Origin of the sequence: Xanthomonas vesicatoria ATCC 35937 (genome assembly GCF_001908725.1) — a bacterium.
In the GTDB taxonomy this organism is placed as follows: Bacteria; Pseudomonadota; Gammaproteobacteria; order Xanthomonadales; family Xanthomonadaceae; genus Xanthomonas; species Xanthomonas vesicatoria.
Genome location: NZ_CP018725.1, coordinates 515,445 through 573,115, shown reverse-complemented (window position 1 = coordinate 573,115; position 57,671 = coordinate 515,445). Strand labels below are relative to the sequence as shown.

Annotated in this window: 43 protein-coding genes, 5 tRNA genes and 1 pseudogene (2 of these 49 cut by a window edge); 27 read left to right on the top strand and 22 right to left on the bottom strand. The window is 64.1% G+C overall.

The window, feature by feature from the left end; all coding sequences use genetic code 11:
- Positions 1–363, top strand: the end of a protein-coding gene (locus BJD12_RS02485; protein ID WP_005992299.1) for a monovalent cation:proton antiporter-2 (CPA2) family protein. Its footprint begins 1,494 nt before the window's first position; the window shows 363 of its 1,857 coding nt (coding positions 1,495–1,857); its start codon lies beyond the left edge, outside the window; the stop codon is at positions 361–363.
- Between the two features lie 762 nt (positions 364–1,125).
- Here BJD12_RS02485 and BJD12_RS02480 read toward each other — a convergent pair.
- Positions 1,126–1,446, bottom strand: coding sequence for a DUF1244 domain-containing protein (locus BJD12_RS02480; RefSeq protein WP_005992301.1), 321 nt, complete (start codon positions 1,444–1,446; stop codon positions 1,126–1,128).
- Between the two features lie 49 nt (positions 1,447–1,495).
- Here BJD12_RS02480 and folD point away from each other — a divergent pair, with 49 nt between their 5' ends.
- From folD to guaA, 3 genes are all read left to right on the top strand, one after another.
- Positions 1,496–2,380 carry a bifunctional methylenetetrahydrofolate dehydrogenase/methenyltetrahydrofolate cyclohydrolase FolD gene (gene folD / locus BJD12_RS02475; protein ID WP_005992303.1) on the top strand — a complete coding sequence of 295 codons (885 nt, stop codon included), beginning with the start codon at positions 1,496–1,498 and terminating at the stop codon, positions 2,378–2,380.
- A 93-nt stretch (positions 2,381–2,473) separates the two neighbouring features.
- On the top strand, positions 2,474–3,931 hold the full coding sequence (gene guaB, locus BJD12_RS02470; protein ID WP_005992305.1) for an IMP dehydrogenase: 1,458 nt from the start codon (positions 2,474–2,476) through the stop codon (positions 3,929–3,931).
- A gap of 121 nt (positions 3,932–4,052) precedes the next feature.
- Complete coding sequence (guaA, locus tag BJD12_RS02465) at positions 4,053–5,618, top strand: glutamine-hydrolyzing GMP synthase (protein WP_005992306.1); 1,566 nt, start codon at positions 4,053–4,055, stop codon at positions 5,616–5,618.
- Between the two features lie 157 nt (positions 5,619–5,775).
- On the opposite strand, the gene BJD12_RS02460 is transcribed toward guaA, so the two are convergent.
- The 4 genes from BJD12_RS02460 to BJD12_RS02445 all read right to left on the bottom strand — a co-directional run bounded on the left by BJD12_RS02460 (position 5,776) and on the right by BJD12_RS02445 (position 11,660).
- The gene (locus BJD12_RS02460; protein WP_005992308.1) at positions 5,776–6,402 is read right to left on the bottom strand and encodes a DUF8082 domain-containing protein; all 627 of its coding nucleotides are present in this window, start codon (positions 6,400–6,402) and stop codon (positions 5,776–5,778) included.
- Between the two features lie 44 nt (positions 6,403–6,446).
- Positions 6,447–7,574, bottom strand: coding sequence for a Cache 3/Cache 2 fusion domain-containing protein (locus tag BJD12_RS02455; protein WP_042827980.1), 1,128 nt, complete (start codon positions 7,572–7,574; stop codon positions 6,447–6,449).
- Between the two features lie 356 nt (positions 7,575–7,930).
- Positions 7,931–8,572 (bottom strand): response regulator, encoded by a 642-nt coding sequence (locus BJD12_RS02450; RefSeq protein ID WP_005992312.1) that lies wholly within the window; start codon positions 8,570–8,572, stop codon positions 7,931–7,933.
- The gene (locus BJD12_RS02445; RefSeq protein WP_080553076.1) at positions 8,565–11,660 is read right to left on the bottom strand and encodes a sensor histidine kinase; all 3,096 of its coding nucleotides are present in this window, start codon (positions 11,658–11,660) and stop codon (positions 8,565–8,567) included. The genes BJD12_RS02450 and BJD12_RS02445 overlap by 8 nt, the downstream gene beginning before the upstream one ends.
- 474 nt (positions 11,661–12,134) lie before the next feature.
- On the opposite strand from BJD12_RS02445, the gene BJD12_RS02440 reads away from it, so the two are divergent.
- The 5 genes from BJD12_RS02440 to BJD12_RS02420 all read left to right on the top strand — a co-directional run bounded on the left by BJD12_RS02440 (position 12,135) and on the right by BJD12_RS02420 (position 17,337).
- Positions 12,135–12,575, top strand: coding sequence for a helix-turn-helix transcriptional regulator (locus BJD12_RS02440; RefSeq protein WP_039425868.1), 441 nt, complete (start codon positions 12,135–12,137; stop codon positions 12,573–12,575).
- Positions 12,572–13,228, top strand: a complete 657-nt coding sequence (locus BJD12_RS02435) for a hydrolase (RefSeq protein ID WP_005992321.1) — start codon at positions 12,572–12,574, stop codon at positions 13,226–13,228. The genes BJD12_RS02440 and BJD12_RS02435 overlap by 4 nt, the downstream gene beginning before the upstream one ends.
- The gene (locus tag BJD12_RS02430; protein ID WP_005992323.1) at positions 13,225–13,662 is read left to right on the top strand and encodes a DoxX family protein; all 438 of its coding nucleotides are present in this window, start codon (positions 13,225–13,227) and stop codon (positions 13,660–13,662) included. The genes BJD12_RS02435 and BJD12_RS02430 overlap by 4 nt, the downstream gene beginning before the upstream one ends.
- Positions 13,663–13,775: 113 nt before the next feature.
- The gene (locus tag BJD12_RS02425; protein WP_005992325.1) at positions 13,776–15,623 is read left to right on the top strand and encodes an amidohydrolase; all 1,848 of its coding nucleotides are present in this window, start codon (positions 13,776–13,778) and stop codon (positions 15,621–15,623) included.
- Between the two features lie 85 nt (positions 15,624–15,708).
- Positions 15,709–17,337, top strand: coding sequence for an MFS transporter (locus BJD12_RS02420; protein WP_005992327.1), 1,629 nt, complete (start codon positions 15,709–15,711; stop codon positions 17,335–17,337).
- A 1,119-nt stretch (positions 17,338–18,456) separates the two neighbouring features.
- Here the strand turns inward: BJD12_RS02420 and BJD12_RS02410 are convergent.
- A complete protein-coding gene (locus BJD12_RS02410) occupies positions 18,457–19,281 on the bottom strand; it encodes an alpha/beta fold hydrolase (protein WP_005995398.1) in 825 nt (274 codons plus the stop codon).
- Positions 19,282–19,802: 521 nt separating this feature from the next.
- A complete protein-coding gene (locus BJD12_RS02405) occupies positions 19,803–21,137 on the bottom strand; it encodes an Nramp family divalent metal transporter (protein ID WP_005995399.1) in 1,335 nt (444 codons plus the stop codon).
- A gap of 145 nt (positions 21,138–21,282) precedes the next feature.
- On the opposite strand from BJD12_RS02405, the gene mntR reads away from it, so the two are divergent.
- The 3 genes from mntR to orn all read left to right on the top strand — a co-directional run bounded on the left by mntR (position 21,283) and on the right by orn (position 22,918).
- Entirely contained in the window at positions 21,283–21,750 is a 468-nt protein-coding gene (gene mntR, locus BJD12_RS02400) for a manganese-binding transcriptional regulator MntR (RefSeq protein WP_039424111.1), read from the top strand.
- Between the two features lie 56 nt (positions 21,751–21,806).
- Positions 21,807–22,262, top strand: a complete 456-nt coding sequence (gene tadA / locus BJD12_RS02395) for a tRNA adenosine(34) deaminase TadA (protein ID WP_206501087.1) — start codon at positions 21,807–21,809, stop codon at positions 22,260–22,262.
- Between the two features lie 71 nt (positions 22,263–22,333).
- The gene (gene orn / locus BJD12_RS02390) at positions 22,334–22,918 is read left to right on the top strand and encodes an oligoribonuclease (RefSeq protein WP_005995404.1); all 585 of its coding nucleotides are present in this window, start codon (positions 22,334–22,336) and stop codon (positions 22,916–22,918) included.
- Between the two features lie 157 nt (positions 22,919–23,075).
- Here orn and BJD12_RS02385 read toward each other — a convergent pair whose 3' ends face one another.
- Together BJD12_RS02385 and ppsA are read right to left on the bottom strand one after the other, a co-directional pair.
- Positions 23,076–24,041 carry a mechanosensitive ion channel family protein gene (locus BJD12_RS02385; RefSeq protein WP_005995405.1) on the bottom strand — a complete coding sequence of 322 codons (966 nt, stop codon included), beginning with the start codon at positions 24,039–24,041 and terminating at the stop codon, positions 23,076–23,078.
- The gene (ppsA, locus tag BJD12_RS02380; protein WP_005995407.1) at positions 24,041–26,419 is read right to left on the bottom strand and encodes a phosphoenolpyruvate synthase; all 2,379 of its coding nucleotides are present in this window, start codon (positions 26,417–26,419) and stop codon (positions 24,041–24,043) included. The genes BJD12_RS02385 and ppsA overlap by 1 nt, the downstream gene beginning before the upstream one ends.
- Before the next feature lie 142 nt (positions 26,420–26,561).
- On the opposite strand from ppsA, the gene ppsR reads away from it, so the two are divergent.
- The 3 genes from ppsR (at position 26,562) to BJD12_RS02365 (ending at position 28,797) form a co-directional block, all read left to right on the top strand.
- The gene (ppsR, locus tag BJD12_RS02375) at positions 26,562–27,383 is read left to right on the top strand and encodes a posphoenolpyruvate synthetase regulatory kinase/phosphorylase PpsR (RefSeq protein ID WP_005995409.1); all 822 of its coding nucleotides are present in this window, start codon (positions 26,562–26,564) and stop codon (positions 27,381–27,383) included.
- Between the two features lie 199 nt (positions 27,384–27,582).
- Positions 27,583–28,092 carry a DUF1249 domain-containing protein gene (locus tag BJD12_RS02370; protein WP_005995410.1) on the top strand — a complete coding sequence of 170 codons (510 nt, stop codon included), beginning with the start codon at positions 27,583–27,585 and terminating at the stop codon, positions 28,090–28,092.
- A gap of 216 nt (positions 28,093–28,308) precedes the next feature.
- Positions 28,309–28,797 carry an NUDIX hydrolase gene (locus BJD12_RS02365; RefSeq protein WP_005995411.1) on the top strand — a complete coding sequence of 163 codons (489 nt, stop codon included), beginning with the start codon at positions 28,309–28,311 and terminating at the stop codon, positions 28,795–28,797.
- A 237-nt stretch (positions 28,798–29,034) separates the two neighbouring features.
- Here BJD12_RS02365 and BJD12_RS02360 read toward each other — a convergent pair whose 3' ends face one another.
- Positions 29,035–29,793, bottom strand: coding sequence for a 3-hydroxybutyrate dehydrogenase (locus BJD12_RS02360; RefSeq protein WP_005995412.1), 759 nt, complete (start codon positions 29,791–29,793; stop codon positions 29,035–29,037).
- 131 nt (positions 29,794–29,924) lie between these two features.
- Here BJD12_RS02360 and BJD12_RS02355 point away from each other — a divergent pair, with 131 nt between their 5' ends.
- The 5 genes from BJD12_RS02355 to BJD12_RS02335 all read left to right on the top strand — a co-directional run bounded on the left by BJD12_RS02355 (position 29,925) and on the right by BJD12_RS02335 (position 33,621).
- Positions 29,925–30,539 carry a CDP-alcohol phosphatidyltransferase family protein gene (locus tag BJD12_RS02355; protein WP_042828364.1) on the top strand — a complete coding sequence of 205 codons (615 nt, stop codon included), beginning with the start codon at positions 29,925–29,927 and terminating at the stop codon, positions 30,537–30,539.
- A 55-nt stretch (positions 30,540–30,594) separates the two neighbouring features.
- Positions 30,595–31,794, top strand: a complete 1,200-nt coding sequence (phaE, locus tag BJD12_RS02350) for a class III poly(R)-hydroxyalkanoic acid synthase subunit PhaE (protein ID WP_005995414.1) — start codon at positions 30,595–30,597, stop codon at positions 31,792–31,794.
- The gene (locus tag BJD12_RS02345) at positions 31,791–32,867 is read left to right on the top strand and encodes a class III poly(R)-hydroxyalkanoic acid synthase subunit PhaC (protein ID WP_005995415.1); all 1,077 of its coding nucleotides are present in this window, start codon (positions 31,791–31,793) and stop codon (positions 32,865–32,867) included. Before phaE ends, BJD12_RS02345 begins: the two co-directional genes overlap by 4 nt.
- Before the next feature lie 110 nt (positions 32,868–32,977).
- Positions 32,978–33,175, top strand: coding sequence for a PspC domain-containing protein (locus BJD12_RS02340; RefSeq protein WP_005995416.1), 198 nt, complete (start codon positions 32,978–32,980; stop codon positions 33,173–33,175).
- The gene (locus BJD12_RS02335) at positions 33,145–33,621 is read left to right on the top strand and encodes a hypothetical protein (protein WP_074059299.1); all 477 of its coding nucleotides are present in this window, start codon (positions 33,145–33,147) and stop codon (positions 33,619–33,621) included. The genes BJD12_RS02340 and BJD12_RS02335 overlap by 31 nt, the downstream gene beginning before the upstream one ends.
- Before the next feature lie 190 nt (positions 33,622–33,811).
- On the opposite strand, the gene BJD12_RS02330 is transcribed toward BJD12_RS02335, so the two are convergent.
- On the bottom strand, positions 33,812–35,023 hold the full coding sequence (locus BJD12_RS02330; protein WP_005995418.1) for an NAD(P)/FAD-dependent oxidoreductase: 1,212 nt from the start codon (positions 35,021–35,023) through the stop codon (positions 33,812–33,814).
- Positions 35,024–35,211: 188 nt separating this feature from the next.
- On the opposite strand from BJD12_RS02330, the gene BJD12_RS02325 reads away from it, so the two are divergent.
- Complete coding sequence (locus BJD12_RS02325) at positions 35,212–35,439, top strand: hypothetical protein (protein ID WP_005995419.1); 228 nt, start codon at positions 35,212–35,214, stop codon at positions 35,437–35,439.
- A 101-nt stretch (positions 35,440–35,540) separates the two neighbouring features.
- On the top strand, positions 35,541–37,904 hold the full coding sequence (locus tag BJD12_RS02320; RefSeq protein ID WP_005995420.1) for a Tex family protein: 2,364 nt from the start codon (positions 35,541–35,543) through the stop codon (positions 37,902–37,904).
- A gap of 583 nt (positions 37,905–38,487) precedes the next feature.
- Here BJD12_RS02320 and BJD12_RS02315 read toward each other — a convergent pair.
- A pseudogene (locus tag BJD12_RS02315) lies at positions 38,488–42,063 on the bottom strand (PAS domain S-box protein); the annotation flags it as partial.
- A gap of 282 nt (positions 42,064–42,345) precedes the next feature.
- Positions 42,346–42,726 (bottom strand): response regulator, encoded by a 381-nt coding sequence (locus BJD12_RS02310; protein WP_005995422.1) that lies wholly within the window; start codon positions 42,724–42,726, stop codon positions 42,346–42,348.
- A 138-nt stretch (positions 42,727–42,864) separates the two neighbouring features.
- Here BJD12_RS02310 and BJD12_RS02305 point away from each other — a divergent pair.
- Together BJD12_RS02305 and BJD12_RS02300 are read left to right on the top strand one after the other, a co-directional pair.
- Positions 42,865–42,951, top strand: a tRNA-Leu gene (locus BJD12_RS02305).
- 347 nt (positions 42,952–43,298) lie between these two features.
- Positions 43,299–43,475 carry a hypothetical protein gene (locus tag BJD12_RS02300; protein ID WP_074059492.1) on the top strand — a complete coding sequence of 59 codons (177 nt, stop codon included), beginning with the start codon at positions 43,299–43,301 and terminating at the stop codon, positions 43,473–43,475.
- A gap of 224 nt (positions 43,476–43,699) precedes the next feature.
- Here BJD12_RS02300 and BJD12_RS02295 read toward each other — a convergent pair.
- From BJD12_RS02295 to BJD12_RS02270, 6 genes are all read right to left on the bottom strand, one after another.
- Positions 43,700–43,775: transfer RNA gene (locus tag BJD12_RS02295), tRNA-Glu, on the bottom strand.
- 47 nt (positions 43,776–43,822) lie between these two features.
- Positions 43,823–43,898 (bottom strand) — tRNA-Ala (locus tag BJD12_RS02290).
- Positions 43,899–44,370: 472 nt separating this feature from the next.
- A tRNA-Glu gene (locus BJD12_RS02285) sits at positions 44,371–44,446 on the bottom strand.
- 47 nt (positions 44,447–44,493) lie between these two features.
- Positions 44,494–44,569, bottom strand: a tRNA-Ala gene (locus BJD12_RS02280).
- Between the two features lie 96 nt (positions 44,570–44,665).
- Positions 44,666–45,127, bottom strand: a complete 462-nt coding sequence (locus BJD12_RS02275) for a c-type cytochrome (RefSeq protein ID WP_005995424.1) — start codon at positions 45,125–45,127, stop codon at positions 44,666–44,668.
- An 8-nt stretch (positions 45,128–45,135) separates the two neighbouring features.
- The gene (locus BJD12_RS02270) at positions 45,136–45,534 is read right to left on the bottom strand and encodes a c-type cytochrome (protein WP_039424150.1); all 399 of its coding nucleotides are present in this window, start codon (positions 45,532–45,534) and stop codon (positions 45,136–45,138) included.
- 204 nt (positions 45,535–45,738) lie between these two features.
- Between BJD12_RS02270 and BJD12_RS02265 the strand changes: the two genes are divergently transcribed.
- From BJD12_RS02265 to BJD12_RS02255, 3 genes are read left to right on the top strand one after another with little or no spacing between them, the layout of a single operon-like run.
- Positions 45,739–46,869: an efflux RND transporter periplasmic adaptor subunit gene (locus BJD12_RS02265; protein WP_005995426.1), complete on the top strand. Its 1,131-nt coding sequence runs from the start codon at positions 45,739–45,741 to the stop codon at positions 46,867–46,869.
- Positions 46,866–50,372, top strand: coding sequence for an efflux RND transporter permease subunit (locus BJD12_RS02260; RefSeq protein WP_042828366.1), 3,507 nt, complete (start codon positions 46,866–46,868; stop codon positions 50,370–50,372). The genes BJD12_RS02265 and BJD12_RS02260 overlap by 4 nt, the downstream gene beginning before the upstream one ends.
- Entirely contained in the window at positions 50,369–53,461 is a 3,093-nt protein-coding gene (locus BJD12_RS02255) for an efflux RND transporter permease subunit (protein WP_058563968.1), read from the top strand. Before BJD12_RS02260 ends, BJD12_RS02255 begins: the two co-directional genes overlap by 4 nt.
- A 924-nt stretch (positions 53,462–54,385) precedes the next feature.
- Here BJD12_RS02255 and BJD12_RS02250 read toward each other — a convergent pair.
- From BJD12_RS02250 to pgl, 3 genes are all read right to left on the bottom strand, one after another.
- On the bottom strand, positions 54,386–55,045 hold the full coding sequence (locus BJD12_RS02250) for a bifunctional 4-hydroxy-2-oxoglutarate aldolase/2-dehydro-3-deoxy-phosphogluconate aldolase (protein WP_005995642.1): 660 nt from the start codon (positions 55,043–55,045) through the stop codon (positions 54,386–54,388).
- Positions 55,046–55,097: 52 nt separating this feature from the next.
- On the bottom strand, positions 55,098–57,014 hold the full coding sequence (gene edd, locus BJD12_RS02245) for a phosphogluconate dehydratase (protein ID WP_005995644.1): 1,917 nt from the start codon (positions 57,012–57,014) through the stop codon (positions 55,098–55,100).
- A gap of 231 nt (positions 57,015–57,245) precedes the next feature.
- On the bottom strand, positions 57,246–57,671 hold the 3' portion of the coding sequence (pgl, locus tag BJD12_RS02240) for a 6-phosphogluconolactonase (RefSeq protein WP_005995645.1). 294 nt of this gene lie beyond the right edge of the window; the window shows 426 of its 720 coding nt (coding positions 295–720); its start codon lies beyond the right edge, outside the window; the stop codon is at positions 57,246–57,248.

Here is a 57,671-nt window from a genome sequence, read left to right as displayed (position 1 = left end):
GTGCGCTCGTTTGATCGTGAGCATTCGCTACAGTTGATCGCAGCCGGTGTGGATTACCAGATCCGCGAAACCTTCGAGTCAGCGGTGACCTTTGGCCAGATGGCGTTGGTCGAGCTGGGCGTGGATGAGGATGAGGCCAGCATGATTGCGCGCGAGATCCGCCGCCGCGATGCGGAGCGGCTGGAGCTGGAAATCGCTGCAGGGAATGTGCGCGCCGGAGCAGGGTTGATGTTCGGCAACATCACGCCGACGGTGCCCAAGCCCACGCCGTTGACACCGCCGCGCCGGGAGAGCCGGTCGCTCAACCGCGACGCATTACCGCAGGCTGGTGAAGAAACTGCGGCAGAGACCAAGAGCGGCTGACAACACCTCGCAATCGTCAGGTGGGTGGGGGCTGCACAGGAGCGGAGTACGGGTCATACATGCCACGCCCGGTCTTTCGACAGCGCAGCTGTTTGGTGTCCCTGTGCGTCAGCGGGGTGGCCAGGTCGCGTCTCCAAGCCCGCGGCGTCCTCATCGCTTGCGGGACACGCTGTGAGTCCATCCATGGACGCTCCGTGGCGCATCCATGCCGCCACAGGGTCCCGCAAGCGGCGAGGACAGCGTGCCAGGACGTTGGTCGGTGACCACGTAACAGCCACGTAAGCAGCTGGCCGTCTTCCACCTCATGTTGCGATGAAGCGTCAGCAGTCAGACGATGTACTCATGCTTTGTCTGCAACGGTGCACACCAATCATCTCGATTGGCTCTTGCCCGCCTACCGGCGTGGGACCTCATGCGGCATGGATGCCGCAGAAGAGCCTCCACGGATGGATTCACGGCGTGTCCCGCGGCGGCAGGTGGGCAGGGGCCCGGCAGGCAGCCCGCAGATCATGTGCTCTGCACTAGGTGGACCCATTGCGCCCGACGCTCCCGAGCAACCGAAGTCTCCAGCTCCTGAGCTGATCGACAAGATATCGCTAGCAATAAGCAGTCGCGTGAGGCCGTGCACTCAACACCACTGTGGCCCCGAGCCACCGCAGCGAAACGCATCGAAGAGCGGTGCCGCCGCCTAATGACACGCAGTCTCAAGACAGGCGCAGCGGACGCACAGCAATCACGCCAGCCACGCGTCCTGATCAACGATCAGCCGTGTCTGCGCTGGGCCGCCGCGAATGCCTCGAGTTGTTCGGGCGTGGCGTCTTTCTGATGCTGCTGCTTCCACTGGGCGAACGGCATGCCGTAGACCGCCTCCCGTGCCTGTTCCTTGCTCATCGGCTGGCCTTGCGCCTCGGCCGCCTCGCGGTACCAGTCGCCCAGGCAATTGCGGCAGAAGCCGGCCAGGATCATCAGATCGATGTTCTGCACATCGGTGCGCTGCTGGTTGAGATGCTGCAGCAGACGGCGGAATGCGGCCGCTTCGATGGCGGTGGTGGTCGAATCGGTGGGCGAGATCGTGTCGGTCATGACGGAATCGGGGACAATAGACGGCCTTCGACTCTACACCTGACGCCCCATGACCGCTTCCGCGCCAGCTGCCTCCGCTCCGGCCCGCCTTCTCGATGGTCGCCGCATTGCCGAGGACCTGCTCGACGGGCTGAAGATGCGTGTGGATGCGCGCGTGGCAGCGGGCAAGGCGCGGCCCGGGTTGGCGGTGGTGCTGGTGGGTGGCGATCCGGCATCGTCGGTGTATGTGCGCAACAAGCGGCGCGCGGCGGAAAAAGTGGGCATCGAAGCGTTCGATTACGACCTGCCGCACGGCACCAGCGAAGCCGAGCTGGCGGCGTTGATCGATGAACTCAACACCGATCCCAAGATCCACGGCATCCTGATCCAGCTGCCGCTGCCGGGAATTCCCGATGCCAACCGGCTGATCCAGCGCATCGATCCGCGCAAGGATGTGGATGGCTTCCATCCGCAGAACGTGGGCCATCTGGCGTTGCGCGAATTCGGGCTGCGCCCGTGCACGCCGCGCGGCATCGTGACCTTGCTCGGTCACACCGATCAACCGGTGCGCGGGCGCAACGCGACGATTGTAGGCGTGAGCAATCACGTCGGCCGGCCGATGGGCCTGGAACTGTTGATCGCCGGTTGCACGGTGACCAGCTGCCACAAGTTCACCCCGGCCGATGTGCTGGAGGCGAGCGTACGCAACGCCGACATTCTGGTGGTGGCGGTGGGTCGCCCGGGGCTGATCCCCGGCGAGTGGGTCAAGCCGGGTGCGGTGGTCATCGATGTCGGCATCAACCGGCTTGAGGACGGTCGCCTGGTGGGCGATGTCGGCTTCGATGCGGCGGTGAAGCGCGCGGCCTGGATCACGCCGGTGCCGGGCGGGGTGGGGCCGATGACGGTGGCCACGCTGATGCAGAACACCCTGGAAGCGGCCGACGCTGCCGGTTGAGCAACGGCGTAAAACGCAGCATTGCGGCTGCGTGGTGTCTTCGTGAAGGCTTTCAGGGTAAAATGCCGCGCTTCCCCAAACTCGGGTCCGCCGATGCTCCGCATCCAGGCTGAAGCTCTCACCTACGACGACGTCTCGCTCGTCCCCGCTCATTCGATCGTCCTGCCCAAGGATGTCAGCCTGGAAACCCGGCTGACCCGCGATCTGCGTCTGAAGTTGCCGATCCTGTCGGCCGCGATGGACACGGTGACCGAACACCGCCTGGCCGTGGCCATGGCACAGCTGGGCGGCATCGGCATCATCCACAAGAACCTGACCCCGGCGCAGCAGGCGGCCGAAGTGGCCAAGGTCAAGAAGTTCGAGTCCGGCGTGATCACCGAGCCGTTTACGGTGAGCCCGGATACCACCATCGGCGAAGTGATCGCCCTGACACGCGCGCGCAACATCTCCGGCGTGCCGGTGGTGGATGGCAGCGAACTGGTCGGTATCGTCACCAGCCGCGATATGCGCTTCGAGAAGAAGCTCGACGATCCGGTCCGCCACATCATGACCAAGAAGGATCGCCTGATCACCGTGCGCGAAGGCGCCAGCGATGAGGAAGTGCTCGAGCTGCTGCATCGCAACCGCATCGAAAAGATCCTGGTGGTCAACGACAGCTTCGAGCTGCGCGGCCTGATCACGGTCAAGGACATCCAGAAGAAGACCGACAACCCCAACGCGGCCAAGGATGCGTCCACGCGTTTGTTGGTTGGTGCAGCGGTCGGTGTTGGTGGCGATACCGAACAGCGCATCGAACTGCTCGCTGCGGCCGGTGTGGACGTGGTCATCGTCGATACCGCGCACGGCCACTCGCAGGGCGTGATCGATCGTGTGGCCTGGGTAAAGAAGACCTATCCCCATCTACAGGTGATCGGCGGCAACATCGTCACCGGCGATGCAGCGCTGGCGTTGATGGATGCCGGCGCCGACGCGGTCAAGGTCGGCGTGGGTCCGGGTTCGATCTGCACCACGCGCGTGGTGGCAGGCGTGGGCGTGCCGCAGATCACCGCGGTGGACATGGTGGCCGAAGCGTTGCAGGACCGCATTCCGTTGATCGCTGACGGCGGCATCCGCTACTCCGGCGATATCGGCAAGGCGCTGGTGGCTGGCGCCTCGACGGTGATGGTCGGTGGCCTGCTGGCAGGTACCGAAGAAGCGCCGGGCGAAGTCGAGCTGTTCCAGGGCCGCAGCTACAAGAGCTACCGCGGCATGGGCAGCCTGGGTGCGATGGAGAAGGGGTCCAAGGACCGCTATTTCCAGGACGCCTCCGACGCCGACAAGCTGGTTCCCGAGGGCATCGAAGGGCGCGTACCGTATCGCGGCCCGGTCGGCGGCATCATCCATCAGCTGATCGGTGGCCTGCGCGCGACCATGGGCTATGTTGGCTGCGCCACCATCGAAGACATGCGCACCAAGCCGAAGTTCGTCAAGATCACCGGCGCCGGCCAGCGCGAGAGCCACGTCCACGACGTGCAGATCACCAAAGAGCCGCCGAACTATCGCGCTGGATGATCGGGAGTGGGGAATCGCGAATCGGGAATCGTAAGAGCCCGCCGCTTCCTCGTCCGATAGCGGCTAGCGCCGCATTTGCTGTTGCGATTCCCCAATCCCGATTCTCGATTCCCGGCTCTCAATGACCAGCATCCATAACGACAAGATCCTCATCCTCGATTTCGGCGCGCAGTACACGCAGTTGATCGCGCGGCGTATTCGCGAAATCGGCGTGTACTGCGAGATCTGGGCCTGGGATCATGATCCGTCCGAGATTGCCGGCTTCGGTGCCAAGGGCATCATCCTGTCTGGTGGGCCGGAATCGACCACCTTGCCGGGTGCGCCGGTCGCGCCGCAGGAAGTGTTCGACAGCGGCTTGCCGGTGTTTGGTATGTGCTACGGCATGCAGACCCTGGCAGCGCAGCTGGGCGGCGCCACCGAAGCAGCCGATCAGCGTGAGTTTGGCCATGCCGAAGTGGATGTTGTGGCGGCCGATGCGTTGTTCTCCGGCCTGACCGATCACGCCGGCGCGTCGCGTTTGAACGTGTGGATGAGCCACGGCGACCATGTGTCGCAAGTGCCGCCTGGCTTCACGATTACCGCCGTGACTGACCGCATTCCGGTGGCGGCGATGTCCAACGAGGACAAGCGCTGGTACGGCGTGCAGTTCCACCCGGAAGTGACGCACACGCTGCAGGGTCAGACCTTGCTGCGCCGCTTCGTGGTCGATGTCTGCGGTTGCCAGACCCTGTGGACGGCGGCCAACATCATCGACGACCAGATCGCCCGCGTACGCGCGCAGGTCGGCGATGACGAAGTGATTCTCGGTTTGTCCGGTGGTGTGGATTCGTCGGTGGTCGCGGCGTTGCTGCACAGGGCGATCGGCGACAAGCTGAACTGCGTGTTCGTCGATACCGGCCTGCTGCGCTGGCAGGAAGGCGACCAGGTGATGGCGATGTTTGCCGAGCACATGGGCGTCAAGGTGATTCGCGTCAATGCTGCCGACCGCTATTTCGCCAAGCTTGAAGGCGTGAGCGACCCGGAAGCCAAGCGCAAGATCATCGGCAATCTGTTCGTAGACATTTTCGACGAAGAGTCCGGCAAGCTGGCCAATGCCAAGTGGCTGGCGCAGGGCACGATTTATCCGGACGTGATCGAGTCGGCCGGCAGCAAGACCGGCAAGGCGCATGTGATCAAGAGCCACCACAACGTCGGTGGCCTGCCTGAGCACATGAAGCTGGGCCTGGTGGAGCCGCTGCGCGAACTGTTCAAGGACGAGGTGCGTCGCCTCGGCGTCGAACTAGGCCTGCCGCGCACGATGGTGTATCGCCATCCGTTCCCCGGCCCGGGCCTGGGCGTACGCATCCTGGGCGAAGTGAAGCGCGAATACGCCGAACTGCTGGCCAAGGCCGATGCGATCTTCATCGACGAGCTGCGCAAGGCCGACCTGTACGACACCACCAGCCAGGCATTTGCAGTGTTCCTGCCGGTGAAGTCGGTTGGCGTGGTCGGCGATGCACGTGCCTACGAATGGGTCATCGCCCTGCGCGCGGTGGAGACCATCGACTTCATGACCGCGCATTGGGCGCACCTGCCGTACGACTTCCTCGGCACGGTTAGCAATCGCATCATCAACGAACTGCGCGGTGTTTCACGCGTGGTCTACGACATCTCCGGCAAGCCACCGGCGACGATCGAGTGGGAGTGAGTCGATTCTGATCGAGAGATCTAACGACAGGGCGCCGCGCGGCGCCCTTTTCATGTCGGGCAATTCCATCTTTGGCAATCAGGCCGCAAGATGCCGCGGTAAATAAACAAGCCGCGCACTGCGCGGCTTGTTTGCAGGCGCTGCGTTGACGCTTGCGTCAACGCACCTTGGACAAAGCCACGCGGGCATCGGCCATGAACTTCTGGGCTTCCTGGGGTGTTGCAAGATTGGCGCCGAGTTGACTAAGCACTTGCTCAATATCGCTGGACGCTTCCCAGGCTTCATCGCAGAGCATGCCGGCAATGGGGCCGAGATAGTTCAGCGCAACCTTTTCCAGTGCATCGCGTACGCGCTCGTCCGGCGCGCCGGCACTGGCATTGCCGGACGTCGCGGCTGCTGGTGCGGCCATTGCCACCGGACTTGCGGCGACCGGTGCCGGTGCCACGGCGGCGCGCGCCGGGGCAGGGGCACCGCCCAGATCCTGTTCGAAGCCGCCCATCAACCACTGGCGCGAGTCGTCGCTCAGCAACGACGGCTTGCCCATGCCGGCCCCCGGATCGACCTGGAAGCGGGCCTTTGCGGCGCCGACCATGGTGAGACGTTGCACCGCCTCATCATTACGCAGCATGCGAAAGACCACTTCTTCGATCTGTCCGGCGTTGAGCCGGACGATGCAGGAATGGTTTTCTTCGGTGACGACAAACAGAAAGCCGGACGCCTTCTTCAATGCCAACGCCCTGAGCTCGCGCAGGACATCGATCAGCGGACGGAATTCATTGGACATGGCGTCTTCCTAGCATCGTCTGATACGAAATCGGGTCGGTCGGCTCAGCGCTTGCTGAGGCGCTCCATGGCCAACCGAACACTGTTGGACAGGCGGGAAATGGCGCGCGCCAGGGTACCAATTTCATCCTTGAGGTTGACCTCTTCGATGGTGTGGTTCCACTTGCCCAGGCTCAGTTCTTCAGCCACGGTGGTCAAATGCTGGATGGGGCGCAACACGCGGCTCCAGATCAGGGCCCACTGCAGGCCGAGGAGCAGGGCGCACACCAACAGGCCGATACCGGCGATCCACAACGACTGGCGCACGATCAGACCATTGACGTCGCTCTTGGGATACGCAGACACCAGAGTGAAACCCCAGTCCGGCACTTCCTGCTTGGTGACGACCCAGTCGTCCGGGCTGTCCTTGACGATGCGCTCGATGGTGGCGGTGTCGGTGGTGGCGCCGGTGGTGGACTGGAAGCGCAGCTTGTTCTTGCTGTCGAACACGGCGATGAAGCCGGAATCGAGCACGCGACGGCTGCTGACCACGTTTTCCAGGGCCTGGGTGTCGGCCTTGTAGCCGACGTACCAGGCGCCAATGACGCGCTTGTCGCTGCCGGCAAAGATCGGCTCGTAGCCGGTGACGTACGGGTTGCCGAGGATGTCGACCACGCCATAGAAGCTTTCACCGTTGCGCAGCTTGGCGGCAGCCTGGCCGTTGGGATCGAGCACGGTGCCGATGGCGCGGCTGCCGTCTTCCTTCTTGACGTTGGTGGAGATACGCACGAAGTCGTCGCCGGTGCGCGAGAACAGCGTGGCGGTGCCTTCGTGGATGGCGGTGACGTCGTCCAGCATGGTGAAGGCGTTGGCCTGCGGGCGCTGGCCCAGCAGCAGGTCGTTGGCGTTGCGATCGGCGACGCGCGTTTCGCTACCGATGCTGGGCGCGCCCTGTGCGTTTGCTTCTTTGCGCAGCTGGCGCATCGAAGAATTGACGCGGTCCAGCATCATGGTGCGGGTGACCGCGAACAAGGTCTGCAAGGACACCGACTGGCGCTCGATGGCGTCGCCGGCTTCGAACTTGACCCGGTTCGCTTCGGTAATGGCCAGAATGACTGTCAGTGCCACCACCACGACCAGCACCAAGGCCAGCACCGGCAACAGCAGGCGCACCCGCAAAGAGTGACGAAGCATCGCAATTCCCCTGAACGCGTTTAAATGATTGAATCGAGTGCCGCCGCAGCGCAGTGCGGCGGTCGGACGTAGCCGTTATCGGCTGCCATGCGAGATGCTGAAGCGGCCCCCATGCCGCTTGGCGGTGCATAAGATAGCTCAAGCCGATCGATTTGACAGCGCGCCTCGATCGCTTGTGCGCCTTGCGTTCAAGAATGGTGGATCGGCTTACAAAAGTTGGCGCGGGTGGGACGTTGGCGCGCGACCCATGGGCAATCGAAGCAGCTCGGTGCTGTCGCTGTCATGCAGTAGCAGCGACAGGATGACGCGTTGTGAGAAGAGCCGCCGCCCGGCCTTGCCCCTTGGCTGCAGGCTGCTCAGGTTTCCAGCGACAGTATCCCGCGGCGCAAGGCCACCGTGACCGCGTGGGTACGATCACGCACGCCGAGCTTTGCCAGGATGTTCTTCATATGCGCCTTGACCGTTTCTTCGGAGATGCTCAGGGCATTGCCGATCTGCTTGTTGGAACATCCGGTAGCGACCAGGCTCAGTACCTCGGTCTCGCGGGCAGACAGCGCGTCGTCGAGCACGTGGGCGGCGATGTTTTCGGCCACCGACGCCGGAACATGCCGTCGCTGGCCACGCCGCACATCACGGATGGTGTCGACCAGCTCACGGCGCAGCGCGCTCTTGAGCAGGTAGCCGCAGGCGCCGGCCTGCAGCGCGCGCACCGCCCGCACATCGCCGGTGTAGGTAGTCAACACGATGACCTTGGCGGCGGGATCGACGCGGCGGATGCGCTGGATGGCTTCGACACCATCCACGCGTGGCATCTGCAGATCCATCAGCACCACGTCCGGGCGCAGACTGGCGTAGCAGGCCACCGCCTGTTCACCGTCTTCGGCATCGCCGACCACACGCATGTCGTGTTCGGCGGCGAGCATGGCGCTGAGGCCGTCGCGCAGCAGCGGATGATCGTCTACCACCAGCACATCAGTCGGTTTGACCATCTCAGCCATTGGGGCTCTCCGTAGATCGTGCAGGTCGAAAAAATGGCCACCACCAGCGCGATGGCGTTGCATAGGCGATGCGGGCGGGAAGCATGATCTGGATCTCGGTACCGCTGCCCGGGCGCGACCATAACTGCATCTTGGCGCCGATGCGTTTGGCGCGTTCCTGCATGCCGGTCAGTCCCCAATGCCCGGTGCGCGCGTGGCCGTGCAGCACGTCCGGATCCAGGCCGCAGCCATCGTCGCGGATGCGCAGGACGAAGTCACGTGAACCGTAACGCAGTTCCAGCGCGATGCGCGTGGCATCGGCATGGCGATCGGCATTGGCCAATGCTTCGCGGCCAAGCTGAAACAGTTCGTCGGCCACCATCGGGCGCAGCGCCACCGGGCGGCCCTCCACCGACACCTGCAGCTCGGCCGACGGTGGCGGCATGGTGGCCTCACGCGAACGCTGCAGCGCGGCCGCCAGATCCTGGCGCAGCGAGTAGCTGTCGCGTAGCCCATTGACGCGGTCGCGGCCTTCGACCAGCGCATTTTCGGCCAGGTCGACCGCCTGTTCGAGCTCCAGCCGGCGCGGGTCGTTATGCGGCAACGAGCGGCTGGCAGCATGCAGCCGCAGGATCAATCCCTGGGTACCTTGCAACAAGGTGTCGTGGAGCTCGCGTGCAATGCGTTCGCGTTCGCGGTAGCGCTCCTCCAGCCGTGCACGCACGCGTCCGGCAACGTGCCGGGTGCGCATGCGCCAGATGATCGCAAGTGTCAGCAGCAGCGCGAGCACGACACACGCCTTGAACTGCCAGGTCTGCACGAAGGCCGGTTCGATGACGAAGTCCAGCGTGTCGCCGCGTTCGTTCCAGACGCCATCGTTGTTGGCAGCGGCAATCCGGAAGCGGTAACGGCCGGGAGAGAGGTTGGTATAGAACGCCTCGTTACGATTGCCGGCGTCCTGCCATTGCGCGTCCACCCCTTCCAGCCGGTAACGGAAGCGCACGCGTTCGGGGCGGGTCAGGCTCACCGCGTCGTAGCCGATGCGCAGGCGATGGGTCCATTTGGGCAGGTGCAGCCCAGTCGTGCGCGGGTAGGGACGGTCGTTGGCAACCACTTCGGTGATGAAGACATCCGGCGCGGTGGGGTTGCGGTAGGTCTGCTCGGGATCCAGCCAGGCCAGGCCCTGGTTGGTGGTGAACCACAACAGGCCGTCGTCGGCGGCGATGGCCGTGGGTACCGGCGTAGCCTGCTGGGCGACACCGGGCAACCCGTCCATGACGTCGTACAGGCGCAGTGCCGGGCTGATCACGCCCGATTGCACGCTGCCCAGCAGCGCACGTTGGGCGATCTGCACAACGCCGCGGTTGCCGTTCAACCACAACGCGCCGTGCTGGTCCTGCACGATGCCGGTGATGCCTTGCAAAAGCGGGTTGGTCTGATCGGCTACCTGCCGGAACCTGCCATCGGCACCCAGCGCCGCAAGCCCGGCTTCGCCGGCGACGAGCGTAAGCGACGGGCTTTGCCAGATGGCGGTGATCGGCCCCACCGACAGGCCATCGTCGGCGCTGTAATGCGTCAACTGCCGGCCCTGCAACAGGCGGACGTCGCCTTTGACGGTGCCGATCCAGACGCCGCCATGCCGCGTATTGGTGAGCACCGTGCACGGGGTGTCCTGCAGATCGGCCAGCGGGTGCCAGGCGCTGCCGTCGAAGGCGGAGGGGCCGCCGGCATCCGGGCAGACCCAGGGATGGTTGCGGCTGTCCACGACGAAGGCGCGGATGGCGCCGGTCGACAGGCCAAACGGCAGCGCCACTGCCTGCGCGCGGCCGGCCTGCAGGCGCAGCAGGTCGTGCTCGCCAAGCACCCAACCATTGGCGGTCGATGGCACATCCAGGATGCGGGCCGGCGCGCCATGCTGCAGACGTTCGACGAGGTCGCGACTCAACGCCAGTAGCCGGCCATCGCGCAGGCTGGCCAGGAGCGGGCGCGCAGCGGGACCCGGGGACGGGTTGAACGTCGCTACGGCCATGGCCTGACCCGGCAGCAAGGGCGCCAATGGGAGCAAGGCGCGATGCCGGAACCGGTTGAGGCCCAGGTTAGTGCCGGCCCAGAGATTGCCTTCGCGGTCCTCGACCAAGGGGCCGGCGGTGGCCGAGGTCAGGCCCTGCACCGGTCCAAAACGCTCCAACACCGGCATGGGCGATGTAGGCAAGGCGATACGAAACAGGCCATGCGCTGCGTAGTCGCTGCCCCACAGCGCGCCATCGCGCATGAAGCGGATGCGCCGTGCGTACAAACCGGGAAATTGCGGCCGGGCACGTGCCGCCGCGGGCAGTACAGTGCCATGCACATCGGTCAACGCAAACACGCCGCGGTGCGGGTCTGCAACCCAGATCACCCCGTCCGGGCTTTCCGCCATGGTGACGTAGAGACCCACCTGCTGGCCGCTCGGTACAAAGCGTTTGGCGCCGGACCGCAACGACAGGATCTGGGCTCCATCGCTAACCCAGAGCGTGCCGCGTACATCGCGCAGCAGCCAGTGTGCACGCTCGGCCGGATACCCCCAGTCGGCACCGGCGCGTTGCCAGCGCTGCCCATCGAACCAGCACAGGCCTCCATCGATGGCGGCCCACCAGCGCCCACTGCCATCGTGCTCGATGCGGAACACCATGCCGTCGGGCACATCCTTGCGTGGTCTGAAGTGGGTGAGGTGGCCATCTGCGAGGCGATCAATGCCGGCGTTGAAGTAGCCGATCCAGGCGGTGTCGTCCGGTGCCAGGGCAAGCGCGGTCATGTTGTGCGATGCATAGGCCTCGCCATCGGGTGGCGCCTGCCGCGCGAAGCGGTCGCCATCGAACTGAAACAGGCCAAAACCGGTCGCCAGCCACAACGGGCCGGCGTCGGCTTGCTGGATATCCCAGATATCGGCCGGCGCGCCGCGCTCGGTACTCCAGGCAGTGTGGTGGAATTGCAGCAGTCCGGCACGCGTCGCGGCGATGCCTTCGGCGCGCGCGGGCGAGCATGGCCACCAGCAACTGCACATCACAGCGACCACCGCCACGCACAGGTGCCACAGCAGGTGTAATCGGAAGGCGGGCGCATGCGGCATCGCAGCATTGTCCGACGAGATCGAGGGAAGCACCACCACCTCTTTCGGGGGAGGGACCGCCGACTGGAAATCGGATAGGCGCGGGGTCGATGCGTTACGGCAGGGGCAAGTCGCCGCAACGCAGTGTGCGTCAAGTGGCCTCCGTGAAGTTGCTTGATGCAGTGATGAACTCGTGGCTGCGAACTCGGGGATCGCGTGACGGTGCATGCGTGGTTGGCCCCGCATGATCGGTGCTGACCGAAGCAGCACCGAGATGGCGATCGCGATAACGGCTTGGCGGGCATGCGTGGTGGGTGTCGGCATCGATGCGGCTGAAGTCCGACGCTGGTGCCATTGCGCTTGGCAGCTCACCCGAAAGAGTGAGCAATCCGCCTCACCATCAGGGGTGGGGCAATCGGAATGCTCGCCCCACCATGGCGCCATTCCCCCCGGAGACGCCGCATGGCAAGTCTGATTGCCGCTGGTCGCCCCGAACTGCATGCACGCGGGGCCAACGCACTGCACGCCCCACGCGCACGTGCCGTGGCAAGAGCGTTGCAGTACATCGACACGCATCTGTACGAGCCCATCGGAGTGACCCAACTGGCCGGTGCTGCCTGCATGAGCCGCTTCCATTTTGCACGCGTGTTTCGCGATGCGCTGGGCGCCAGCCCGATGGAGTACCTGCGGCGGCGCCGGCTCGAGCGTGCCCAGGCCATGCTGCGCGAAGGTCGCCACACCATCAGCCAGATCGCCACCGATCTGTGTTTCTTCGATCAAAGCCATTTTGTCCGCAGTTTCCGCAATGCCACCGGCTGCACACCGGCGCGCTTTGCCGCGCAGGTGGCCAACGATCCCTGCGCCGCGCGCACCGCATCGTGTACGCATCGGCAGCCCGCTGGTTCTTATTCATCCTCCCTGGAGCATCACGCATGACCACCGCCACCGCCGTCCCCGGTAAGTCCCTGTTGTCGCCCGGCGATCACACGCTGATCCTGATCGACCATCAATCGCAGATGGCGTTCGCCACGCACACCATCGACATCTCGGCGCTGCGCAACAACGTGTCGCTGATTGCCAAGGGCGCCAAAGGCTTCAAGGTGCCGGTGATTCTGACCACCGTTGCAGAGAAGTCGTTCTCCGGCCCGTTGTTTCCCGAGCTGCCGGAGATCTTTGCCGGCGAACCGGTGTTTGACCGCACCAGCATGAATGCCTGGGAAGACCAGGGCGTGATTGATCGCGTCAACGCCATCGGCAAGCAGCGTCTGGTGATTGCAGGGCTCTGGACCAGCGTGTGCATTGTCGGCCCGACGTTGTCGGCGATTGAGCAGGGGTTCGAGGTGTACGTCATCACTGATGCCTGCGGCGATGTGAGCGACGAAGCGCACGAGCGCGCGGTGACGCGGATGGTGCAGGCCGGTGCCGCGCCTATCACCAGCGTGCAGTACCTGCTGGAACTGCAGCGCGATTGGGCCCGCAGCGACACCTACGACCTCACCACCGGCATCGCACGTGCGCATGCCGGCGGCTATGGCATCGGCATTCAATACGCCAAGACCATGTTCGGCGCGCAGGAAGGCGGACATTGAACGCACCGGCACCACGCGGCCACGCCGGCCTTGCAGCGGCGTTATTGATGCTGCGCATTGCCGGCGGCGGCTTCCTGCTGCCGCATGGCCTGGGCAAGTTGCTGGGATGGTTCGGTGGACCGGGACTGACCGGGTTTGCCGCTGAATTACAGCAATTCGGCTTTCCGTCTGTACCGCCATTGCCGTTGCTGCTGGCGTTGGTGCAGACGCTCTCGGGGCTGGCGGTGTTACTGGGTCTGTGGACGCGCGCCAGTGCTGCGCTGGCAGCGGTGTTCATCGCCACCACCGTCGTGGTGGCCGTGCCCAAGGGCTGGTTCTGGATGCACGGTGGCATGGAATACCCGTCGATGTGGCTGCTGGTGTTGCTGGCCTTGGCCGCCGCCGGCGGTGGCGCGTGGTCGCTGGATGGGCTGCGCAGGAGTAGTGCGGCATGAGCGGCGCACCGAACGATCACGATGCCGGGCGGCGCCTGTGGATGCAGGGCGCCGCGGCCGGTCTTGCGTTGGGCGCATTGCCTAGCGCGTCGTCTGCTTCAAGGAAGTCTCCAATGGTCGATCTTGTTGTTCGCAATGCACGCATCACCACGCTCGATCCCCGTCAGCCCAGCGCCACTGCCATTGCAGTGGCCGATGGACGCATCGTGGCGGTGGGCGACGACGTGCAGATCATGGCGCTGGCAAACGGTGCCCGCAGCATCGATGCACAAGGCCGACGCCTGCTGCCCGGCCTCAATGACAGCCACACCCATTTGATTCGTGGCGGGCTCAACTACAACCTGGAGCTGCGCTGGGATGGCGTGCGCTCGCTTGCCGACGCGATGGCGATGTTGAAGGCGCAGGTTGACCGCACGCCCGCGCCGCAATGGGTGCGTGTGGTCGGTGGATTCACCGCGCATCAGTTCGTCGAGAAGCGCTTGCCGACCCTGGACGAGATCAATGCCATCGCGCCGGATACCCCGGTGTTTCTGTTGCACCTGTACGACCGCGCCTTGCTCAACCGCGCGGCCTTGCGCGCCTGTGGCTATGACAAGGCCACTGCGGACCCGCCCGGCGGGCGCATCGAGCGCGACAAGCTGGGCAATCCCACCGGCTTGCTGCTGGCCAAGCCGAATGCGCTGATTCTCTATGCCAGCCTGGCAAAGGGCCCGCGGCTACCGCTGGAATACCAAGCCAACTCCACGCGTCATTTCATGCGCGAACTCAACCGGCTGGGCATCACCTCGGTAATCGATGCCGGCGGTGGTTTCCAGAATTATCCGGAGGACTATCAGGTCATCGAACAGCTGCACGCAGCCGATCAATTGAGCGTGCGCATCGCCTACAACCTGTTCACTCAGAACAAGGGCAAGGAAGTCGACGACTTCCGCGGCTGGACCGAGATGCTGCCGGTACGTAAGGGCGACGATCTGCTGCGGCACAACGGCGCCGGCGAAATGCTGGTGTTTTCCGCTGCGGATTTCGAGCAGTTCAGCGAGCCGCGTCCGGAGCTGCCGCCGGAACTGGAGCCCGAGCTGGAGCAGGTGGTGCGCTTGCTGGTCGAAAAGCGTTGGCCATTCCGTATCCATGCCACCTACGACGAAAGCATTGGACGCATTCTCGATGTGTACGAAAAGGTCAACGCCGACATTCCGTTCGATGGCCTGCATTGGTTCATCGACCACGCCGAAACCATCACCCCGCGCAATATCGACCGCATCCGCGCATTGAACGGTGGTATCGCCGTGCAACACCGCATGGCGTATCAGGGCGAAGCGTTTGTCGAGCGCTATGGCGTGCAGGCCGCGCGGCACACGCCGCCGGTGCGCCACATGTTGGCCGCCGGCGTGCCGGTGGGCGCCGGCACCGACGCGACGCGCGTGGCCAGTTATAACCCCTGGGTGGCGCTGTCATGGTTGGTCACCGGACGCACGGTAGGCGGTCTGGCGTTGTACGGCGAAGAGAACCTGTTAGATCGTGAGCAGGCGTTGCGGTTGTGGACGCAGGGCAGTGCATGGTTCTCCGGCGACGAGAGCCGCAAGGGCACGCTGGCTACGGGGCAATTGGCCGACTTCATCGTGCTATCGGATGACTACTTCCGCGTCGACGATGCCGCCATTGCCGACATCACCAGCGTGCTGACCGTGCTGGGTGGGCGTGTGGTGCATGGCGATGGCGATTTTGCATCGCTGGCGCCGACCTTGCCGCCGGCGATGCCGGACTGGTCGCCGGTCAACCGTTTCGGCGGCTATCACGTGGGTGGTGCGGTCAGCGGGCTTGCCAGCGCCACGCAGATGCATACGCACGGCCATGGCTGTCGCGCGCACGGGCCGCATGGACACGCAGCGCAGCATGCTGCGCCCAGCGATGACCTGCGCGGCTTCTGGGGCGCATTGGGTTGCGCGTGTTTCGCGTTCTGAAATCGGCACGGTATCGATGCGCCTGCCGGCGCTTCTCATACCGCCACCTTGTTTGTTTCACCCCGTTCACTGGAGCCTTGCCGCGATGACTTCTTCTGCCGCACCCGCCGATGGTGGTGCCTGGGCGCCGCTGCGCGAGCCGATCTTTCGTGCCTTGTGGCTGGCCATTTTAGGCAGCAATATCGGTACCTGGATCAACGATGTCGCCGCGTCCTGGGTGATGGCCGAACAGACCGGCTCACCGTTGATGGTGGCGGCGGTGCAATCGGCCACCACCTTGCCGGTGGTGTTGTTCGCGCTGGTGGCCGGCACGCTGGCCGACATCGTCGACCGCCGTCGCTACCTGATGCTGACGCAAGGCTGGATGCTGCTGGTAGCCGGCGCGTTGGCCTTGCTTTCGCATCTGCAGTTGCTCACCCCGTGGGTACTGGTGGCATTGACCTTTGCGATGGGCATGGGCGCGGCGATGGCGATGCCCGCGCAGGCGGCGATCGTGTCGGAGCTTGTGCCGCGGCCAATGCTGGCCTCGGCGGTGGCGCTCAATTCGATCGGCATGAACATCGCTCGCTCGATCGGCCCGGCAGTTGGCGGTTTGATCGTGGCGCAATTCGGGCCGCCGTGGGCATTCTTGCTCAATGGCGTGACCTTCGGATTGATGCTGCTGGTGTTGTGGCGTTGGCGTCGCGATGTGCATGCGTCCGCGTTGCCGCCGGAGAGCTTCGGCGCGGGCTTGCGTGCCGGGCTTCGCTATGCCGCGCGGGCCGGGCGCCTGCAGGCGGTACTGATCAAGGCCGCCGGGTTTTTCCTGTTTGCCAGCGCCTTGACCGCATTGTTGCCGTTGGTGGTCCGTCGTGACATGCGGCTGGGCGCCGGCAGCTACGGCATCTTGCTCGGCTGCATCGGTGTCGGTGCGATCAGTGGCGCATTGTTGCTCCCACGCCTGCGTGCACGCTACGACCGCGATCTGCTGGTGTTCGTCGCCACCTTGGTCTGTGCCGCATCGCTGTTGGGGCTGGCGCTGTCGCGGCAGATCGGCGTGCTGTGCGTGGTGATGGTGGTCAACGGCCTGGCCTGGATCACCGTGCTGTCGTCCTTGCAGATCGCTGCGCAAACGGCGGTGCCGGCATGGGTGCGCGCACGTGCGTTGTCGCTCTATATCGTGGTGTTTTCCGCAGGCATGGCATCGGGTTCGTTGGTCTGGGGCGCGTTGGCGCAGCGCACCTCGATCGCGACCGCCTTGCAGATTGCTGCAGCCGGTGCGGTGCTCGCAGCACTGCTGGTCAAGCGCGCACGTATTGCCGGCACCGAGCAGCTGGACCTCGCGCCCGGCGGGCACTGGCCTACGCCGCCGCAATCGGATGCGGTCGAACACGATCGCGGCCCGGTGCTGGTGACGGTGGAATACCGCATCGCCACCGACGCGCGTGTGAGCTTCCTGCAATTGATGACGCAACTGGGTAATGCGCGGCGCCGTGATGGTGCGGTGGTCTGGGGCATCGCCGAAGACGCGGCAACGCCGGGCTTGCAACTGGAATATTTCATCGTCGCCTCGTGGCTGGAACATCTGCGCCAGCACGAGCGCGTCACCGGCGACGACCGCCAGTTGCAGGAGCAGATCCGCGCATTGCATCAAGGCGAGCGCGCGCCGGTGGTTCGCCACTTCGTCGGTGGCGGCGGTGCCGCGCTGCCGCCGCATGCCCATTCGGATATCTGATGACCATGAAGTGGATATTCTTCAGTGTTGTTGGATTGGGTGAGGTCATCGGCGAGTCGACCCTATTGGATGCTATTTCGTAGCAGCTGCAGGACTGCGTCGTGCCGGCCTATCGCAGAGTGGATGGTTTGGGTTTTTCAACAAGCAACCGGCACGCCTGGCGACGCGGTGTTCTCGTTCTTCAACAAAACTTCTAGTGAACTGTCTGGTGCGGTGTCCTTACCGCTTGCGGGACCGTGTGGCGGCATGGATGCCGCCACCGAGCCTCCATGGACGGATTCACGGCGTGTCCCGCGAGCGGTGAGGGCGCCGCGCACTCGAGGTCTTCGCGTTTGCTGCAGGGCCCTTGCCCGCCCACCCTCACGGGACACGCTGCAAGTACGTCCATGTAAGCTCCTTGGCAGCATCCATGCCGCCAAGGGTCCCGCGACGGTGAGCGGGCAAGGACCAGTCACGATGGTCGGCGCGCATAGCTTTCAATCAAACCACCAGCGAACTGTCTGGTGCGGTGTCCTTACCGCTTGCGGGACCGTGTGGCGGCATGGATGCCGCCACCGAGCCTCCATGGACGGATTCACGGCGTGTCCCGCAAGCGGTAAGGGCACCGCGCCCTCGACGCTGCACATTTCTGCAGGACCCTTGCCCGCCCACCATCGCAGAACCTGCTCCAAGTACGTCCCTGTACGCTCCGTGGCGGCATCCATGCCGCCAAGAGTCCCGCGACGGTGGGCGGGCAAGGACCAGGCGAGTTGATCGGTGCCCAGGGTTTCAGTACAGCAACCAGCAACGCCTAACCGCACAACGCGGTGGTTTCGCTCTTCAGCAAAAAACAGTAAACGATCTGGCGTGGTGAGGGGGCCGCGCCCTCGATCAACCAAGTTTCGACAGCGCCTGGCAATTGCTAACGAAGCTACGACGCTCACCGCTATGCGGCCGCGCCTCCTGTTCGAGGCGGCATGCGCCACCCGTACCCTGCGATTCCGAGCAAGCCATCTGCACTCATCTGACGGCTGCCCACGCTATTTTTTCCGCTGCTTCTAGATACAGCATCACCATCATCAAGATACAAAAAGGCCGACTCTCGCGAGCCGGCCTTTTTCCCAATCCATTCAAGCCCAATCAGGCTTTGGCAAATGCCAGCAGATCCTTGTTGAACTGATCGGCGTGGGTGATGGTCAACCCGTGCGGTGCGCCAGCGTAGATCTTCAGTTCGGCGTTCTTGATGATTTTGGCCGACAACTTGCCCGATGCGTCGATCGGCACGATCTGGTCGTCGTCGCCATGCACCACCAGCGCCGGCACGTCGATCTTCTTCAGGTCGGCGGTGTAATCGACCTCGGAGAATTCCTTGATGCAGTCGTACTGTCCCTTGTGGCCGCCCAGCATGCCCTGCAGCCAGAACGCATCGCGCATGCCCTGCGTGACCTTGTTGCCGTCGCGGTTGGCGCCGAAGAACGGCGTGGTCAGGTCTTGATAGAACTGCGAACGGTCCTTGGCAACGCCATCGCGAATGCCATCGAATACGCTCAGCGGCAGGCCGCCCGGATTGGTGGGGCTCTTGACCATCTGCGGCGGCACCGCACCCACCAGTACTACCTTGGCCACGCGCTTGCTGCCGTGGCGGCCAACGTAATGCGCCACTTCGCCGCCGCCGGTGGAATGGCCCACCAGGATCGCGTCCTTCAAATCCAGCGCGTCGAGCACTGCAGCCAGGTCGTCGGCATAGGTGTCCATGTCGTTACCGTCCCAGGTCTGCGACGAACGGCCATGGCTGCGGCGGTCGTGCGCGATCACGCGATAGCCATGTTGCCCCATGAACAGCATTTGCGGGTCCCAGGCATCGGCGCTGAGCGGCCAACCGTGTGCGAACACGACCGGCTGGCCCTTGCCCCAATCCTTGTAGAAGATATTGGCGCCGTCGGGGCGTTTGACGAAATTGGACATCGGGTTGACTCCGTGAGTGGAAGAGTGGGGTGGGTTAACTGAGGGGACACGTGCGGGAGATGCGGCGGAGGCGAACGCAGGCAACGAGAACGCTGCCACGGCGACCGTGCCGCCGATGAGAAAATTGCGGCGTCCGGCATCGGCCGGAGACGCCTCGAACGGATCCATAAACACTCCTGGGGCGAGAGGCATGCAGCCCGGCGGTTGCCCGACGCATGCACATCCTGCCTGCGCAGACCCGCGCCACGCTGAGTGATGCAAGCTACCGAGGTGCCGGTGCATGCGCGCAGTAAACCGTCTGCATGGCATCGCAGATTGCATCTGCGTGCGCTCTACAGGATTCTCCCGCAACACTGCGGATCAGATCGCTTGCTGTAAGCGATGCCGCGTCGTGGATCGGCCACAAATGCAGAGGCAATAGACAACCTGCGGCGCTGTGCGATCGCTACGCCGTGCACAGATGCCGGGCTCTGCAACACCGACGATGCCGCATCTCACCGACCTGGCACATTGCCCGATGCTCAGTGCAGTGCGGTGTCCCATAGCAGCTTGGCGTTCAAGACAACGATCACCGCCGCAATCACCCAGGCCAGGCGAACCAGCCAGGCCGGTGCCACCAGCGCACCCATCAGGGTGCGGTCCGAGACGAAGCGTACTAACGGAATCACCGCAAACGGCAATTGCATCGACAGCACCACCTGGCTCAGCACCAAGAGCCGCGCGGTGCCGGCCTCGCCGTACAACCAGGTCACCACGACGACGGGCACGATGGCAATGCCACGGGTGAGCAGGCGGCGCAGCCACGGCGGCAGGCGCAATTGCAGGAAGCCTTCCATCACGATCTGCCCGGCCAGCGTCGCGGTGACCGTCGAGTTGACGCCGGAGGCGAGCAGGGCGATCGCAAACAAGGTCGAGGCCAACCCCACACCCAGCATCGGCGCAAGCAGGGCATGCGCCTGTTCGATCTCCTGCACGTCGGTACGGCCCTGCGCATGGAACACCGCCGCCGCCAGGATCAGGATCGACGCGTTGATGAACAACGCGAACATCAGCGCCACGGTGCTGTCGGTCACTGCCCAGCGCAGCGCAGAGCGACGTCCATCGTCAGTGCGCGGGTAGGCGCGCGTCTGCACGATCGACGAATGCAGATACAGGTTATGCGGCATCACGGTGGCGCCGATGATGCCGATGGCCAGATACAGTACCTGTGGATCGGTGACCACTTGCGCACGCGGGATGAACCCACCCAGCACAGCGGCGATCGGCGGTGCCGCCAGGGCGATCTGGATGCCGAAGCAGACGAAGATGATCAGCAGCAACGCCATTACAAATGCTTCCAGTGCACGGAAGCCGCGATTCATCAGCAACAGCACTAGCACCACATCGATCGCGGTGATGATCGCGCCCACGGTCAGCGGAATGCCGAGCAACAACTTCAATGCGATCGCGGTGCCGATCACTTCGGCAAGATCGCAGGCGATGATCGCCAACTCGCACAGTCCCCACAGCGCCAGGTTCACGCCTCGTGGATAACGCGCCCGGCAGGCCTGCGCCAAATCCAGGCCGGTGGCGATGCCCAGCCGCGCCGACAGGCTCTGCAACACGATCGCCATGACATTGGACAGCAGGATCACCGACAGCAGCAGGTAGCCGAACTGCGAGCCGCCGGCCAGATCGGTCGCCCAGTTGCCTGGGTCCATGTAGCCCACCGAGACCATGTAGCCCGGGCCAAGGAAAGCCAGCAACCGGAACCACCAATGGCCGGTCTTGGGCACGGCTACGCTGGCGTGATGGTCGCCCAGCCCTCCGTTCGTAGGGGCGGGAGAACGCGCAGGGGGAAGAGTGTCGGCGGACATGCAAGGCAGGCAGCGAGGGTGGTTATCCGGATGATATAGCAAGTGCTATGCTATTGAGCATTGGCAAACTCAATCGTATTGATCGGCCGCGTGCTTCACACTACGCACCCCGGCACCGACGCCGGACGCGACGAAGAGGATGCGGGTGGGCAAGAGCGAAAAGCTGGAGGCGGCGACACCGTCCCTGATCGATGCACAGGTGCATATGGAGAGCTTCCGCCAGGTGCGCGAAGCGCGTCGCGCAGAGCTGGTCGAGGACTATGTGGAGCTGATCTCCGATCTATTGGTCGATGGCGGCGAAGCGCGCCAGGTCGATATCGCCGCGCGCCTGGGCGTGGCCCAGCCCACCGTAGCCAAGATGCTCAAGCGCCTGGTGCGCGACGGCTGGGTGGTGCAGCGCCCCTACCGCGGGGTGTTCCTGACTCCGGCCGGGGAAGCGTTGGCGGCCTCCAGTCGCCAGCGGCATCAGATCGTGGAGCGCTTCCTGCTTGCGCTGGGCATCGACGAAGCCACCGCACGCCGCGATGCGGAGGGCATCGAACACCATGTCAGCGAGGCCACCGTTGCCGCGTTCGCCGCGTTTCTCGATCGCCAGGGCGGCCTGGCGAAGTGAGTGTGCCGGCCGCACCGCTGGTCGATGCGCCGCAGGCGGCCATCGATACGCATTGGATGCAACACGCCCTGCAACTGGCCGAACGTGCCGAGCGCGACTATGACGAAATCCCGGTCGGGGCAGTGCTGATCGATGCCGAGGGCCAGGTACTGGGCGAGGGCTGGAACTACAACATTGCCAGTCACGACCCCAGCGCACATGCCGAGATCATGGCCATGCGCGAGGGCGGACGTCGTCTCGCCAATCACCGCCTGATCGGCTGCACCCTGTACGTCACGCTGGAGCCTTGCGCGATGTGCGCCATGGCGATGATTCATGCACGCATTGCACGCGTGGTGTTCGCCGCCAGCGACCCCAAGACCGGTGCCTGCGGCAGTGTCTTCGACCTGCTGGCCGACCCGCGGCACAACCATCGCGTGCACGTGGCAGGCGGCGTGCTGGCGGCAGAGGCAAGCCTGCGGCTGACCAATTACTTTCGCGCCAAGCGCGGCAAGCCGCCGCTCGTGCCCTGAGCGGCACGGCCGCGGTATGATGCGCGCCCTTTCAGCACCCCGGCCGGTAACGGCCTCCACAGGACGGTGATATGGCAGACAACGTTGCGGGCAACGACCGACTGATCTGGATCGATCTGGAAATGACCGGCCTGGATACCGATCGCGATTCGATCATCGAGATCGCCACCATCGTGACCGATGCCCAGTTGAACGTGCTTGCCGAAGGGCCGGAACTGGCCATCGCCCATCCGCTGGCCACGCTGGAAGCCATGGACGAATGGAACCGCAACCAGCACCGGCGTTCGGGCCTGTGGCAGCGCGTGCTCGACAGCCAGGTCACCCACGCCCAGGCCGAGGCGCAGACGGTGGCGTTTTTGGGCGAATGGATCCGCGCCGGTGCTTCGCCGATGTGTGGCAACTCGATCTGCCAGGATCGCCGCTTCCTGCACCGCCAGATGTCGCGCCTGGAGCGTTATTTCCACTACCGCAATCTCGATGTGTCCACCATCAAGGAGCTGGCGCGGCGCTGGGCACCGACGGTCGCCAACGGGTTTGCCAAGAGCTCGGCGCACACGGCGCTCAGCGATGTACGCGATTCCATCGACGAGCTGCGCCATTACCGCCAGTTCATGGGTGCGCTGGGCGGCGATACCGAGGCCGGCGCGCAGGGGTGATCCTGCAGAACGGCGATGCGTCTGGCGCGCTGCGAATCGCCGCGCCAACGCCAAGGCAGCCGTCGCACTCGCAGGAACATCGCAGCACGCAGTGAGTAAACATAAAAGGCCGCATCTTTCGATGCGGCCTTTTGCGTTTTACAGGTGACGCAGACCTTCAACGTGCCAACGGCGGCCCTTTGCTCAGGTCGCCATCGTCGGCGATGCCTTTGCGCAATAGATCAGAGATCGGCTTGCCATCCGCATCGTGGTGATACACATGCAGGTCGCGCTGCGGATACGGAATGTTGAGCCCGTTTTCCAGCAGCTGGTTGCGGATCTGCTCCAGCGTGGTGCTCTTGGCTGCGCCAAAATTGCCATTGGTGGCATAAGCGAACAACATCAGATCGACCGTGCTTTCGCCCAGGTTGGTCACCTGCACGAACGGTGCGGGCGAATCCAGGATGTTCGGATTGTCCTTGGCGATCTGCAACAGCAACTGCTGGGCTTTTTTCAGATCGTCCTGGTAACCCACGCCCACGGTTACTTCCAGGCGACGGTTGGGCAGGGTGCTGTAGTTGACGATCGGCGAAGTGGTGATGGTGCTATTGGGCAGGGTGATCATGCGTTCGTCGAAGGTACGCAGGCGGGTCTGGAAGATGCGGATTTCGTCCACGATGCCTTCCTGGCCTGCGATCACGACATGGTCGCCATCGCGCATCGGCCGCAGCACGATCAGCATCACGCCTGCAGCGATATTGGACAGCGAGTCCTTCAAGGCCAGGCCGACGGCCAGGCCGGCCGCACCCAGTACCGCGATCAGCGAGGTCGGCGGCACGCCGATCTTGCTCAACGCAGTGACGAAGACCAGCACCAACAACAACGCATACAACACATTGCGCAGGAAGTTGGTCAGCGTGATCTCGACGCGCGCGCGGGTCAGCGCACGGTGCAGCCACTGACTGAGTTGCTTGGCCAGCCACATGCCGACCACCACGATCAGCAGGGCCAATCCCCAGTTGAGCGCGTATTGCGCCCACGGGATGTTGGCCCAGTTGAACGCCGGCTCGGCCGCCTTGGCGGCCACCGGTTTTGCGGCAACCGCTCCCGCAGCCGCCGCCAACATCGCACCCAGCATCCCCATCAACTCTCGCTCTTCAACTTGGCCAGACGCAGCCAGGTATCGACCACGGTGTCAGGATTCAGCGACACCGACTCGATGCCTTCCTGCATCAACCACTCGGCCAGTTCCGGGTGATCCGACGGCCCCTGGCCGCAGATGCCCACGTACTTGCCCTTGGCGCGCGCGGACTTGATCGCCATCGACAGCAGCTTCTTGACCGCCGGATTCCGCTCGTCAAACAGGTGCGCCACGATCGACGAATCGCGGTCCAGGCCCAGGGTCAGCTGGGTCAGGTCGTTGGAGCCGATCGAGAAGCCGTCGAAGATTTCCAGGAATTCGTCGGCCAGCAGCGCGTTGGACGGCAGCTCGCACATCATGATGATCTTCAGGCCGTTCTCGCCTTGCTTGAGCCCATTCTGCTCCAGCACCTCGATCACCTTGCGGCCTTCTTCCAGCGTGCGCACGAACGGGATCATCACCCAGAGGTTGTCCAGGCCCATCTCGTTACGCACCTTCAGCACCGCCTTGCACTCCAGCGAGAACGCCTTGGTGAAGGACGGGTCGACGTAACGGCTAGCGCCGCGGAAGCCGATCATCGGGTTCTCTTCATGCGGCTCGTAACGCGAGCCACCGATCAGGTTGGCGTACTCGTTGGACTTGAAGTCCGACAAGCGCACGATCACGGTGTTCGGTGCCACCGACGCGGTCAGCGTGGCAATGCCTTCGGCCAGACGGTTCACATAGAAGCTGACCGGGTCGCCGTAGCCGGCAATCTTGGCGTCGATCTTCTTGCGGACGTCGGCGTCCTGCTTGTCGTATTCCAGCAGCGCGTTCGGATGGATGCCGATATGCGCGGCGATGATCATCTCGAGGCGCGCCAGGCCGATACCCGCATTGGGCAGCTGGCCGAAGTCGAAGGCGCGTTCCGGGTTGGCCACGTTCATCATGATCTTGAGCGGGGCAGGCGGCATGTTGCCCAGATCGGTGGTGGTGCGCTCGAACGGCAGCAGGCCGTCGTAGATGAAGCCGGTATCGCCTTCGGCGCAGCTCACCGTCACTTCCTGCCCGTCGCTGATCATGTCGGTGGCGTTGCCCGACCCGACCACGGCCGGCACGCCGAGTTCGCGCGCGATGATCGCCGCGTGGCAGGTACGGCCGCCACGGTTGGTGACGATCGCCGATGCACGCTTCATCACCGGCTCCCAATCGGGGTCGGTCATGTCCGCAATCAACACGTCGCCGGCCTGTACGCGGTTCATGTCGTCCAGGGAGCGCACCACGCGTGCCACGCCGCTGCCGATCTTGGCGCCGACCGCGCGGCCTTCGACCAGGATCTTGGCGTCCTTGGCCTCCAGCGAGAAGCGCTCGATCTGGGTGGCGTGGCTGCGCGACTTCACCGTTTCCGGGCGCGCCTGCACGATGAACAACTTGCCGCTCACACCGTCCTTGGCCCACTCGATATCCATCGGGCGGCCGTAATGCTTTTCGATCACCAGCGCCTGCTTGGAAAGCTCCTGCACATCTTCATCGCTGATCGAGAACGTGTTGCGCAGTTCCACCGGGGTGTCTTCGGTGCGCACGCGCTCGCCGGGCACATCCGAATACACCATGCGGATCGCCTTGCTGCCGAGCGAGCGACGCAGGATCGCCGGCTTGCCTGCGTTGAGGGTGGGCTTGTAGACGTAGAACTCGTCCGGGTTGACCGCGCCCTGCACGACCATCTCGCCCAGGCCGAAGCTGGAGGTGACGAACACCACATCGCGGAAGCCCGATTCGGTGTCCAGCGTGAACAGCACGCCGGCCGCACCGACGCCCGAGCGCACCATCAACTGCACGCCGGCCGACAGGAACACGTCTTCGTGCTTGAAGCCATGGTGCACGCGGTAGGCGATCGCGCGGTCGTTGTAGAGGCTGGCAAATACTTCCTTGACCTTGTGCACGACATCGTCGGCGCCGGTCACGTTGAGGAAGGTTTCCTGCTGGCCCGCAAACGAGGCATCCGGGAGGTCTTCCGCAGTGGCAGAAGAACGCACAGCCACGGCGACTTCGCCGCCGCCATTCTCCGCGCACAACTGCTCATAGGCAGTACGGATATCGCGGTCCAGTTCCGGCTGCAGCGGAGCATCGATCACCCAGCCACGAATTTCCTTGCCGGCCGCGGTGAGTGCGGTGACGTCCTCGACGTCCAGCGTTGCGAGCTTGTCGAAAATGCGCTTGGACAGATCGTTGTGCGCGATGAAGTCCTTGAAAGCTTCGGCAGTGGTCGCATATCCACCGGGAACCGAAACGCCCAGCCCGGCCAAGTTGCCGATCATCTCGCCGAGCGAGGAATTTTTACCGCCTACGCGGGCCAGATCGACCAGGCGTAGCTCATGCAACCACAGGATATTCTCGTTCAAGCGCGATGCTCCGTAAGGCCATCGCCCGAGCGGGCTGAATGGCCGCGACCGTAGGAAGAAGCCGCTATGATGCAGTGCACAGCGGAACCTGCACAAGCATGAACCCGTAACTTTTGGACACCAGTTCAAAGAGGTGGTCTTGATGTCAACAATCCGGCCGGTGTTTTACGTCTCCGATGGAACCGGTATCACCGCTGAAACGATTGGGCATAGCCTGCTCACCCAGTTCAGTGGATTCAACTTCGTCACCGACCGCATGTCGTTCATTGATGATGCAGAAAAAGCGCGCGATGCCGCGATGCGGGTGCGCGCTGCCGGTGAGCGGTACCAGGTGCGCCCGGTGGTGGTCAATTCCTGCGTCGATCCGCAGTTGAGCATGATCCTGGCTGAAAGCGGCGCGCTGATGCTGGATGTGTTTGCGCCCTTCATCGAGCCGCTGGAGCGCGAGCTCAATGCGCCGCGCCACTCACGTGTGGGTCGCGCGCACGGCATGGTCGACTTCGAGACCTATCACCGCCGCATCAATGCGATGAATTTCGCGCTGAGCCACGACGATGGCATTGCGCTCAACTATGACGAGGCCGACGTGATCCTGGTGGCGGTGTCGCGGGCGGGCAAGACGCCCACGTGCATCTATCTGGCCTTGCATTACGGCATCCGCGCCGCCAACTATCCGCTGACCGAAGAAGATCTGGAGAACGAACGGCTGCCGCCGCGTTTGCGCAACTACCGCAACAAATTGTTCGGCCTGACCATCGACCCGGAGCGTCTGCAGCAGATTCGTCAGGAGCGGCGTGCCAATTCGCGCTACAGCGCGGCAGAGACCTGCCGACGCGAGGTGGCAACCGCCGAGCGCATGTTCCAGATGGAGCGCATCCCAACGCTCAGTACCACCAACACCTCGATCGAAGAAATTTCCAGCAAGGTGTTGTCGACCCTGGGGCTGCAGCGGGAAATGTTCTGAGGCGGGGATCGGGATGGGGGGGATGCGGGATTGGGAAAGCGCGTTGCGGATTCACGACGCTGGACCGTCTTATGCACTGGGATGTGCTGGCAAGCTTCGGGGGAAACAAGCGGGCGGGGCAGTGCTCCGTCAAGGTTGGCCTGCTACTGGGCCCTCGTCAATGCTGCCCGTGCGGCAGCGCAGCGTGTAGGATCGGTGCATGGCCCAAGCATTGAGCAAACTCGAAATCATCCCCCGTCTGAGCCGGTTCGGCTGGCTGATGGGGTTGTATGCAGAAAACTTCCAGCATCTCACCCGGCTGTTCGCGCCGGCCGATCTGGCGCCTGGGTCGTATGTGTCGTCGATCGGCGACGGGCTGAACCTGCGGCTGGACGTGATCGAATGCCATCGTTACACCGTCGAACTGCGCCTGACCTACGACCTGTGCGACCCGGTGACCGGTGAGCCGGATCCATCTGCGTATGTGCGTCTGTACCGCGATGCCCGCCAGGCAGAGACCACGCATTGCTACGTGGGCCGCCGCTGGCAGGATGTGATGGGGATGTTTCCGCCGCCGGCCGAGCTGATCAGCCACCGCATGCGCATGAACACGTTCCTGGGCAAGTGGCTGGAATACCTGGCCGAACGCGGCCATGGTGTTGCCACGTTGCGGCTGGATACCGACTACGTTGCGCCGCCGCGGCCCAGCTCGCAGGCAGTTGTGGGTTAAGCACAATCAACCGAAGACACGTGCTCGCCATCAGCGAGCGCGGCTGTTGGCTGGAAACGGACGGGTCATCGAAGCGGGTCGAGACTGGCTCACGCCCTGGCGCACCGCGCAGCCAATGCACCCGCGCCGCTGTGCCATCGCACCTGTGCGACGCTTGCGTGACGCGGGAGACATGGCATCGGTCATACTGATGCGCTTCGCTGCGGATCGCGCACCATGCCCTATACCCCGATTGTCGCCACGCTTGGCTATCTGCTGTCGCCGGACGGCACGCAGGTGCTGATGATCCACCGCAATGCGCGCCCCGGCGATCAGCACCTGGGCAAGTACAACGGACTCGGCGGCAAGGTGGAGCCGGACGAAGATGTGTTGGCCTGCATGCGCCGCGAGATCCGCGAAGAAGCCGGCGTCGAGTGTGGCGACATGCAATTGCGCGGCACCATCAGCTGGCCCGGGTTCGGCAAGCAGGGCGAGGATTGGCTGGGTTTCGTCTTCCTGATCTGCAGCTTCGACGGCACGCCGCAGGCCTCCAACCCCGAAGGCACGCTGGAGTGGGTGCCCCTGGCGCAGATGGATCAGGTGCCGATGTGGGAGGGCGACCGCAATTTTCTGCCGCTGGTGTTCGATGGCGACCCGCGCCCGTTCCATGGCGTGATGCCGTATCGCGACGGGCGCATGCAATCGTGGAGCTATTCGCGCGTCTGATCGGCTGCGTGTTGGCTGTTTGCACCGCGGCCGCCGCATTCCGATCGAGTGGCGCACGCGCTCGCACATACCGGGTTCACCGATGCCGCCGGTGATCGTCGCCTCTACCAGGCCGCGACTCGCCGCACAGTTTTCCACATGCCCTGTGGATGGACGCTGCGCAAGTCTGTGGACAAGTGCGCAGGCGCCTTGGGGGCAACGCGTTTGCGCCGCCTGGTCAAAATTTCGCCAGTGCGTTTATTGGGCGGTCCAGCCGCCATCGATGGCGATGGATTGCCCGGTGATATTGCGTGCCGCATGCGACATCAGGAACGCCACCGTGCCGGCCAGCTCGTCGTACTCGATGAAGGCGCCCTTGGGCATCGGCTTGAGCATCACATCGCGGATCACCGCCTCTTCCGCAATGCCACGCGTGCGCGCCTGATCGGCGATCTGGCGCTCCACCAGCGGCGTGCGCACATAGCTGGGGCAGAGCGTGTTGACGGTGATGTCGCAGTCGGCGGTTTCCAGCGCGATCACCTTGGCCAGCCCCACCAGGCCATGCTTGGCGGCCACATACGCGCTCTTGTAGGGGCTGGCGACCAGCGAATGGATGCTGCCGATATTGACGATGCGCCCATAGCCTGCCGCGCGCATGCCCGGCAGCACGGCACGGCTGAGTCGCGCCGCGCCGGTCAGCATGACCTCGACCAGCAGCGCCCAACGCGGTATCGGGAAGTCTTCCAACGCGGCGACCTGTTGCAAGCCGGCGTTGTTCACCAGCACCTGCGGCGGGCGCGAGACGCTGGCCAACGCGTGCGTAATGCTGTGGTCGTCAGTGACATCCAGCACCAGAGCCTCGGCCGAGCCACCGGCGTTGCGTATGCGCTGTGCCGTGTGCGCTGCAGCGGCCTGGTCCAGGTCGCTGACCAGCAGATGGTGGCCGTCGCTTGCCAGATGGGTGGCGATGCCGGCGCCAATGCCGCTGCCCGCGCCGGTGATCAGGATGCTGCGCATCGGGTGTCCCTCACTATGATGCGCGGCCGGGAGCGGCCACGCTGATCGCCAGCCTAGCGGAGGACGGTGAAACGGTCGCCTGCGTGACGCGCGCGCGTTACCCTTTGCGCCTCGCTCTGATCAGGTTCCGCATGAAACGCCATTTTTCGATGCTGCGCGATTTCCAACTTGCGGACTGGTTCACGCTGGCCAACGCCTTCTGCGGGACCGGGGCGGTGTTCGCGGCAATGCGGTTCCTGCAGGAAGGGCACCGTGGCGATCTCCTGCTGGGCATGGCGCTGATTCCGCTGGCGTTCGTCTTCGACGCATTGGACGGCCATGTCGCGCGTTGGCGCAAGGCATCCTCCACCCTGGGCCGCGAGTTGGATTCGCTGGCGGACGTGATCTCCTTCGGCGTGGCGCCGGCGGCGCTGGGCTACGCCTGCGGCATGCGTGGCGGTTGGGACTGGCTGGTGCTGAGCTACTTCGTCTGCTGCGGCGTGAGCCGGCTGGCCCGCTACAACGTGACTGCCGAAGAGATCGCCGGCGAGGCCGACAAGGTGCCGTACTTCGAAGGCACGCCGATTCCGACCAGCCTGGTGCTGGTGATCCTGCTCGCGGTTGCCGCCAGCAGCGGCCATATCGGGCAAGCCCTATGGTGGGGGCAGTGGCAGCTGGGACCGTGGCAGTTCCACCCGTTGGTGCTGCTGTTCGCCTTCTCCGGCTCACTGATGATCAGCAAGACCTTGCGGATCCCCAAACCCTGAGCGGCACACCTGGTCACACGCGGTAGGATGGCTCGGTGGATCGTCACAGGAGGGCATGATGGCAAGCAGTGGTTCGGACAACGGCAGTGTCGACGACAAGGCGCGCCAGTATTGGGCCGCCTGGGGAGACGCCATGCGCCACGGCCAGTCTGGACCCGGCCGGCAGCCTCCGCCAGCAGCCGGCAGCGACGCTCCGCAGGACTGGCGCAAGGCGGTGGACTGGTGGTCGCAGCTGCTGCCCACTCAGGCCGCACCGCAGGCGCAGGAAGCCATCGACCGCTTCCGCACCCAGGCTGGAGGCTGGTTCGGCACCATGCAGCAGGTGGCCGGGCAGTTCGCCGGCCGCGATACCTCCGCCAGCGAAGTCTGCGATGCCTGGCGGCGCGCCGTGCAGGGGCAGGGCGAACAGCTGATGCAGTGGACGCTGGGCTCGCTGCGCGGCGGCAGCCCGGGCGGCTTCGACCCCTGGCTGCAGGAGGCGGCGCAGACGCTCGGCAAATGGCGCGAAGAAAACGCGCCGTGGCTGGACATGCCGGCCTTCGGCCTGAATCGCAATCATCAGGCGCGCCTACAGAAGTTGGCGCGCGCGCAACAAGACTATCAAGCGCAGTCGCAGGCCTACGGCGAGCAACTCAAGGCAGCGATCGAGCAGGCCTTTACCCGCTTCACCACCAAGTTGAGCGAGCACGAAAGCAGCGGCAGCCAGTTGACCAGCGCGCGCGCTTTGTTCGATCTGTGGATCGAGGCGGCCGAAGAATCCTATGCCGATGTGGCGTTGTCGGATCGGTTTCGTGACGTATACGGCGGCTTTGCCAACGCACATATGCGCTTGCGCGCGGCCTTGCAGGAAGAGGTGGAACAGCTCAGCGAGCGCTTCGGGATGCCGACACGCTCGGAGATGGATGCCGCGCATCGCCGTATCGCAGAACTGGAACGCGCGGTGCGACGGATGCTGCGCACCGCCGCCGGCACCAGCACCAGCACCAAGGCGGCTGGCACGCCCGCCGAAGACACCACAGCTGATCCGCAGGCCGCGCCCCAGCGTGCGGCGGCGCCTGCCGCTGCGCGCAAGCCGGCTGTTGCAGCCGGTGCAGTAAAAAAGACCGCGGCCCAAAACTCTGCGAACAAGAAAACCGCGCCTGCACCATCCGCGGTGAAAAAGCCCGCCACAGCGAAAGCTGCATCCAAACCCTCGTCCAGCAAGGCGTCCGGCGGTAAGCCGGCTGCACGCACACCACGTGGAGCCAAGGCATGAAAGGGCCATTGGGATTCAGCGCCGAAGACCTGATGCAGGAAACCCTCTCGCTGCAACGCAAGCTGCGCGAAGGCCTGAAGCTGTTGCCGGGTGTGGAGGACGTCGACTACGGCGTGACCGAACGCGAAGAAATCTGGCGCGATGGCAAGGTGGTGTTGTATCGCTTTGTCGGCGAGCAGGCGCCGGTGGCCAAGACGCCGCTGTTGATCGTGTATGCGCTGGTCAATCGTCCGTACATGGTGGACTTGCAGGCCGATCGATCGCTGGTCAAGGGCCTGCTGAGTCACGGCCAGGATGTCTACGTGTTGGACTGGGGTTACCCGGATCGCTCCGAGCGCTATCTCACGCTCGAGGATTATCTGCTGCGCTATATCGACGGCGCAGTGGATCACCTGCGTGCGCAATCGGGGTTGGATGCGGTGGACGTGCTCGGCATTTGCCAGGGCGGCACTTTCTCCCTATGCTACGCCGCGCTGCAACGGCACAAGGTGCGCAATCTGATCACCATGGTCACACCGGTGGATTTCCACACCCCAGACAACATGCTGTCTAACTGGGCGCGCATGGTCGATGTGGATCTGTTCGTGGACACCATGGGCAACGTGCCGGCGGATCTGATGAATGCCAGTTACCTGATGCTCAAGCCGTTCCGGCTCAACCTGCAGAAGTACGTCGGCTTGCTGGACATCCTCGACGACAAGCAGGCGCTGGAAGACTTCTTGCGGATGGAAAAGTGGATCTTCGATTCGCCGGATCTGGCGGGCGAAGCGTTCCGCGAATTCGTGACGTTGTTCTACCAGCGCAATGGGCTGGTCACCGGTCAGGTGAGCATCGGCGGGCAAGCGGTGGACTTGCAGGACGTCGACATGCCGGTGCTCAACATCTATGCCGAACACGATCATCTGGTGCCGCCGGATGCCTCGCGCGCGTTGCGTGAGCTGGTTGGCAGCGACGATTACAGCGAACTGAGTTTCCGCGGTGGGCATATCGGGATCTACGTATCCGGACGTGCCCAGCGCGAGGTGCCGGGGGCAATCCATCGCTGGTTGCAAGAGCGCGACCGCAGCGCCTGATGCGTTGCCCGCAACCGCGCAGATCTGCATGCGGTCGCACGCCGTCGTCCATCACGGCCCGCTGCCAAACGGCTTTTTAGACTGCTTGCTACGTTTCAAGGAGCCTTCTCATGGCCACCACTGCACTGTCCCGTTCCCTCAACGACCGCATGATCGCCGGTGTGGTCGGAGGCATCGCGCGCCGTTTCGCCTGGAGCTCCACGCTGCTGCGCATCTTGTTTGTGATTGTCTCGATCGCCTCGGCCGCGTTCCCCGGCATCCTGGTCTATCTGATTCTGTGGCTGCTGATCCCCAATCAGGCCGACTGAGCCCGTCGCGGCACGCGCGATCGGCATTGGTGGTGCTGGGTGCGTTGTGGACGCTGCCCAATACTGCGCTTGGCCTGTTGATCGGCGCTATCGGCAGTTGTTTCGGGGCGCGACCGTGCTGGTCGGCACAGGAGCTTGCGCTTGTCTTTCATGCCTGGCCCTGGGGGCCGGGCGGGGCGATGACACTGGGCAATGTGATCCTGCTCAAGGGAACGTCGCTGGATCTGCAATGCAGCACCTATGCGCACGCCGCCGGCCGTTGCGAGCATCCGCCGGTGCGTCTGGGCGATCACGAGCGCGCCCATGTCTATCAATACATGCTGCTAGGTCCGTTATTCCTGCCGGTGTATCTAGCGTGCGGTGGCATCCATGTGCGCAATCCGCTGGAACGGGCGGCCGACACCTACGCGATGCACGGCCGTGGTTGGTGGCCATGGTCGTTCTAGCCACTCCATCGGCGAACGATTAGTAAGCCACTGCGCAGCTGCCATGCCAGCGCGGTCGGTGCTCGATGCATGGAAACCGCACGCTCCGGAGGCGGCGTGTTGTCCACCACAGCCTGACAACTGCTGGTTATGGCGGTCGTGCATGGCTGCGAGCAGCGCGCTCGGCGCCTGCGTCGCAGCAAGGCGGGCCTCAACCCAATCGCGAAAACCCGAACAGCTCGGACAACGGATGCGGCTTGCCTTCCAGTTGCGCACGCAGCAGGCCGGCACCGATGGCGCTGTAGGTGATGCCGTTGCCGCCGTAGGCCATCGCAAACGCGACGCGCGGCCCTAGCTCGGTATGCGTGCCGAAGAACGGCAGGCCGTCGGCGGTTTCGGCGAACGTGCCGCCCCACGAAAACACCGGGCGCAGACGCACGTCCGGCATGGTCTCGCCGATCTTTTTCAGCAAAATCTTCATTTTGCTTTGCACGCGTGCGTCGCGGCGCGCGGGGATGTCCATGCTGTCGTCTTCGCCGCCCGCTATCACGCGTCCGTCGGGCGTGCTGCGCACGTACAGATAGGGGCGTGCGCTCTCCCACATCATGGTGTGCTTAAGCGCGCCCATTTCGTTGTCGTGCAGCGGGTCGGTCACGAAGGCGTAGCTGCTGCGGTTGCGTGCTACACGCTGCGACAGCCATTGCCGGTTTCCATAGCCTGCCGCCATGATCACGTGTTTGGCGCGCAGGATGACTCCTTCCTGCGTGCGTAGTTCGACATGTTGATCGTGCGGGACGATGGAGGCGATGGTGGTGCGATCGAAGATGCGTGCGCCGTATTGCTCGCATTCGGCAAACAGCCGATAGCACAGCCTGTACGGGTCGACGCTGGCGGCCAGGCGGCTGAGGATCGCGCCGTGGGAGCGTACGCCATAGTGATGCCACAACGGTTCGCGGTCGATCCATTCCACCGGGAGTCCATGTTGCTGACGTGCATCGAGCTCCTGACGTAGTCCTTTGAGGTCGCGCGCACGGCTGGCGTAGTACAGGCTGTCCTGGCGGGTGAAGTCGCAGCCGCCCAAGCTCTCGCACAGTTCCTGTAGATCGACGATGGCCCGCGCACAAGCGTTGTAAGCGAGCGCGGCAGACCGCATGCCATATTGCTTGGCAAGGTCGATCATCAGCGTATCGATTTCGTACTGAAGCAATGCCGTGCTGGCAGATGTGCTCCCCCATCCGATTTCGCGTTGTTCGATCACCACCACCTCGTGGCCATTGCGCAGCAGCTCGTGGGCGATCAACGCTGCAGTCACGCCACCGCCCACAATCACCACCTCGCTCCGGGTGTCTTGCTCCAGCCGTGGATAGGTACGCGTCAATCCGTTACGGATCGACCAGAACGGGTAGCCACTTTTGAGGTCCATGCGATGTCGTGCAAACGGGTGAGCTCGCATTGGGCGGTCAAGCGGGGTGAAGCGTTGGTGAGGCGAGCTCGGCTTTTAGGCCGTCACTAAACCGCAAACAGCCAGCGTTAACGTGCGTGGAAAGCTCCTCACAGCGCGCTGGTTATGCTCGCGCCCCAAATGCAGCAACTGCAACAAAAGGGTGTGGTATGTCGATTGTCCTGTACGTCGGTGGCAGCAAAGATGGCGACAAGGGTGTAGTGCCTTACGGATTCAGCAAGTCGCGGGCAATGACCGCCGCCGGGCCTGAGATCTATGTGGAACGGATGGTGCCGCTGAAGGACGTGGGCAAGATCCGCGTGATGGCATTGGAATCGCTGCACGAGAGCATTTTGGTCGAGCGCGCAGCCACCCATTACGCGCACCGCGCCAGCTGAGCGGCGGCATAGATTTACGGGGGCGCTGTCAACGGGTTTCCGTGGCGGGCTTGCACTGCGAAAATGCATTTTTTCAGTGAAGCGGTTTATTCCGCGCCGTCATGCACGATAGCCAGCTTGCCCAGCAGATTGCTCGCACCATTGCCGACGAGATCGGTGCCCAACCCGCCCAGGCGCGCGCCGCCATCGCTCTTCTCGACGAAGGCGCCAGCGTTCCGTTCATCGCCCGCTACCGAAAAGAGGTTACCGGCGGCCTGGACGATACCCAGCTGCGTAACCTGGAAACGCGCCTGACCTATCTGCGCGAACTGGAAGACCGCCGCGCGGCGATCCTGTCCAGCATTGGCGAGCAGGGCAAGCTCAGCGATGAACTGCGCGACGAGATCGCCGCTGCCGACACCAAGTCGCGGCTGGAAGATCTGTATCTGCCCTACAAGCCCAAGCGCCGCACGCGTGCGCAGATCGCGCGCGAAGCCGGGCTGGAGCCGCTGGCCGATGGCTTGCTGGCCGACCCGACGCAGGCGCCGGAGGTTGCCGCCGCCGCATTCATCGACGCCGACAAGGGCGTTGCCGACATCAAGGCCGCGCTGGAAGGCGCCCGCGCGATCCTGATGGAGCGCTGGGGCGAAGATGCTGCGCTGGTAGGCGAATTGCGCAGCTGGCTCAACGACAACGGCGTGATTCGCGCGCGCGTGGCCGAGGGCAAGGAAGAGGCCGGTGCCAAGTACCGCGACTATTTCGACCACGCCGAGTCGCTGGCAAAAATTCCGTCACACCGCCTGCTGGCGCTGTTTCGCGCGCGCCGCGAGGAGTTTCTGTATCTGGACCTGGACCCGGGCAGTGATGCCGAAGCCGGGCATCAGTACGCCGAAGGCCGCGTGGCGCGCAGTGCCGGCATTTCCAACCAGGGCCGTCCGGCCGATCGCTGGTTGCTGGACGCCTGCCGGCTGACCTGGCGCGCCAAGCTGCACATGCACCTGCTGCTGGACCTGTTCAACCAGGCCCGCGAAAAGGCCGAGGCCGAAGCAATCGCCGTGTTCGGCGACAACCTCAAGGACCTGATGCTGGCGGCGCCTGCCGGCCCGCGCGTGGTGCTGGGGCTGGACCCGGGCATCCGCACCGGCTGCAAGATCGCCGTGGTCGATGCTACCGGCAAGCTGGTGGCCACCGAGACGATTTATCCGCACGAACCCAAGCGGCAATGGGACCAGTCGCTGCAGACCATCAAAAAGCTGTGCATGCAGCACAATGTGGAGCTGATCGCGATCGGCAACGGCACCGCCAGCCGCGAGACCGACAAGCTGGCCGGTGAAGCGATTGCGTTGTGCGGGGCGGCCAAATTGCAGAAGGTCGTGGTCAGCGAAGCGGGGGCGTCGGTGTATTCGGCGTCCGAGTTTGCCGCCAAGGAATTTCCGGAGCTGGATGTCTCGCTGCGCGGCGCGGTGTCGATCGCCCGGCGCCTGCAGGACCCGCTGGCCGAGCTGGTCAAGATCGAGCCCAAGGCGATCGGCGTGGGCCAGTACCAGCATGACGTCGACCAGTATCGTCTGGCCAAGGCGCTGGAGGCGCGCGTGGAAGACTGCGTCAACGCCGTTGGCGTCTACGTCAACACCGCATCGGCGGCGCTGCTGTCGCGGGTCTCAGGCCTGTCCAGCACGGTGGCGGAAAACATCGTGCGCCATCGCGACGACAACGGGCCGTTCAAGCGCCGCAAGGATCTGCTCAAGGTGCCGCGCCTGGGCGACAAGACCTTCGAACAATGCGCCGGGTTTTTGCGTATCGCCGATGGCGACGAGCCGCTGGATGTGTCGGCAGTGCATCCGGAAGCCTATCCGGTGGTCGAGCGGATCGTGAGCAACACCGGCAAGCCGATCAAGGCGTTGCTGGGCGATGGCAGTTTCCTGCGTGGCCTGAAGCCCGAGCTGTTCACCGATGCGCAGTTCGGTGTGCCGACCGTGCGCGACATCCTGAAAGAGCTGGAAAAACCAGGCCGCGACCCGCGCCCGGAGTTCAAGGCCGCGCAGTTCGCCGAGGGCATCGAGGACATCAAGCACCTTAAGCCGGGCATGGTGCTGGAAGGTGTGGTCAGCAACGTGGCCGCGTTCGGTGCCTTCGTCGATATCGGCGTGCACCAGGATGGCTTGGTGCATATCTCGGCGTTGTCGGACACCTTCGTCAAGGATCCGCGCGATGTGGTCAAAGCTGGCGATATCGTCAAGGTCAAGGTACTGGAAGTGGACGTCGCCCGTAAGCGCATCGCACTGACCTGCCGCCTGTCCGACACGCCGCCAGCGGCCGATGGTGCGGCGCAGTCGCGCGATGCGCGTGGCAACGGGGGGCCGGGGCAGGGCCGTCGCGACGGTGGTGGACGCGGGGCGGCGCCCGGCAACAGCAAGCCGCGGATCACGGCGCCGCCGGCCGATAACGCACTGGCGGCGGCGTTCGCGCGCGCCAAGCGCAGCTGAGTCATGCCGCCTGGCGTGGCGACTGGCTTGAAGTGATTGGATTGGACAGCAACGTTGCAGATCGGGTGTAGAGCGGCTGATGTGCAACGTGACTGCATGACCCTTGCCCGCCCGCCATCGCGGGACACGACCTAAAGTGCCTCCCTGCAGGCTCCTCTTATGCGGCATCGGTGCCGCATAAGTCCGGCGATGGCGGGCGGGCAAGGACCGGTTCGATGGTCGGTGGGCACGGTTTTCAATAACGCGACCAGCCAACTCCCTGGTGCGGTGTCCTCGTCGCTTGCGGGACCCTGTGACGGCATGGATGCAGCACGGAGTCTCCACGGATGGATTCACGGCGTGTCCTGCAAGCGGCGAGGGCTGCGCCCTCGACGATCTGAGCTTTTGACTGCATCCAATAAGCGACGCTACGACTCGAATCCCATGGTGCAGATGCAGCCTGGAAAGCAGTCGGGTGGCAGTTGAAGCGTGCCGGCGTGTCGGACGGCGCGCCCCTGCAAGCACTTCTGCATTCGCGATCGGGGCCTTGGCATTCGTCCTGCTCCTTGCCTGCATTCTTTTTATCTGCCGCCGTCAGGCGATCTCACGCCATTCCCGGCACCCGGCGCGTCGGCACCACTAGGCCTTCGATCAGATCAACCAATCCCGGCGGCTCCACCGGTTTACCCATATGCGCATCGAAACCGGCCGTCACTGCACGGTCGCGGTCTTCTTCGCGCACGTAGGCAGTCAGCGCGATTGCCGGGATATGCCGCGGCAGATCGGCACGACCGGCGCGCACGGTGCGGATCAGATCGTAACCATCGCGCAGCGGCATCGCGATATCGCTGACCAGCACGTCGAATGTCGCAGAAGCCAGACACTGTTCGGCCGCATCCACCGAGCCGGCCGCCTGTACCTGTGCGCCGGCAAGTAGCAGAAACTGCAACACCGCCTCGCGCGAATCCTGATCGTCGTCGACCAGCAGCACCCGCACGCCGTCCAGCCGCCCATGGCAATCGGTCGGAAGTGGCCCAGGCTGGCTCGACTCTGCCGAAGGTGGGCGCAGACCACTGACCCCATGCTCGAACGGCAGTACGATCGTGAACAACGCGCCCTTTCCCTCGCCAGCGCTGGAGGCCCCAAGGCTGCCACCATGCAGGTCCACCAACTGCCGCGAGATCGACAAGCCCAGCCCCAGCCCGCCAACCCGACGTGTGGTGCCGGCATCTGCCTGCCGAAAGCGATCGAACACATGCGGCAGGAACTCGGGCGCGATGCCGATCCCGCTGTCCTGCACGCATAGCCGCAGACGTCCGTCCTCGACGTCCAGTCCCACGCGCACGTTGCCGCCCGACGCAGTGAACTTGAGCGCATTGCTGAGCAGATTAGTGAGCACTTGCTGCAAGCGCCCGGCATCGCCAAAAAACCACAGTTCGCTGCCGGCCGGCGCATCCAGCTCCAGCGCGATCTCGCGTGCCAGTGCGGCCGGCTGCATCAGTTCCACCGTGCTGCGCGCCAGCCCGGCAATGTCGAAATGTTCGGGCTGCAGACGGATCTTGCCGGACAGGATCGCGCTCATGTCCAGCAGGTCGTCGATGATCTGCGTCTGCGCACGCGCGCTACGCTCGATGATGACCAGGCCATTTGCCAGGTTCTCTGGCGCGAAATTCTGCGACTGCATCAGTCGCGACCAGCCCAGGATTGCGTTCAACGGCGTGCGCAGTTCATGGCTGAGCGTGGCCAAGAATTCGTCCTTGACCCGGCTGGCGTGTTCGGCCTGACCACGCGCAGCGGTTTCCGCCTGCAGCGACAACGCGAGCTTGGCATCCACACGGGTACGTTCGATCACGATGCCGGCCAGGTGCGATGCTGAGCGCGCCATCGCCTGCTCGCGCAACGACGGCGAATGTGGGCGATCGTAGTAGATGTTGAGCGTGCCCAGCACCTGGCCATCGCTGGACAAGATCGGCGTCACGCAGCACGCCACGATGCCAAGCGTCGCCGAGATCGCATGATGGCGGCTGAAACTTGGATCGGCCTGGATATCGGCACAGATGATTTGCCGACCAAGATGTGCAGCGCGTGCGCAAGGTGGCCCATCCAGACCGATCGGTGACGGCTCGAAGTCGCCTCGGTAAGCGCTCGGAAAGTGTGGTGCCGAGCCGAAGCTCAAGGTATGCCGTACCTCGTCCAGCACCATCACAGAGCAATACAACGCAATCTCACCACGCGCCTCCACGCTCAACGCAATCGCATCGAGCACCAGCGGCAACGGTGCGCCGGTAGTGATCAGGCTCAGGATCGCGCGATCGGACGCAGTGGCATCTTCGATGTGCTTGCGTTCGGAGATATCGGTGAGCGAGCCGATATGCCCGAGAAAGCGCCCATCGCTGGCGAAATGCGGCGACGCGGTGTCGATGCACCAGCGGTACTGTCCGTCGTGGCGGCGTACCCTGTACTCGGCCAAGAATTCGCCGCGCCGTTCCAGTGCCTGCTCGAACGCCAGTCGCACGCGTCCGGCATCGTCCGGGTGGATCACATCCCACCAGCCTTGATCCAGCGCCTGATCTTCGGCCTGTCCGGTGAAGTGGTACCAGCGCGGGTTCCAGTACATGCAGGCGCCTTGTGCGTCGGCCATCCAGATCATCGCCGGCACCGTCTCGCACAGCGCACGGAAACGGATTTCGCTCTCGCGCAGTTGCTGCTCGAAAGTGCGGCGATCATGGATGTCTGTATAGGTGCCGATCCATTCGCTGATGCAGCCGTCGTCGCCGCGCACGGGCAAAGCGCGGGCCAAGTGCCAACGCGCCTGGCCGTCATGCCGCAGCAATTCGCATTCGATCTCGTAGGCGCGTGCGTCAACCAGCGCGTCCTGCCACGCCTGCACGGACAGCTTCAGGCCCTCAGCGGTGTGGGCCCGATGCCAGGCCGCGTTCTCATGGCTAGTCGGGTCAAGCCCGGTGTATTCGTACCAGCGTTGATTGAAATACTGTGGCTGGCCATCCGGCCCGGCAATGAAGATGATCTGCGGCAAGGTATCGGCAAGGCGACGCAGGCGCGCTTCGCTGGCAGCCAGTTGCTGCTGCGCCTTGGCCCGCTGCATCGATTCCCAACAGCGTGCCGCCACCAGCCGCACCAGCTCGACCTCAGTCGACAGCCAGCGCCGCGGCGCGCGTTGATGCACTCCGATTGCCGCAACCAGCTGGCCATGTTTATGCAGCGGTATCGCCAGCGAAGCGCGCAGGCCGGAGTGGCGATACTGCTCGGCCACATAGTCCGGCGCACCCGGCGCCATCGCATCGGTGGTGAACCAGGGGCGGTTTGCCAGTAGTGCATCGCGCAAGCCTTGGGCCGCTTCCATCGGGAAGTCGCCTTGCAGGCTCGGCATGTCCTGCACATGGTCGCTGATCACGTGCATGGTGCTTCCGTCGGCGGCTGCCAATCCGAACGCACAGCGGTTGGCCCGTAAATGTTCGCCCAGCAGGCGCACACTGGTGTCGATGATGTGCCGCGGCTCAGAGACATGTTGCAAGGCGTCTTCAAGCATCAACAGAAAACTGTCGCGCCGCTCTACGCGCCGATGCTCGGTGACATCGAACCCATGCACCAGAATCGCATCGACGCGACCGGCGTTGTCGCGCATCGGCTGGTACAGAAAGTCCACGAACGTTTCATCGAGCGCGCTGCCAGGCGTGCGCTGCAGATGGGCCGTCATCGATTCGCCGATAAAGGGCTGGCCACTACGACGGACCTCGTCGAGCAGGCCGAGATACCCTTGATCGACGATCTCAGGCATCGCCTCCACCAAGGGGCGGCCAAGCAACGGACGCTCCCCGACAAGAGCGTGGAAGCGTTGATTGACGCTTTCGATGATGTAGTCCGGGCCACGTAGCACTGCCATGAAGGCAGGGGATTGATCGAGCGCTGGCGGTGCTGCAGGTGCCACCACGTTGCTACGCCACGCGTGCGCACCCAGTGCAGGCGATGTCGCTACATACAACGCACCGACCTGCTTGCCGGCCTCCAGGATCGGGCTGCACGACCATGTCGACAGATTCAATGCAGTATGTGCGACATCGGCGCCCAAGTCGGTGGCCGACAGTTCGGCAAGTGGCTGGCCGAATGCAGCAGGGTGCCGTGGGCCGAACGAAACGATGCAGGCGTCGTTATAGATGCAGTGCGCGCGCTCGCCCCAGACCAGCAACATCGGGTGATGCGCGTGCAGGCACACCGACAGCGCGGTGCGCAGTGCCTGGCTGCGGCAGAGCAGTGGGTCGGCGGCGCATGCGGACGCCACGACCAATGCTGCAGTTTCGCTCGTCTCCGGTAACAGGCCGGCAAACGGCGCCGCGGCACTCTCCATCCAGCAACCACCTGCGAATCTTCGATGCCTGATTCTAGTGACAACCGCTCGGCTGGCAACTAGAGCGCCGGCCCGCGGTCAGGGTGCGGCGCGGAATCAGCTATTGGTGCGGCTCAACTGCCGCGCACGCGACAGGGCGCCGACCAGTTCTTCGGACAGATAGGGCTTGGTCAGGATGACGCCACGCTCGAAGCCGGTGGGAATGCTGCCACTGGCAACGCCGGTGGCCAGCACAAAGGGAATGCCGCGTTCCGACAGCAGGCGGGCAACCGGCTCGCTGGTCTGGCCGTTGCCCAGACGATAGTCCAGCACGGCGATATCCGGGGCATCGGCCCGAATCAATTGCAGCGCATCCTGCACCTCGCCGACGGGGCCGACCACGGCTGCACCTGCGTGAACAAGCTGCAACTCGAGCAGCATGGCATTCATGTCATCGTTTTCGACCACGAGTACCCGAACTCCACGCAACACCGACATTGCTTACTCCTTCACCAAGTCGGCCAGTATATCGGGGCCGGCCGGCCTCAGTGCTGCCGACACCGCTTGCACCTGAATTCGTCAGGAGTGTCCTGACACTGTTCGTTTCATTCGCAAGCCGCTATACTGCGCGGCCACGCCGAAGTGGCGGAATCGGTAGACGCAGCGGACTCAAAATCCGCCGCCCTTAAAAGCGTGTGGGTTCGAGTCCCACCTTCGGCACCAAGATGTTGCAGTAACAGCGAAAGCCCTTCCGGAGCAATCCGGAGGGGCTTTTTGCTATCTATCGTTTTGCTATGCGTGGCGATCGCTTCCTCCTGCGCTTTGTACGGCCGGGGCGATCGTGAGGCGTTCGTCCGCAGCGGGCGGCATCAATCTTGCCCGCTCGTAGCTCGTGGCCTGCGTCTTTGCGCTGTATCTCGTCGGCCTCAATCCGTCACTTGATGGCAGTCATTGCGCGTGACTGACGTGAACGTTTGCGCGCGCAACAGCGGTACCTGATGATGTTGCAGGCACGCAGCCATCACGCCAGGTCCGTACTGTGGTGGTCTCTCTTCAAGCGGGTGGCCACCATGGATTTCGATTCCTCTCAGCAGTTGCGCATTCTTCGCGACATCCACGACACCAAGCCAGTATCCGATGAGGAAGGCAGCTGGGCGGTGCGTGCGGGCTATGCCACGCAAGCAGAAGACGGCGACATCGATCTGACCCATGAGGGTCGCAAGGCGTTGGACGACGGTCAGACCTGATCTTGCCATGCAAGTGCTACGTGGCAATGCGTGTGTGCATGAGACGAGTCGGCCGGCACCGCAAGCTCATGGCATGAGTCGTTACGCGCGTGCTGACTTGCGTGGTGATCAACGCCTGCAGCGGTTGGACGCTTCTGTCCAAGCAAGTTGTACCCGGGCACCACTGCTGAGCACGGCAAGATAAGCAAAAAAAAGCCCCGGCATCACCGGGGCTTTTGGATGATTGGCGTCCCCACGGGGATTCGAACCCCGGTGTCCACCGTGAAAGGGTGGTGTCCTAGGCCTCTAGACGATGGGGACGCGTATCAAAACCTCGTTGTCCATTCCAGACGGCCTAATGTCTGAAGTGGTGGAGCCAGGCGGGATCGAACCGCCGACCTCCTGCATGCCATGCAGGCGCTCTCCCAGCTGAGCTATGGCCCCGCGTTGCTGCGAGCCGGCAATCATAACGAAGTCTTGGTGGTTTGCAAAGCGATGCGGAAACTTTTTGCCTCTCGCCGGAAGGCGCAGTGGCGCCGGCTTTTTGAAAGTCTGCGGCTGCAGCGTGAAGGCCGCGGTGCCTCTTTGCCGCGTGCGAGCAACGCAGCGGGTGGGCATGCCATTGCATGCGCGGCAACTGATACGTGGGCGACACTTTTTTCGTGTCGCTGCAAACCAAGAAAGACGTGAATGACGAGAACGCGCGGGGCTCGAGGGAGCGCAATAATGCATGTGCGAGCTGCGTTCAATCGGTGCAATGACGAGAAGCGACCTGGGGTATCCGCCGCGCTTCGAGGCAAAACTGCGTCCTAATTTTTCCACCTTTCCCAAGTGCACATATCGAACTCGGTGATTGCGAACGCGCTGCGATGCTGCAAAGAAAAAGCCCCGGCGTAACCGGGGCTTTTTGGATGATTGGCGTCCCCACGGGGATTCGAACCCCGGTGTCCACCGTGAAAGGGTGGTGTCCTAGGCCTCTAGACGATGGGGACGCGTATCAAAACCTGAGTTGTCATTTCAGACGGCCTAATGTCTGAAGTGGTGGAGCCAGGCGGGATCGAACCGCCGACCTCCTGCATGCCATGCAGGCGCTCTCCCAGCTGAGCTATGGCCCCACGAAACTGAGAACGAAATGATAGCGACCTGTTAATGTTCGCGCAAGCGCTTTTTCATTCCGATTGAGACGGCGCGTGCGCCCGGCTGCATGCAACTCACTTGACGCCGTGCAGATCGCGTAGCTGCGTCGGACGAGCCCCAAAATATGCGGCTAGGTCGGCGATGTCCTGATCGCTCAATGCAGTGGCCTGTGCGGTCATCAGCGGGTGCTGGCGATCGCCACTGCGATACGCCTGCAGCGCATGTGCAAGATAGTCGCCGTACTGGCCACCGAGCTTGGGATAGCTTGGGTCGATCGGCGCATTGCCATCGGCACCATGGCAATCCACGCAGCTCTGGCCAGTCGCCTTACCCTTGGCATGCGCGAGCTTGTCGCCGGCGTCGGCGCGACCAGTGGGCAGCCCGGCCGAGGAGCCCGAGCCGTGTTCGCCGCTGGCATGGCCAGCATCGCCGGCGGAGTGATCGGTGGATTCGACCTGGGATTGGGAGCAGGCCGCCATCATCAGGGCAGCGACCAGGACGATGGCTAGACGCGGAGCGTGCAGGGCGTTCGGCATGTGGGCGCTTACTTGAGGGTGGACAGGAAGGCGGAGATGTCGGCGATGTCCTGCTCGGAGAAACTCTGCGCCTGCGCCTGCATGGTCGGGTGTTTACGCTTGCCCTGGCGGTATTCGGTCAGCGCCTGGGTCAAGTACTGACTGGACTGGCCGCCGATCTTGGGCACGCGGTAACTGGGATAGGCGTTCTTGTAGCCGGTCACGCCGTGACAGCCTTGGCAGGTATATGCCAGCAAACGGCCATTGGAAGGATTACCGGTCGGGGCTGCGGGCGCGGCAGCAGCAGGTGCGGCGGCGGGCGCCGGCGTGGCCGGTACTGCTGGCGTGACTGACGGTGTCGCTGATGCGCCCCCAAACGGCAGGAAGACGACCAGAGCGAGACAAGCGGCGAGCGGCTGCGGGCGCATGGTTTCGTATCCGGAAGACTGATTGAGCGTCCGCACGTGGGGGCGTGACGGAACCGGACCGAGTATGCCTGCGATTTGGCGTGGCGCAAACGGGGTGAATACGCCAAGTTGAACAGACCATGACCTTTGGCGCATTGGCGACATGCATGGCGGGGTGGTTTACTTGCCTACAACACCTGTTCACGCATCCACTAGGACACGACGATGTCGCCACTTTCCTTCTTGCCCGGCCGCAGCGGAATCTGCGCCGCAGTATTGATCTCCACCAGCCTATTGTTGGGCGGCTGCAAGACCGGCGATGGAGAGGCCAAGGCCGCAGAAGAAAAAAAGGCCGTGGATGCGGTACCGGTGGAAACCGCCAAGGCAGCGCGTCGCGCAGTGGCTGCCAGCTATACCGGCACCGCAGCGCTGGAGCCGCGTGCCGAAGCGCAGGTCGTGGCCAAGACGTCCGGCGTGGCACTGGCGGTGATGGTGGAAGAAGGCCAGAAGGTGTCGGCCGGCCAGGCGCTGGTGCGCCTGGACCCGGACCGCGCGCATCTGGCGGTGGCACAGAGCGAAGCGCAGCTGCGGAAGCTGGAAAATAGCTACCGCCGTGCGACACAACTGGTGGGGCAGCAGCTGGTGAGCGCGGCCGATGTGGATCAGCTCAAGTTCGACGTGGAAGACAGCCGCGCACAGCATCGCCTGGCATCGCTGGAACTGTCCTACACCACTGTGCAGGCGCCGATTTCCGGCGTAATCGCCTCGCGTTCGATCAAGACCGGCAACTTCGTGCAGATCAATACGCCGATCTTTCGCATCGTCGACGACTCGCAGCTGGAAGCCACGCTCAATGTGCCCGAGCGCGAACTGGCAACCTTGAAATCCGGCCAGCCGGTGACCTTGCTGGCCGATGCGCTGCCGGGCCAGCAGTTCGTGGGCAAGGTGGATCGCATTGCGCCGGTAGTGGATTCGGGAAGCGGAACGTTCCGCGTGGTGTGTGCCTTCGGCAAGGGCGCCGAGTCGCTGCAACCGGGCATGTTTGGGCGTATCCGCATCGATTACGACCAACGCAAGGACGCCCTGGTGATTCCGCGCCTGGCGTTGCTGGACGATGGCGAGCCGGCGGTGTTCGTGGTGCGCAACGGCAAGGCCAGCCGGGTACCGGTGAAGCTAGGCTACGCCGAAGGCCCGTGGCTGGAAGTGCGGCAGGGCCTGAAGGAAGGCGACCAGGTGGTGACGGCCGGCAAGGTGGCCCTGCGCGATGGCACTGCGGTGCAGGTGATCGGCCAGCCGGACCGCAAGCCGGTGGCGGCGACGGCGCCAGCCACTGCACGTGATGGGTCGCACTCATGAGCGACCACGGAAACCCGCACGGTCCCGTGCACGACCCGCATGCACCATCGCCCGGTGGCGGGCTGGTCGCTTTCGCTACGCGGCGACGGGTGACCATTGCGATGATCACCGTGACCATGCTGCTGTTCGGCCTGATCGCGCTACGTAGCCTCAAGGTCAATCTGCTGCCCGATCTGAGCTACCCCACGCTCACCGTGCGCACCGAATACACCGGCGCGGCACCGGCGGAAATCGAGACGCTGGTGACCGAGCCGGTAGAAGAAGCCGTGGGCGTGGTCAAGAACCTGCGCAAGCTCAAGTCCATCTCGCGCACCGGGCAGAGCGATGTGGTGCTGGAATTCGCCTGGGGCACCAACATGGACCAGGCCAGCCTGGAAGTCCGCGACAAGATGGAAGCGCTGTCGCTGCCGCTGGAAACCAAGCCGCCGGTGCTGCTGCGCTTCAATCCATCCACCGAGCCGATCATGCGGCTGGCGTTGTCGCCCAAGCAGGCGCCGGGGTCGGACACCGATGCGATCCGTCAGCTCACCGGGCTGCGCCGCTATGCCGACGAAGACCTGAAAAAGAAGCTCGAACCGGTGGCCGGGGTGGCCGCGGTCAAGGTCGGCGGCGGTCTGGAAGACGAGATCCAGGTCGATATCGATCAGCAGAAACTGGCGCAGCTCAACCTGCCCATCGACAACGTGATCACCCGGCTCAAGGAGGAGAACGTCAATATTTCCGGCGGCCGGTTGGAAGAAGGCTCGCAGCGGTATCTGGTGCGCACGGTGAATCAGTTCGTGGATCTGGACGAGATCCGCAACATGCTGGTCACCACGCAGAGCAGCAGTAGCAGCGCCGCTGATGCAGCGATGCAGCAGATGTATGCAATCGCTGCGTCCACCGGCTCGCAGGCGGCGCTCGCCGCGGCGGCGGAAGTGCAGAGCACCTCGTCCGCATCCAGCAGCAGCATCGCTGGCGGCATGCCGGTGCGGCTGAAGGATGTGGCCGACGTGCGCCAGGGCTACAAGGAACGCGAGGCGATCATTCGGCTGGGCGGCAAGGAAGCGGTGGAGTTGGCGATCTACAAGGAAGGCGACGCCAATACCGTTTCTACGGCCGCTGCACTGCGCGCGCGATTGGAGCAGCTCAAGGCAACCGTGCCGGGCGATGTGCAGATCACCACCATCGAGGACCAGTCGCACTTCATCGAACACGCGATCAGTGATGTCAAAAAAGATGCGGTGATCGGCGGTGTGCTGGCGATCCTGATCATCTTCCTGTTCCTGCGCGATGGCTGGAGCACCTTTGTGATCAGCCTGTCGTTGCCGGTGTCGATCATCACCACGTTCTTCTTCATGGGCCAGCTAGGACTGAGCCTCAACGTGATGTCGTTGGGCGGGCTGGCGCTGGCCACTGGCCTGGTGGTGGACGATTCGATCGTGGTGCTGGAGAGCATCGCCAAGGCGCGCGAGCGCGGGTTGAGCGTGCTGGATGCGGCCATCGCGGGCACCCGTGAGGTCAGTATGGCGGTGATGGCGTCCACCTTGACCACCATTGCGGTGTTCCTGCCGCTGGTGTTTGTCGAAGGCATTGCCGGGCAATTGTTCCGCGATCAGGCGCTGACGGTGGCGATTGCCATTGCGATCTCGCTGGTGGTGTCGATGACGCTGATTCCGATGCTGAGTTCGCTCAAGGGCGCGCCGCCGATGGCGTTTCCGGATGAACCCGGCCACCCGCAATGGCAGCCCGATCAGCGCTGGCTCAAGCCGGTGGCGGCCGGCCGCCGCGGTGCGGGCGCCAGTGTGCGCTACGCGTTCTTCGGCGCGGCGTGGGCAGTGGTCAAACTGTGGCGCGGCGTCGCGCGGGTGGTGTCGCCGGTGATGCGCAAGGCCAGCGACATTGCGATGGCGCCATACGGCCGTGCCGAGCGTGGCTATCTGGCGATGTTGCCGGCGGCGCTGCGGCGGCCCGGGTTGGTGCTGGGACTGGCTGCGGCGGCGTTTGTCGGAACCGTGCTGTTGGTGCCGATGCTGGGCGCGGACCTGATCCCGCAGCTGGCGCAGGACCGCTTCGAAATGACGGTGAAACTGCCATCTGGCACGCCGCTTGCGCAGACCGATGCACTGGTGCGCGAGCTGCAGCTGGCCCACGACAAGGATCCGGGCGTGGCGTCGTTATATGGCGTGAGTGGCAGTGGGACGCGGCTGGATGCCAACCCCACCGAAAGCGGCGAAAATATCGGCAAGCTCACCGTCGTGATGGCCGGCGGCGGCAGCCCGGAAGTGGAAGCGGCGGCGACCCAGCGGCTGCGCAGCAGCATGGTCGGGCATCCGGGCGCGCAGGTGGATTTCGCGCGGCCGGCGCTGTTCAGTTTCTCGACTCCGCTGGAAGTGGAATTGCGTGGGCAGGACCTGGGTGAGCTGGAACGTGCCGGGCAAAAACTGGCCGCGATGCTGCGCGCCAATAGTCACTACGCTGACGTCAAATCGACGGTGGAAGAGGGCTTCCCGGAAATCCAGATCCGCTTCGATCAGGAGCGCGCTGGTGCGCTGGGGCTGACTACGCGGCAGATCGCCGATGTCATTGTCAAAAAGGTGCGCGGCGATGTAGCCACGCGCTACAGCTTCCGTGATCGCAAGATCGATGTGCTGGTGCGTGCGCAGCAGAGCGACCGTGCCAGCGTGGAGGCGATTCGCCAGCTGATCGTCAATCCGGGCAGCAATCGCCCCGTGCGTCTTGCCGCGGTGGCCGAGGTGCTGGCGACAACCGGCCCCAGCGAGATCCATCGTGCCGATCAGACTCGCGTGGCCATTGTGTCGGCCAGCCTGAAGGACATCGACCTGGGCGGTGCGGTACGCGAAGTGGAGACGCTGGTGCGCAAGGACCCGTTGGCTGCCGGGGTCGGCATGCATATCGGCGGGCAGGGCGAGGAACTGGCGCAGTCGGTCAAGTCGCTGCTGTTTGCGTTCGGGCTGGCGATCTTCCTGGTCTACCTGGTGATGGCGTCGCAGTTCGAATCGCTGCTGCATCCGTTCGTCATCCTGTTCACCATTCCGCTGGCGATGGTGGGCGCGGTGCTGGCACTGCTGATGACCGGCAAGCCGGTGTCGGTGGTGGTGTTCATCGGCCTGATCCTGCTGGTCGGCCTGGTGACCAAGAACGCGATCATCCTGATCGACAAGGTCAACCAGTTGCGCGAAGAAGGCGTGCCCAAGCGCGAGGCCTTGATCGAAGGCGCGCGCTCGCGTCTGCGACCGATCATCATGACCACGCTGTGCACCTTGTTCGGCTTTCTGCCGCTGGCGGTGGCGATGGGCGAGGGCGCGGAAGTGCGCGCACCGATGGCAATCACCGTGATCGGCGGCCTGCTGGTGTCCACGCTGCTGACGCTGCTGGTGATTCCAGTGGTGTACGACCTGCTGGACCGCCGCGCGGATGCGTACTACCTGGAGCGCGGCCGGCGCATGGCGCGTCAGCAGGCGCAGACGCGTGAAAACACCGACGGACTGGAGGCGCTATGAGCGTCGCGGCCTTCAGCATTCGTCGTCCGGTCACGACCATCATGTGCTTCGTGTCGCTGGTGGTGGTGGGTTTGATCGCCGCCTTCCGGTTGCCGCTGGAGGCATTGCCGGATATCTCGGCGCCGTTCCTGTTCGTGCAATTGCCATACACCGGCTCCACCCCGGATGAAGTGGAGCGCAACCTGGTGCGGCCGGCCGAAGAAGCCCTGGCCACGATGACCGGCATCAAGCGCATGCGCTCCACCGCCACCGCCGATGGCGCCAACATCTTTATCGAGTTCTCCGATTGGGACCGCGATATCGCCATCGCCGCATCGGACGCGCGCGAGCGGCTGGATGCCATTCGCGACGACTTTCCGGACGATCTGCAGCGCTTCCATATCTTCAAGTGGTCCAGCAGCGACGAGCCGGTGCTCAAGGTGAGGCTGGCCAGCCAGACCGATCTGACTGGCGCTTACGACATGCTCGACCGCGAATTCAAGCGGCGCATCGAGCGCATTCCTGGCGTGGCGAAGGTCGAGATTTCAGGCGCCCCGCCCAACGAGGTGGAGATCGCCATTGCGCCGGATCGCCTCACCGCACACGACCTCAGCCTCAACGACCTGAGCGAACGGCTGGGCAAGCTCAATTTCTCGGTGTCTGCCGGGCAAATCGACGACAACGGGCAGCGCATCCGCGTCCAGCCGATCGGCGAGTTACGCGATCTGCAGGAGCTGCGTGAGCTGGTCCTCAACGCGAAGGGCTTGCGGCTGGGCGATATCGCCGAGGTGCGCCTCAAACCCACGCGCATGAACTACGGACGGCGCCTGGATGGGCGCCCGGCAATTGGTCTGGATGTCTACAAGGAGCGCAGCGCCAATCTGGTGGAGGTGTCCAAGGCTGCGCTGAAAGAGGTGGAAGACATTCGCGCCGAGCCCGCGATGCGCGATGTGCAGATCAAGGTCATCGACAACCAGGGTAAGGCCGTGACTTCGTCGCTGGCCGAGCTCGCAGAAGCCGGCGCGGTGGGCCTGCTGTTGTCGATCACCGTGCTGTTCTTCTTCCTGCGGCATTGGCCATCGACGTTGATGGTGACGCTGGCGATCCCGATCTGCTTTGCGATCACGTTGGGCTTCATGTATTTCGTCGGTGTCACGCTCAATATCCTGACCATGATGGGATTGTTGCTTGCGGTCGGCATGCTGGTGGATAACGCGGTGGTGGTGGTGGAAAGCATCTACCAGGAGCGTGAGCGCATGCCCGGGCAGCCGCAGCTGGCGGCGCTGCTCGGCACTCGTAGCGTGGCCATTGCGCTTAGCGCAGGCACCTTGTGCCATTGCATCGTGTTCGTGCCGAATCTGTTCGGCGAGACCAACAACATCTCCATCTTCATGGCGCAGATCGCGATCACCATTTCGGTGTCGCTGTTGGCGTCCTGGTTGGTGGCGATCAGTCTGATCCCGATGTTGTCCGCGCGCATGAAGACGCCGCCGATGGTGACCTCCGACCATGGCGTGATCGCCAGGCTGCAACGGCGCTATGCGCGGGTGCTGGCCTGGACCCTGGCACATCGCGGCTGGAGCGTGGCCGGCATCATCCTGGTCAGTGCCATCAGCCTAGTGCCGATGAAACTGACGAAGATCGACATGTTCGGCGGCGAAGGCGGCAATGAGGCCTTCATCCAATATCAGTGGAAGGGCTCGTATACGCGTGAGCAGCTGGGTGAAGAGATCGGCCGGGTGGAGAACTATCTCGAGGCCAATCGGGCCAAATACCACATCACCCAGATATATTCCTGGTTCAGTGAAGTGGAAGGCAGCAACACCGTGGTGACCTTCGACGCGAACAAGGTGAAGGATCTGCCGCTGCTATTGGAAAAGATCCGCAAGGAGCTACCGCGTTCTGCGCGCGCCGACTACAGCATCGGCAACCAGGGCGATGGCGGTAACGGCAACCAGGGCGTACAGGTGCAGTTGGTTGGCGACTCCACCGAGGCGCTCAAATCGCTGGCCGACGACGTGATCCCGCTGTTGGCACAACGCAAGGAATTGCGCGACGTGCATGTGGACACCGGCGATCGCACCAGCGAACTGGCGATCCGCGTGGACCGCGAGCGTGCTGCTGCATTTGGTTTCAGTGCAGAGCAGGTGGCCAGTTTCGTCGGGCTGGCACTGCGCGGCACGCCGCTGCGTGAATTTCGCCGTGGCGACAATGAAGTGCCGGTGTGGGTGCGTTTTGCGGGCGCCGAGCAAAGCAAGCCCGAAGACCTGGCCGGTTTTACCGTGCGCACCAAGGATGGCCGCAGCGTGCCGTTGCTGAGCCTGGTAGATGTGCAGATTCGCCCGGCCGCCACCCAGATCGGGCGGACCAATCGCCAGACCACACTGACCATCAAGGCCAATCTGGCCGAGAAAGTCACCGTGCCGGAAGCGCGCGCAGCGATGGAAAAGCCGCTCAAAGCCATGAGCTTCCCCGCCGGTTACAGCTACACCTTCGACGGCGGCGACTACCAGGACGACGGCGAGGCGATGGGCCAGATGGTGTTCAATTTGGTGATCGCGTTGGTGATGATCTACGTGGTGATGGCGGCGGTGTTCGAATCGTTGCTGTTCCCGGCGGCGATCATGAGCGGGGTGCTGTTTTCGATCTTCGGGGTGTTTTGGCTGTTCTGGATCACCGGTACCTCGTTCGGCATCATGTCCTTCATCGGCATCCTGGTGCTGATGGGCGTGGTGGTGAACAACGGCATCGTCATGATCGAGCACATCAACAATTTGCGCCGCCGCGGCATGGGCCGGACGCAAGCGCTGGTAGAAGGCTCACGCGAGCGCTTGCGCCCGATCATGATGACGATGGGCACCGCCATCCTGGCGATGGTGCCGATCTCGCTGACCAGCACCACGATGTTCAGCGATGGCCCGCCGTACTTCCCGATGGCGCGCGCCATCGCCGGTGGGCTGGCGTTTTCGACGGTAGTGAGTCTGCTGTTTCTGCCGACGATCTACGCGATTCTCGACGACATGAGCAGCGGTGCAGCGGCATTGGTGCGGCGGGCGCGCGGCGTACCGAAGACGCCGCCGGCAAGCGTTGCGCTGGAGTCGGGAGCCTGAAGTTTTCCCGGAGTAAGGCATCCACCAGCGTGCTTGGGCCTTGACTAACATAAGGCGCAAAGCCCCCCCGTCGGGCGAGGAGGCACGGCTTGCGCGCCATGGGGCGCGCGTGCCTTGGAGAGCCCGCGCCGCAACCCCGGGGCCGGGGCGCGGAGCGAGGGGTTGCGGTGAGACGACGGGTTCTCCACGTACAACCCGCGTGTTAGTTGCGGGCTTCGGTGAGGGCGACAACGCGTCCGCGGACTGGCTCCTCGGCTCGGTTAGATATCCTGTCTGACTCGCCGCCGCGGCATATCCCGGTCCTGCGCTCCGTCAATCCCCGGCCACGCTGCCGCGTCGGCGAGTCTTTGAGTGAGAAAAAACGGCAGCTGATTCAGTGTTCGACTTTGGTACTGCCAATCATCCGCCAAGTTCGCTGCACGTCTTCTGGCCCTTCGACTTCGCAGCTCTCAGACAAACGGCCTGACGCCAACTACGTAGAAGCGCGCGGTTTTTTTCGCCGCTCCTATCCGCCGCCTTCAAGCGGGACGCGAAGAGGCTTCTGCCTCAACCGCCGAGGCAACGATCAAAACCCAGGTCGAGCACGCCCCGCGGCAATCTCTGCTCCCGTTCCGCCAACACGGGAACATTCGAAGAGTGGTCCGCGGGCGCCTGGGCAGGCGCCGGGGCAGGACCTTACACGACAAGGATGTCGTGTAAGAGCCCCATGTATAGGTTCACGGCGTGTCCTGCCCCGGCACCCGCGGGCCGCTCCCATGCATGAAACAAAGGCGCCCACCAGCAATCCTTCCTCGACCAAAAGCAAAGCGCCGGCAGACCCGGCGTTCCCCATTCAAACCAAAGCGCCAGCTGATCAGCTTTCCTCGGCTCTCCAGCTTTCACAGCAACCTGGGTTCCAAGCCACTGGATGCGCCGGCCGGAGAATCAGCCCGCACGCACCTGCCGCACGATCGCCGCCGCCTTCGCCGAGCTTTCCTTGACCTTGTCCCATTGCCCCTGGGCCAGCCAATCCTTGGGCACCATCCACGAGCCGCCGATGCAGACCACATTCGGCTGCGACAGGAACTCGGCCGCATTGGCTTCGCTGATGCCGCCGGTGGGGCAGAGCTTGAGCTCGGACAGCGGGCCGGCGAGCCCCTTGAGCATTTGCAGGCCGCCCACGGCCGTGGCCGGGAACAGCTTGCAGACGCGGAAGCCCAGGCCCATCAGGGTCAGCAGTTCGGTCGGTGTGGCTGCACCCGGAACGGCCGGGATCGGCGCATCGGCCAACAGGCGCGCGAGCGGGGCAGGCGTACCCGGGGTCACCAGGAAATCCGCGCCGGCATCCACTGACTGACGTAACTGCAGTTCGCTCAGCACGGTGCCGGCGCCGATCACGATATTGGGGAGTTCGCGCTTGAGCATGGCCAGCGCGTCGATCGCGACCGGCGTACGCAGGGTGAGCTCGATCGCGGGCAAGCCGCCTTCGAGCAGCGCATCGGCGACGCGGCGCGCCTGGTCCAGCGTATCGACCGTGACCACCGGCAGGATGCCGGCGTCGCGCAACAGCTTTTCGGCGGTGTTCTGGGTCTGGGCAATCGTCATTGCAACTCCGGGTGACGGCGACCGCGGGAGCGGCCGCAGAGAGGGAAGGGGATCAGGCGTCCTTGGACTCGTGCGGTGCGGCGGCAGCGGCCGCATCGGCACCGAGTTCGTACTCGGCGTCGTAGCTCCACAGCGCACCGTCCGGATGGGTCGGGCCGCAGGAAATCGAAATCGCGCCCTGGTCGGCCGGGCCGACGACCTGGCGATTGATCGCAAACAGGTTGCGGCCCAGGTCGTTGCCGGCCACGGCGGTATTGGGCGCCACGTCGCGCGATGCCCATTCTTCGGCCGAGACCAGTACTTCCAGCGTGCCGGCTTCGCCGTCCAGGCGCACCATGTCGCCTTCGCGGACGCGTCCGATCGGGCCGCCACGCGCGGCTTCCGGCGTCATGTGGATCGCGGCGGGGAACTTGCCCGAAGCACCGGACAAGCGGCCGTCGGTAACCAGCGCCACGCGGCGGCCCTGGTTCTGCAGCAAGCCGAGCAACGGCGCCATCGAATGCAACTCCGGCATGCCGTTGGCACGCGGGCCCTGGTACCGCAGCACGACCACAAAATCGTGTGGCAACACGCCGGCCGCATGCAGCTTGTTGAGCACCTGCGGGGTGTCGATCACCACCGCAGGCGCCTCGATCTTGCGATGCTGCGGTTTGACCGCCGACAGCTTGATCAGCGAGCGGCCCAGGTTGCCGCGGAGCAGACGCAGGCCACCTTGGGATTCGAATGCATCACTGACCGGGCGCGCGACGCTGTCATCGGCGGTGGTCGCGGTGCCGGGCACGTAGGTGACTTTGCCCTCCTGCAAACGCGGTTCGTTGACATAGGCGCGCATCCCGCCTTCGACCACGGTGGGCAGGTCGTCGTGCATGTAGCCGGCATCCATCAGCTCGCGGAACACGAACGCCGTGCCGCCTGCAGCCTGGAAGCGGTTCACGTCGGCCTCGCCATTGGGGTAGATGCGGGTCAGCAACGGCACGGTCTGCGAAATCAGATCCATGTCGTCCCAGGTCAGCACGATGCCAGCCGCCCGTGCCACGGCGATCCAGTGGATGGTGTGGTTGGTCGAGCCGCCGGTAGCCATCAGTGCGACCACCGCGTTGACGATGGCGCGCTCGTCGATCAGGCGGCCGAACGGACGGAAGTCATCGCCCAATGCGGAGATCGCCAAGGCTCGCGCGGTGCCTTCACGGGTCAGTGCATCGCGCAGCGGCAATTCCGGGTTGACGAACGAGGCGCCCGGCAACTGCACGCCCATCGCTTCGAGCAACACCTGGTTGGAATTGGCAGTGCCGTAAAAGGTGCAGGTGCCAGGCGAGTGGTAGGACGACGACTCGGCTTCGAGCAATTCGGCGCGGGTGGCTTCGCCGGCGGCATAGCGCTCGCGCACTTCGGCTTTCTGCTTGTTCGGAATGCCCGGCGTCATCGGGCCGGCCGGCATAAAGATCGCAGGCAGATGGCCAAACGCCAACGCGCCGATCAACAGGCCCGGCACGATCTTGTCGCACACGCCCAGATACACCACGCTGTCGAACATGTCGTGGCTCAGGCCGATCGCTGTGGCCTGGGCGATGTTGTCGCGCGAAAACAGCGACAGTTCCATGCCCGCGCGGCCCTGGGTGACGCCATCGCACATCGCCGGCACGCCGCCGGCGACCTGCGCGGTGGCGCCGAGCGCACGTGCGGCATCGCGAATCAATTGCGGGTAATGCTCGAACGGCTGATGCGCCGACAGCATGTCGTTGTAGGCGGTGATGATGCCCAGGTTCGGCGTGGCTGCGCCGCGCAGACGCGACTTGTCGGTCGGCTCGGAGGCGGCAAAGCCATGCGCAAGATTGCCGCAGCTCAGACGGCTACGGAACGGACCCTCACGCAGGGCGGCATCGAGGCCGGCCAGATACGCCGCGCGCGACGGCGCGCTGCGCTTGCGGATACGGTCGGTGACAGCTTGGATGTTCGGATGCAGGCTCATTGGCTACCGGCTATGAGAAACGGGGGAAGAAAGCACGCGGTCCTGATTTTAAATACCCGCGCACGGATGTGCAGGCTATTGCGAGGGATTCGCATTGAATCGGTTGCTGCGAGGGACGCGCATCAACCGCCTGTCGCGATGAGCTCGCATCGAATCCACTGCTGCAGCGCAATCGGATGCGAAGCGTTCACAAGCAATCCGCTCGCGCAAAGCGCCCGCAGCCACTGGCACTCAACTGCACCAATGCACCCGCAGACGCGGACCGGGCTGCTGGAGCGCGACACGAATCGGGTACTCGCTGATGTCCTCGCCAGCAAGCGCAGCTTGCAGCACATCGAGCTTCTGCTTGCCGCGCAACAGCAGCAGGCGCGTGGGAATCGCCGCGAGCCCGGCAGGCGTCAGCGTGATCCGCAGCGGCCACTGGTTTGCGCCCGGGCAACCGGTAGCGTCCAGCGATGCATAGGGCTGTGGACTGGCTAGCGCCTTGGGCAGATCGGTCGAACCGGGGAATAACGAGGCGGTGTGCCCGTCGCCGCCCATTCCCAGCACCGCCAGGCAGGCCGGTTCGGCATGAGTGGCCTGCAGGTTGGCGGTATGCACGCACTCGGGCAATTGCTTGCCGGGGCGTACCAACGGGATGAAGGTCGCGGCCGGCGC

Coding starts and splice junctions, on each gene's coding strand:
- BJD12_RS02480 (WP_005992301.1), bottom strand. CDS start 1,446: ATGACCGACACGATCTCGCCCACCGATTCGACCACCACCGCCATCGAA.
- folD (WP_005992303.1), top strand. CDS start 1,496: ATGACCGCTTCCGCGCCAGCTGCCTCCGCTCCGGCCCGCCTTCTCGAT.
- guaB (WP_005992305.1), top strand. CDS start 2,474: ATGCTCCGCATCCAGGCTGAAGCTCTCACCTACGACGACGTCTCGCTC.
- guaA (WP_005992306.1), top strand. CDS start 4,053: ATGACCAGCATCCATAACGACAAGATCCTCATCCTCGATTTCGGCGCG.
- BJD12_RS02460 (WP_005992308.1), bottom strand. CDS start 6,402: ATGTCCAATGAATTCCGTCCGCTGATCGATGTCCTGCGCGAGCTCAGG.
- BJD12_RS02455 (WP_042827980.1), bottom strand. CDS start 7,574: ATGCTTCGTCACTCTTTGCGGGTGCGCCTGCTGTTGCCGGTGCTGGCC.
- BJD12_RS02450 (WP_005992312.1), bottom strand. CDS start 8,572: ATGGCTGAGATGGTCAAACCGACTGATGTGCTGGTGGTAGACGATCAT.
- BJD12_RS02445 (WP_080553076.1), bottom strand. CDS start 11,660: ATGCCGCATGCGCCCGCCTTCCGATTACACCTGCTGTGGCACCTGTGC.
- BJD12_RS02435 (WP_005992321.1), top strand. CDS start 12,572: ATGACCACCGCCACCGCCGTCCCCGGTAAGTCCCTGTTGTCGCCCGGC.
- BJD12_RS02425 (WP_005992325.1), top strand. CDS start 13,776: ATGGTCGATCTTGTTGTTCGCAATGCACGCATCACCACGCTCGATCCC.
- BJD12_RS02420 (WP_005992327.1), top strand. CDS start 15,709: ATGACTTCTTCTGCCGCACCCGCCGATGGTGGTGCCTGGGCGCCGCTG.
- BJD12_RS02410 (WP_005995398.1), bottom strand. CDS start 19,281: ATGTCCAATTTCGTCAAACGCCCCGACGGCGCCAATATCTTCTACAAG.
- BJD12_RS02405 (WP_005995399.1), bottom strand. CDS start 21,137: ATGTCCGCCGACACTCTTCCCCCTGCGCGTTCTCCCGCCCCTACGAAC.
- tadA (WP_206501087.1), top strand. CDS start 21,807: ATGCAACACGCCCTGCAACTGGCCGAACGTGCCGAGCGCGACTATGAC.
- orn (WP_005995404.1), top strand. CDS start 22,334: ATGGCAGACAACGTTGCGGGCAACGACCGACTGATCTGGATCGATCTG.
- BJD12_RS02385 (WP_005995405.1), bottom strand. CDS start 24,041: ATGGGGATGCTGGGTGCGATGTTGGCGGCGGCTGCGGGAGCGGTTGCC.
- ppsR (WP_005995409.1), top strand. CDS start 26,562: ATGTCAACAATCCGGCCGGTGTTTTACGTCTCCGATGGAACCGGTATC.
- BJD12_RS02370 (WP_005995410.1), top strand. CDS start 27,583: ATGGCCCAAGCATTGAGCAAACTCGAAATCATCCCCCGTCTGAGCCGG.
- BJD12_RS02365 (WP_005995411.1), top strand. CDS start 28,309: ATGCCCTATACCCCGATTGTCGCCACGCTTGGCTATCTGCTGTCGCCG.
- BJD12_RS02360 (WP_005995412.1), bottom strand. CDS start 29,793: ATGCGCAGCATCCTGATCACCGGCGCGGGCAGCGGCATTGGCGCCGGC.
- BJD12_RS02355 (WP_042828364.1), top strand. CDS start 29,925: ATGAAACGCCATTTTTCGATGCTGCGCGATTTCCAACTTGCGGACTGG.
- phaE (WP_005995414.1), top strand. CDS start 30,595: ATGATGGCAAGCAGTGGTTCGGACAACGGCAGTGTCGACGACAAGGCG.
- BJD12_RS02345 (WP_005995415.1), top strand. CDS start 31,791: ATGAAAGGGCCATTGGGATTCAGCGCCGAAGACCTGATGCAGGAAACC.
- BJD12_RS02340 (WP_005995416.1), top strand. CDS start 32,978: ATGGCCACCACTGCACTGTCCCGTTCCCTCAACGACCGCATGATCGCC.
- BJD12_RS02330 (WP_005995418.1), bottom strand. CDS start 35,023: ATGGACCTCAAAAGTGGCTACCCGTTCTGGTCGATCCGTAACGGATTG.
- BJD12_RS02325 (WP_005995419.1), top strand. CDS start 35,212: ATGTCGATTGTCCTGTACGTCGGTGGCAGCAAAGATGGCGACAAGGGT.
- BJD12_RS02320 (WP_005995420.1), top strand. CDS start 35,541: ATGCACGATAGCCAGCTTGCCCAGCAGATTGCTCGCACCATTGCCGAC.
- BJD12_RS02310 (WP_005995422.1), bottom strand. CDS start 42,726: ATGTCGGTGTTGCGTGGAGTTCGGGTACTCGTGGTCGAAAACGATGAC.
- BJD12_RS02300 (WP_074059492.1), top strand. CDS start 43,299: ATGGATTTCGATTCCTCTCAGCAGTTGCGCATTCTTCGCGACATCCAC.
- BJD12_RS02275 (WP_005995424.1), bottom strand. CDS start 45,127: ATGCCGAACGCCCTGCACGCTCCGCGTCTAGCCATCGTCCTGGTCGCT.
- BJD12_RS02270 (WP_039424150.1), bottom strand. CDS start 45,534: ATGCGCCCGCAGCCGCTCGCCGCTTGTCTCGCTCTGGTCGTCTTCCTG.
- BJD12_RS02265 (WP_005995426.1), top strand. CDS start 45,739: ATGTCGCCACTTTCCTTCTTGCCCGGCCGCAGCGGAATCTGCGCCGCA.
- BJD12_RS02260 (WP_042828366.1), top strand. CDS start 46,866: ATGAGCGACCACGGAAACCCGCACGGTCCCGTGCACGACCCGCATGCA.
- BJD12_RS02255 (WP_058563968.1), top strand. CDS start 50,369: ATGAGCGTCGCGGCCTTCAGCATTCGTCGTCCGGTCACGACCATCATG.
- BJD12_RS02250 (WP_005995642.1), bottom strand. CDS start 55,045: ATGACGATTGCCCAGACCCAGAACACCGCCGAAAAGCTGTTGCGCGAC.
- edd (WP_005995644.1), bottom strand. CDS start 57,014: ATGAGCCTGCATCCGAACATCCAAGCTGTCACCGACCGTATCCGCAAG.